The sequence below is a fragment of the Xenorhabdus aichiensis genome (assembly GCF_028598775.1).
Classification (GTDB): Bacteria; Pseudomonadota; Gammaproteobacteria; order Enterobacterales; family Enterobacteriaceae; genus Xenorhabdus; species Xenorhabdus bovienii.
The window spans coordinates 1-43,227 of sequence record NZ_JAQRFO010000039.1; the positions used below are offsets into that span (position 1 = coordinate 1).

General features: G+C 45.4%; 35 protein-coding genes, 1 tRNA gene and 1 other RNA gene. 30 read left to right on the forward strand and 7 right to left on the reverse strand.

Annotated elements, in window-relative coordinates:
- The first annotated feature begins 656 nt into the window (after positions 1 to 656).
- The 9 genes from pdhR to PSI22_RS15670 all read left to right on the forward strand — a co-directional run bounded on the left by pdhR (position 657) and on the right by PSI22_RS15670 (position 14,205).
- A complete protein-coding gene (gene pdhR, locus PSI22_RS15630) occupies positions 657 to 1,421 on the forward strand; it encodes a pyruvate dehydrogenase complex transcriptional repressor PdhR (protein WP_273580582.1) in 765 nt (254 codons plus the stop codon).
- A gap of 244 nt (positions 1,422 to 1,665) precedes the next feature.
- Positions 1,666 to 4,329, forward strand: a complete 2,664-nt coding sequence (aceE, locus tag PSI22_RS15635; protein ID WP_273580547.1) for a pyruvate dehydrogenase (acetyl-transferring), homodimeric type — start codon at positions 1,666 to 1,668, stop codon at positions 4,327 to 4,329.
- A 13-nt stretch (positions 4,330 to 4,342) separates the two neighbouring features.
- Complete coding sequence (aceF, locus tag PSI22_RS15640) at positions 4,343 to 6,205, forward strand: pyruvate dehydrogenase complex dihydrolipoyllysine-residue acetyltransferase (protein ID WP_273580549.1); 1,863 nt, start codon at positions 4,343 to 4,345, stop codon at positions 6,203 to 6,205.
- A gap of 218 nt (positions 6,206 to 6,423) precedes the next feature.
- Positions 6,424 to 7,851 carry a dihydrolipoyl dehydrogenase gene (lpdA, locus tag PSI22_RS15645; RefSeq protein ID WP_155272035.1) on the forward strand — a complete coding sequence of 476 codons (1,428 nt, stop codon included), beginning with the start codon at positions 6,424 to 6,426 and terminating at the stop codon, positions 7,849 to 7,851.
- Positions 7,852 to 8,354: 503 nt separating this feature from the next.
- The gene (gene acnB, locus PSI22_RS15650; protein ID WP_273580552.1) at positions 8,355 to 10,952 is read left to right on the forward strand and encodes a bifunctional aconitate hydratase 2/2-methylisocitrate dehydratase; all 2,598 of its coding nucleotides are present in this window, start codon (positions 8,355 to 8,357) and stop codon (positions 10,950 to 10,952) included.
- Positions 10,953 to 11,100: 148 nt separating this feature from the next.
- A complete protein-coding gene (locus PSI22_RS15655) occupies positions 11,101 to 11,472 on the forward strand; it encodes a YacL family protein (RefSeq protein WP_273580554.1) in 372 nt (123 codons plus the stop codon).
- A 177-nt stretch (positions 11,473 to 11,649) separates the two neighbouring features.
- Positions 11,650 to 12,522, forward strand: a complete 873-nt coding sequence (gene mscS / locus PSI22_RS15660; RefSeq protein ID WP_273580555.1) for a small-conductance mechanosensitive channel MscS — start codon at positions 11,650 to 11,652, stop codon at positions 12,520 to 12,522.
- Positions 12,523 to 12,736: 214 nt separating this feature from the next.
- Positions 12,737 to 13,360 (forward strand): arginine exporter ArgO, encoded by a 624-nt coding sequence (argO, locus tag PSI22_RS15665; protein ID WP_273580556.1) that lies wholly within the window; start codon positions 12,737 to 12,739, stop codon positions 13,358 to 13,360.
- Positions 13,361 to 13,467: 107 nt separating this feature from the next.
- Complete coding sequence (locus tag PSI22_RS15670) at positions 13,468 to 14,205, forward strand: oxidative stress defense protein (RefSeq protein WP_273580557.1); 738 nt, start codon at positions 13,468 to 13,470, stop codon at positions 14,203 to 14,205.
- Here PSI22_RS15670 and PSI22_RS15675 read toward each other — a convergent pair.
- Positions 14,202 to 15,107 (reverse strand): LysR family transcriptional regulator ArgP, encoded by a 906-nt coding sequence (locus PSI22_RS15675; RefSeq protein ID WP_273580558.1) that lies wholly within the window; start codon positions 15,105 to 15,107, stop codon positions 14,202 to 14,204. The two genes, PSI22_RS15670 and PSI22_RS15675, sit on opposite strands and share 4 nt — an antisense overlap.
- A 164-nt stretch (positions 15,108 to 15,271) precedes the next feature.
- Between PSI22_RS15675 and rpiA the strand changes: the two genes are divergently transcribed.
- Both rpiA and serA read left to right on the forward strand, forming a co-directional pair.
- Positions 15,272 to 15,931: a ribose-5-phosphate isomerase RpiA gene (gene rpiA / locus PSI22_RS15680; RefSeq protein ID WP_273580559.1), complete on the forward strand. Its 660-nt coding sequence runs from the start codon at positions 15,272 to 15,274 to the stop codon at positions 15,929 to 15,931.
- Positions 15,932 to 16,206: 275 nt separating this feature from the next.
- On the forward strand, positions 16,207 to 17,448 hold the full coding sequence (gene serA, locus PSI22_RS15685) for a phosphoglycerate dehydrogenase (RefSeq protein WP_273580560.1): 1,242 nt from the start codon (positions 16,207 to 16,209) through the stop codon (positions 17,446 to 17,448).
- Positions 17,449 to 17,519: 71 nt separating this feature from the next.
- Here serA and PSI22_RS15690 read toward each other — a convergent pair whose 3' ends face one another.
- The 3 genes from PSI22_RS15690 to zapA all read right to left on the reverse strand — a co-directional run bounded on the left by PSI22_RS15690 (position 17,520) and on the right by zapA (position 18,845).
- Complete coding sequence (locus PSI22_RS15690; RefSeq protein WP_273580561.1) at positions 17,520 to 18,113, reverse strand: 5-formyltetrahydrofolate cyclo-ligase; 594 nt, start codon at positions 18,111 to 18,113, stop codon at positions 17,520 to 17,522.
- Positions 18,114 to 18,161: 48 nt separating this feature from the next.
- A non-coding RNA gene (ssrS, locus tag PSI22_RS15695) (6S RNA) lies at positions 18,162 to 18,345 on the reverse strand.
- A 194-nt stretch (positions 18,346 to 18,539) separates the two neighbouring features.
- Complete coding sequence (zapA, locus tag PSI22_RS15700; protein ID WP_012989781.1) at positions 18,540 to 18,845, reverse strand: cell division protein ZapA; 306 nt, start codon at positions 18,843 to 18,845, stop codon at positions 18,540 to 18,542.
- 203 nt (positions 18,846 to 19,048) lie between these two features.
- On the opposite strand from zapA, the gene PSI22_RS15705 reads away from it, so the two are divergent.
- From PSI22_RS15705 to PSI22_RS15740, 8 genes are all read left to right on the forward strand, one after another.
- The gene (locus tag PSI22_RS15705; RefSeq protein WP_273580562.1) at positions 19,049 to 19,627 is read left to right on the forward strand and encodes a YecA/YgfB family protein; all 579 of its coding nucleotides are present in this window, start codon (positions 19,049 to 19,051) and stop codon (positions 19,625 to 19,627) included.
- Positions 19,628 to 19,671: 44 nt separating this feature from the next.
- Positions 19,672 to 20,988, forward strand: coding sequence for a Xaa-Pro aminopeptidase (gene pepP, locus PSI22_RS15710; protein WP_273580563.1), 1,317 nt, complete (start codon positions 19,672 to 19,674; stop codon positions 20,986 to 20,988).
- Positions 20,989 to 21,012: 24 nt separating this feature from the next.
- Positions 21,013 to 22,203, forward strand: a complete 1,191-nt coding sequence (gene ubiH, locus PSI22_RS15715) for a 2-octaprenyl-6-methoxyphenyl hydroxylase (RefSeq protein ID WP_273580564.1) — start codon at positions 21,013 to 21,015, stop codon at positions 22,201 to 22,203.
- A 24-nt stretch (positions 22,204 to 22,227) separates the two neighbouring features.
- Entirely contained in the window at positions 22,228 to 23,460 is a 1,233-nt protein-coding gene (ubiI, locus tag PSI22_RS15720; RefSeq protein WP_273580565.1) for an FAD-dependent 2-octaprenylphenol hydroxylase, read from the forward strand.
- 371 nt (positions 23,461 to 23,831) lie between these two features.
- Positions 23,832 to 24,929, forward strand: a complete 1,098-nt coding sequence (gene gcvT, locus PSI22_RS15725; protein ID WP_273580566.1) for a glycine cleavage system aminomethyltransferase GcvT — start codon at positions 23,832 to 23,834, stop codon at positions 24,927 to 24,929.
- Positions 24,930 to 24,980: 51 nt separating this feature from the next.
- A complete protein-coding gene (gene gcvH / locus PSI22_RS15730; protein WP_273580567.1) occupies positions 24,981 to 25,373 on the forward strand; it encodes a glycine cleavage system protein GcvH in 393 nt (130 codons plus the stop codon).
- Positions 25,374 to 25,457: 84 nt separating this feature from the next.
- Positions 25,458 to 28,334, forward strand: coding sequence for an aminomethyl-transferring glycine dehydrogenase (gene gcvP / locus PSI22_RS15735; RefSeq protein WP_273580568.1), 2,877 nt, complete (start codon positions 25,458 to 25,460; stop codon positions 28,332 to 28,334).
- A gap of 553 nt (positions 28,335 to 28,887) precedes the next feature.
- Positions 28,888 to 30,396, forward strand: coding sequence for an MFS transporter (locus PSI22_RS15740; RefSeq protein WP_273580569.1), 1,509 nt, complete (start codon positions 28,888 to 28,890; stop codon positions 30,394 to 30,396).
- A gap of 128 nt (positions 30,397 to 30,524) precedes the next feature.
- On the opposite strand, the gene PSI22_RS15745 is transcribed toward PSI22_RS15740, so the two are convergent.
- A complete protein-coding gene (locus tag PSI22_RS15745; RefSeq protein WP_273580570.1) occupies positions 30,525 to 31,133 on the reverse strand; it encodes an HD domain-containing protein in 609 nt (202 codons plus the stop codon).
- A 15-nt stretch (positions 31,134 to 31,148) separates the two neighbouring features.
- Entirely contained in the window at positions 31,149 to 32,159 is a 1,011-nt protein-coding gene (ygfZ, locus tag PSI22_RS15750) for a tRNA-modifying protein YgfZ (RefSeq protein ID WP_273580571.1), read from the reverse strand.
- Positions 32,160 to 32,481: 322 nt separating this feature from the next.
- Here ygfZ and sdhE point away from each other — a divergent pair, with 322 nt between their 5' ends.
- The gene (gene sdhE / locus PSI22_RS15755) at positions 32,482 to 32,748 is read left to right on the forward strand and encodes an FAD assembly factor SdhE (protein ID WP_273580572.1); all 267 of its coding nucleotides are present in this window, start codon (positions 32,482 to 32,484) and stop codon (positions 32,746 to 32,748) included.
- Complete coding sequence (locus tag PSI22_RS15760; RefSeq protein WP_273580573.1) at positions 32,729 to 33,154, forward strand: protein YgfX; 426 nt, start codon at positions 32,729 to 32,731, stop codon at positions 33,152 to 33,154. Before sdhE ends, PSI22_RS15760 begins: the two co-directional genes overlap by 20 nt.
- A gap of 5 nt (positions 33,155 to 33,159) precedes the next feature.
- On the opposite strand, the gene fldB is transcribed toward PSI22_RS15760, so the two are convergent.
- A complete protein-coding gene (fldB, locus tag PSI22_RS15765; RefSeq protein WP_273580574.1) occupies positions 33,160 to 33,678 on the reverse strand; it encodes a flavodoxin FldB in 519 nt (172 codons plus the stop codon).
- Between the two features lie 142 nt (positions 33,679 to 33,820).
- Between fldB and xerD the strand changes: the two genes are divergently transcribed.
- The 9 genes from xerD to PSI22_RS15810 all read left to right on the forward strand — a co-directional run bounded on the left by xerD (position 33,821) and on the right by PSI22_RS15810 (position 43,138).
- Positions 33,821 to 34,741: a site-specific tyrosine recombinase XerD gene (gene xerD / locus PSI22_RS15770; RefSeq protein ID WP_273580583.1), complete on the forward strand. Its 921-nt coding sequence runs from the start codon at positions 33,821 to 33,823 to the stop codon at positions 34,739 to 34,741.
- A 32-nt stretch (positions 34,742 to 34,773) separates the two neighbouring features.
- On the forward strand, positions 34,774 to 35,475 hold the full coding sequence (gene dsbC, locus PSI22_RS15775) for a bifunctional protein-disulfide isomerase/oxidoreductase DsbC (RefSeq protein ID WP_273580575.1): 702 nt from the start codon (positions 34,774 to 34,776) through the stop codon (positions 35,473 to 35,475).
- Positions 35,476 to 35,511: 36 nt separating this feature from the next.
- Complete coding sequence (gene recJ, locus PSI22_RS15780; protein ID WP_273580576.1) at positions 35,512 to 37,245, forward strand: single-stranded-DNA-specific exonuclease RecJ; 1,734 nt, start codon at positions 35,512 to 35,514, stop codon at positions 37,243 to 37,245.
- 157 nt (positions 37,246 to 37,402) lie between these two features.
- Positions 37,403 to 38,501, forward strand: a protein-coding gene (gene prfB, locus PSI22_RS15785; RefSeq protein WP_273580577.1) for a peptide chain release factor 2 whose coding sequence is annotated in 2 segments (ribosomal slippage) — positions 37,403 to 37,477 and positions 37,479 to 38,501 — 1,098 coding nt in all. Because the reading frame shifts where the segments join, the coding sequence is not laid out codon by codon here.
- Between the two features lie 9 nt (positions 38,502 to 38,510).
- A complete protein-coding gene (gene lysS, locus PSI22_RS15790) occupies positions 38,511 to 40,025 on the forward strand; it encodes a lysine--tRNA ligase (RefSeq protein WP_273580578.1) in 1,515 nt (504 codons plus the stop codon).
- A gap of 170 nt (positions 40,026 to 40,195) precedes the next feature.
- Positions 40,196 to 40,269: transfer RNA gene (locus PSI22_RS15795), tRNA-Gly, on the forward strand.
- A 186-nt stretch (positions 40,270 to 40,455) separates the two neighbouring features.
- Entirely contained in the window at positions 40,456 to 41,670 is a 1,215-nt protein-coding gene (locus tag PSI22_RS15800; protein WP_273580579.1) for a tyrosine-type recombinase/integrase, read from the forward strand.
- A gap of 143 nt (positions 41,671 to 41,813) precedes the next feature.
- Entirely contained in the window at positions 41,814 to 42,536 is a 723-nt protein-coding gene (locus PSI22_RS15805) for a hypothetical protein (protein WP_273580580.1), read from the forward strand.
- Between the two features lie 386 nt (positions 42,537 to 42,922).
- Positions 42,923 to 43,138 (forward strand): helix-turn-helix transcriptional regulator, encoded by a 216-nt coding sequence (locus tag PSI22_RS15810; protein WP_273580581.1) that lies wholly within the window; start codon positions 42,923 to 42,925, stop codon positions 43,136 to 43,138.
- Positions 43,139 to 43,227: the final 89 nt, after the last annotated feature.

Genomic DNA, 43,227 nt, shown 5'->3' on the forward strand with positions numbered 1-43,227 from the left:
TTAGAGTGATAACATCCTCCCAGGAATAAAAATAATGTTATGGACATGTATAAAATGTAGATAATAGAAGTGCCAACCTAAGGAATATTTTAACTATCCAAGAATTATCTATATTAGGATTATCAATATTAATGTAGCACTTTTCATAGGTCAATTCCCGTCATGACGTTAAGGATAACGCTGGCGGGAATTTTTTTGGTCAGGTGTTTGGAGAGAGGCAGCTAAGTTAACTTGGTTGACCTATTAACCATTATTGATTATTACTCATCTATCAAATTTAATTGAATTAATATATATAGTATATGAATAAATATAAATTATATTTCTAACTGTAACGATTCAGTTTGCCTATCTATACGTTTTTAAAAATTAAACCCCATCAAATTTTTTTACCTGAAAATCCCTTTTGGTTATAGTTTTTTGATAAAAATTAAAATAATTTGTTAAAATTTGCAGATTTTTATGATTTAGCTCAAGGTCTTTATAGACAGCTAGTGAATACTTTGTTACTTTAAGACCCTGTATTCTAAATTGGTATTACCAATTGACTACAGCCCGATTAACTGAGGCTGAATTGATCACGATCCAGTTGATCTGACCCAGTTATCATGACTAGTCCGAAGCAACATTTACTCATTGAATGGCTTACAGCAGATATGGCCTATAGCAAGATTCGCCAACCAAAGTTATCAGATGTGATTGAGCAGCGTCTTGAACATCTCATTCTCGAAGGCTCGTTACGCCCGGGAGAAAAGCTGCTGCCTGAGCGTGAGCTGGCAAAGCAGTTTGAGGTATCACGCCCTTCACTACGCGAAGCCATTCAAAAATTGGAAGCCAAGGGCTTTCTTTTCCGTCGTCAGGGCGGGGGAACTTTCGTGCAGAGTAATCTCTGGCAAAGTTTCAGCGACCCACTCGCCCGGCTTATTGCAGAGAATCAAGAATCTCAATTTGATCTCCTCGAGACGCGCCATGCGTTGGAAGGTATAGCGGCATATTATGCGGCCCTTAGGGGAACCGATGAAGATTTCGAGCACATCGAAAAAAGCCACTTTGCTATTCAAGAAGCCCAGCAAAGCGGTGATGTTAAGGCGGAATCAGATGCTGTCCTGCAATATCAGCTTATTGTCACTGAAGCTGCCCATAACGTGGTATTGCTACATTTACTGCGCTGTATGATCCCCATGCTGGAACAAAATATCCGACGCAACTTCGAATTCATTTATACCCGCAAGGAAATGTTAGCAGCTGTCAGTAACCACAGGGCAGAGATTTTTCGTGCGATCATGGCGAGAGAACCGGAAAAAGCCCGTGAGGCTTCGCATCGCCATTTGGCTTTTATTGAAGAAGTTTTATTGGATCTGACTCGTGAGCATACTCGTCGTGAGCGCTCACTACGCCGGCTCCAGCAACATCAGGAATAAATGCCTATCCTCAAGGGCGTCATTGACAATTAAAACTCCCGGATGGGGTAGGTTCTATAATCTTGGCTGTACAGATCTTGGCTGCTGCGTCTGTACAGTTCGTCAACTCTTTATTCAAGAGTTTTAGCGGCAACATATAGCAGGGCCTATCTTCCGGTCATGACTGGCAAAACGTCAAAAGGTATGACCAGAAGATAGGCTCCAAAACAACCATTAGAAATAGATAACAGATAAGGAATACACCATGTCAGATATTTTGAAAAATGACGTGGATCCGATCGAAACTCGCGATTGGTTACAGGCGATCGAATCGGTCATCCGTGAAGAGGGTGTTGAGCGTGCTCAGTTCCTGATTGATCAGGTTTTGAACGAAGCCCGCAAAGGTGGTGTTAGCGTTGCAGCAGGTGTTGCAAGTCGTGATTACATCAACACTATTCCTGTTGAGGATGAGCCTGCTTATCCTGGCAATCTGGATTTGGAGCGTCGTATCCGCTCTGCTATTCGCTGGAATGCGGTGATGACCGTTCTGCGTGCATCCAAGAAAGATCTAGATCTGGGCGGCCACATGGCTTCATTCCAGTCTTCTGCTACTTTTTACGACGTTTGCTTTAACCACTTCTTCCGCGCCAGCAATGAAAATGATGGCGGTGACTTGGTTTACTTCCAGGGCCATATTTCTCCGGGCGTTTATGCACGTGCTTTCCTGGAAGGCCGTTTGACTGAAGAGCAGATGAACAATTTCCGTCAGGAAATTGGTGGTAATGGCCTGTCTTCTTATCCGCATCCAAAATTGATGCCTGATTTCTGGCAGTTCCCAACTGTTTCAATGGGTCTGGGCCCGATTTCTGCTATTTATCAGGCTAAGTTCCTGAAATATTTGGAACACCGTGGTCTGAAGAATACGTCTCAACAAACCGTTTATGCTTTCCTGGGCGACGGTGAAATGGATGAACCAGAATCCAAAGGTGCGATCACTATCGCAACTCGTGAAAAACTGGACAACCTTGTTTTCGTCATCAACTGTAACTTACAGCGTCTTGATGGCCCAGTGACTGGTAACGGCAAAATCGTTAACGAACTGGAAGGTATTTTCGCCGGTGCTGGCTGGAAGGTACTGAAAGTTCTGTGGGGCGAGCGTTGGGACGAACTGCTGCGTAAAGACACCAGCGGTAAACTGGTTCAACTGATGAATGAAACTCTGGATGGTGACTACCAGACATTCAAATCCAAAGATGGTACTTATGTGCGTGAGCACTTCTTCGGCCGTTACCCAGAAACCGCAGCATTGGTCAAAGATATGACTGATGATGAAATCTGGGCTCTGAACCGCGGTGGTCATGATCCTAAGAAAGTCTATGCTGCACTGAATAAAGCGCAGAATACTACGGGTCAACCAACGGTAATTCTGGCTCAGACCATCAAGGGTTATGGTATGGGTGATACCGCTGAAGGTAAAAACATTGCCCATCAGGTTAAGAAAATGAACATGGAAGGTGTCCGTCACTTCCGCGATCGTTTCAATGTGCCTGTGTCTGATGAGCAAATTGAAAAACTGCCATACGTCACCTTTGATAAAGACTCTGAAGAGTCCAAATATCTGCATGAGCGTCGTAATGCGCTGGGTGGTTACCTGCCAAGCCGTCGTGTAAACTTCGACGACAAATTGGAAATGCCTGCACTGGAAGATTTCAGCTCACTGCTGGAAGAACAATCCAAAGAAATTTCTACTACTATCGCCTTCGTTCGTGCACTGAACGTTATGCTGAAGAATAAGTCGATCAAAGATCGTCTGGTTCCAATCATCGCTGACGAAGCACGTACTTTCGGTATGGAAGGTCTGTTCCGTCAAATCGGTATCTACAGCCCGAATGGTCAGCAATATACTCCGCAAGACCGTGAGCAGGTTGCATACTATAAAGAAGACGCCAAAGGCCAGATCCTACAGGAAGGTATCAACGAGCTAGGTGCCGCCTCATCTTGGCTGGCTGCTGCAACTTCATACAGCACCAACAACCTGCCAATGATTCCGTTCTACATCTACTATTCTATGTTCGGATTCCAGCGTATCGGTGATCTGTGCTGGGCGGCTGGCGACCAACAGGCTCGTGGCTTCCTGGTAGGCGGTACTTCTGGCCGTACGACTCTGAACGGTGAAGGCTTGCAGCACGAAGATGGCCATAGCCACATTCAGTCTCTGACTATTCCTAACTGTATCTCTTACGATCCCGCATTCGCTTATGAAGTGGCTGTTATCATGCATGATGGTTTAGAGCGCATGTATGGTGAGAAACAAGAAAATATCTACTACTATATCACTACACTGAACGAAAACTACCACATGCCAGCAATGCCTGCGGGTGCTGAGGAAGGTATCCGTAAAGGTATCTACAAGCTGGAAACTTTTGACAGTGCGAAAGGTAAAGTTCAGTTGCTGGGTTCTGGTTCTATCCTGCGTCATGTTCGTGAAGCAGCTAAGATCCTGTCTGACGAGTATGGTATTGGTTCTGATGTATACAGCGTAACGTCCTTCACTGAACTGGCGCGTGATGGTCAGGATTGTGAGCGTTGGAATATGCTGCACCCATCAGAGGAACCACGTGTTCCTTATATTGCGCAGATCATGAATGAAGCACCAGCAATAGCGTCTACTGACTACATGAAGCTGTTCGCAGAGCAGGTTCGTAACTTCGTCCCTGCAAGCGAATTCCGCGTATTAGGTACTGACGGTTTCGGTCGTTCTGACAGCCGTGAAAACCTGCGTCATCACTTTGAAGTTGATGCTTCTTACGTGGTTGTCGCTGCTCTGGGTGAATTGGCTAAACGCGGCGAAGTTGATGTGAAAGTCGTTGAAGAAGCTATTAAAAAATATAACATCAACCCAGAAAAAATTAACCCACGTCTGGCATAAGAGGTAAAGATTAATGTCTATTGAAATTAACGTACCTGATATCGGTGCTGATGAAGTTGAAGTTACCGAGATTCTGGTGAAAGCGGGTGACACCGTAGAAGCAGAGCAGTCACTGATCACTGTTGAAGGTGACAAGGCTTCCATGGAAGTCCCATCACCACAGGCCGGTGTGGTTAAAGAAATCAAAGTTGCAGTTGGTGACAAAATTGAAACCGGCAAACTGATCATGATTTTTGAGTCCGCAAAGGGTGCAGCAGAAGCTGCACCTGTGCAACAGAAAGCAGTAGCTCTGGCGGCGGCACCTGTGGCGGCTGAAAGCAAAGAAGTCAACGTACCTGACATCGGTGGTGATGAAGTTGAAGTTACCGAAATCATGGTAAAAGTCGGTGACACCATTACTGAAGAGCAGTCCCTGATCACCGTAGAAGGCGACAAGGCTTCTATGGAAGTTCCTGCTCCATTCGCAGGTACTGTGAAAGAAATCAAGATTGCGGCTGGCGATAAAGTCAAAACGGGTTCTCTGATCATGGTATTCGAAGTTGCAGGTTCTGGTACAGCGCCAGCGGCAACTCCGGCTCCAGTAGCAGCGGCTCCTGCGGTGTCAGCAGCAAAAGAAGTCAATGTACCTGACATCGGTGGTGATGAAGTTGACGTTACCGAAATCATGGTAAAAGTCGGTGACACCATCACTGAAGAGCAGTCCCTGATCACCGTTGAAGGTGACAAGGCTTCAATGGAAGTCCCTGCACCATTCGCGGGTACTGTGAAAGAAATCAAGATTGCCGTTGGCGATAAAGTCAAAACGGGTTCTCTGATCATGGTATTTGAAGTGGTGGGTGCAGCTCCTGCCGTAGCACTGGCAGCGGCACCATCTCTTGCGGTTGAATCGGTGAAAGCAGCTCCAGCGGCTAGCCAGCCAGCAGAAGGCAAGAACGAATTCGCAGAAAATGACGCTTACGTTCATGCGACTCCCGTCATTCGTCGTCTGGCGCGTGAATTTGGTGTGAATCTGGCGAAAGTGAAAAGTACAGGTCGCAAAGGCCGTATCCTGCGCGAAGACATTCAAGCTTACGTAAAAGATGCGGTTAAACGTGCAGAAGCAGCTCCTACTGCTGCTGCGGGTGGTGGCATGCCAGGTATGCTGCCTTGGCCGAAAATTGATTTCAGCAAGTTTGGTGAAATCGAAGAAGTTGAAATGAGCCGCATCCAGAAAATCTCCGGTGCTAACCTGAGCCGTAACTGGGTCATGATCCCTCATGTTAACCTGTTCGATGAAGCGGATATCACTGAAGTTGAAGAGTTCCGTAAACAGCAGAACAAAGAAGCTGAGAAGAAACAGCTTGGCGTGAAGATCACTCCGCTGGTATTCGTGATGAAAGCGGCTGCGAAAGCACTGGAAGCCATGCCTCGCTTTAACAGCTCTATCTCTGAAGATGGCCAGAAGCTGATCCTGAAAAAATACATCAACATTGGTATCGCGGTTGATACGCCTAACGGTCTGGTTGTCCCTGTGTTCAAAGATGTCAACAAGAAAGGCATCATAGAACTGTCAAGAGAACTGGCTGAAGTATCCAAGAAAGCGCGTGCTGGTAAGCTGACGGCTTCCGACATGCAGGGGGGTTGCTTCACCATCTCCAGCCTGGGTGGTATCGGCACTACCGGCTTTGCACCTATCGTGAATGCACCAGAAGTGGCAATCATGGGGCTGTCTCGTTCTTCTATGAAACCCGTCTGGAATGGCAAGGAATTCGTTCCTCGTCTGATTCTGCCTATGTCTCTGTCTTTCGACCACCGAGTGATTGATGGAGCAGATGGTGCACGTTTCATCACTTATATTAATGAAGTGATGAGCGATATCCGCCGTCTGGCGATGTAATATGAAGGCCGGTGAGTAACCGGCCTGATGATTACTATCCTTTATGATTACGATCGTGACAGATATTTTAGACTTACATCTAGCATGTTGGGATTTCTGTCACGTTAACGCGCTTTTCAGGTTATTTACAATTCTGTAAACTGCTCGCGGTGTGTACGTCCCGGTGGAATATGGTTTTTTTTCGTCTGACCCGCCGGACAAACAATTAAGAGGTCATGATGAGTACTGAAATTAAAGCCCAGGTAGTGGTGCTTGGAGCAGGCCCTGCTGGGTATTCTGCTGCTTTCCGTTGTGCAGACTTAGGTTTGGATACCGTTCTGGTGGAGCGCTACTCTACTCTGGGTGGTGTTTGCCTTAACGTCGGTTGTATCCCATCCAAAGCACTGCTTCATGTTGCAAAAGTGATTGAAGAAGCGAAAGCACTGGCACAACACGGTATTGTGTTTGGTGAGCCACAAACTGATATCGACAAAATCCGTCTCTGGAAAGAAAAAGTGATTTCCCAGCTGACAGGTGGTCTGGGCGGTATGGCTAAGGGCCGTAAAGTTAATGTTGTTAACGGCATTGGTAAATTTACAGGCGCTAACACTTTGGTAGTAGAAGGCGAGAAAGGCGCAACAACGATTAATTTTGATAATGCCATTATCGCTGCGGGTTCACGCCCAATTCAACTGCCATTCATTCCACATAATGATCCTCGCGTATGGGATTCTACCGATGCACTGGAACTGAAAACTGTTCCGGAACGTCTGCTGGTTATGGGCGGCGGTATTATCGGTCTGGAAATGGGAACCGTTTACCACGCTCTGGGTTCTCAGATTGATGTGGTAGAAATGTTCGATCAGGTTATTCCTGCTGCGGACAAAGATATTGTTAAAGTGTTCACTAAGCGTATCAGCAAGAAATTCAACCTGATGCTGGAAACCAAAGTGACCGCAGTAGAAGCTAAAGAAGATGGCATCTACGTAACGATGGAAGGCAAGAAAGCACCAGCAGAACCACAGCGTTATGATGCAGTTCTGGTTGCTATCGGCCGTGTACCCAATGGTAAGTCGCTCGACGCGGGTCAAGCGGGTGTTGAAGTTGATGAGCGTGGCTTTATCCATGTGGATAAGCAAATGCGTACTAACGTGCCTCATATCTTTGCCATCGGTGATATCGTTGGTCAGCCAATGCTGGCACACAAAGGTGTTCATGAAGGTCACGTTGCGGCTGAAGTTATCTCTGGTAAGAAACATTACTTCGATCCAAAAGTGATTCCATCCATTGCCTACACTGAACCAGAAGTGGCTTGGGTTGGTCTGACTGAGAAAGAAGCGAAAGAGAAAGGCATCAGCTACGAAACCGCCACTTTCCCATGGGCGGCGTCAGGCCGTGCAATCGCATCTGACTGTTCAGATGGTATGACCAAACTGATTTTCGACAAAGAAAGCAACCGTATTATCGGTGGTGCTATTGTCGGCACTAACGGTGGTGAGTTGTTGGGTGAAATCGGTCTGGCTATTGAAATGGGTTGTGATGCGGAAGATATCGCTCTGACTATTCACGCTCACCCAACACTGTATGAATCAATCGGTATGGCTGCGGAAATGTATGAAGGCAGCATTACTGATTTGCCAAATCCTAAGGCAAAGAAAAAGAAATAATTCTTTAGATTTTGCAGTATATTAAATCTTTGTGCCAAGCGGCTCCCATTCAGGGGGCCGTTTTTAGTTTATACAAATTTTATTGTATTGTTCGGAGTTTAAAGGTTTTCATCTGTATTTCATGGTGAAAATCTCTGTAAGGGGAGCTTAGTCTGTTAGCAGATTTGAAAGCCCCGCTGACTCAGAAAATATAACAGGAAAATATAACAGATAGAAATGGAGGCATTTTCAGGCTTAAGTAGAAAAAAATGGTATATAAAACTGCAATACTCTCTTTGTGTCTCGTTATCCAACATTTTATCATGGCATAATGTTACTTTTATGTGAATGAATTAACATGCCATTCAAAATTTGGTATGCTAAGCGCCCGAAGCTCGACATAATCCTGAAGTTATGCGAGTAAAATCCTCTGACCTGACACCCTTGATGGTTGTTCTTTGATGATCGTTACCGGGTGCAGACAGCCGGGTATATAAAATGACAATGAGAGCGAGGAGTAAGTCGTGCTAGAAGAATACCGCAAGCACGTAGCCGAGCGTGCAGCTCAAGGCATCGTCCCTAAGCCATTAGACGCAGCTCAAGCAGCAGCGCTGGTCGAATTACTGAAGAACCCACCTGAAGGTGAAGAAGATTTCCTGTTAGATCTACTGACCAACCGTGTTCCTCCTGGTGTTGATGAGGCCGCTTATGTGAAGGCCGGTTTCCTTGCCGCTATTGCCAAGAGTGAGACAACCTCTCCCCTTGTTACGCGGGAAAAAGCCATCGAATTATTGGGAACTATGCAGGGCGGGTACAATATCCACGCTTTGATTGATGCTCTTGATGACGAAAAACTAGCTCCAATCTCAGCGAAAGCGCTTTCTCATACTTTGCTGATGTTTGATAGCTTTTATGATGTGGAAGAAAAAGCGAAAGCTGGCAATTCTCATGCTAAACAAATTATCCAGTCATGGGCAGATGCTAAGTGGTTCTTGGAGCGTCCTGAACTGGCAGAAAAAATTACCGTTACCGTCTTTAAGGTCACTGGTGAAACTAATACCGATGATCTATCCCCTGCACAAGATGCGTGGTCCCGTCCAGATATCCCTCTGCATGCTCTGGCAATGCTCAAGAATGCCCGTGAAGGCATTGAGCCGGATCAAGCTGGTGCGGTTGGCCCAATCAAGCAAATTGAAGAACTGAACAAAAAAGGCCATCCTTTGGCTTATGTCGGTGATGTTGTGGGTACGGGTTCTTCCCGTAAATCAGCAACTAACTCCGTCCTGTGGTTTATGGGTGAAGATATTCCATTTGTGCCTAACAAGCGCGGTGGTGGCGTGGTATTGGGCGGAAAAATTGCCCCAATTTTCTTCAATACCATGGAAGATGCAGGCGCGTTGCCAATTGAGGTGGATGTTTCCAATCTCAACATGGGAGATGTCATTGACATTTACCCTTATAAAGGCGAAATCCGTCACCATGACACCAATGAATTGCTGGAAACCTTTGGGCTGAAAACTGATGTACTTCTCGATGAAGTGCGTGCTGGTGGCCGTATTCCGTTGATTATCGGCCGTGGCTTGACGACGAAAGCCCGTGAATCACTGGAATTGCCACACAGTGATGTATTCCGTCAGGCAAAAGCAATTGAGAAAAGTGAACGCGGTTTCTCACTGGCGCAGAAAATGGTGGGTCGTGCCTGTGGTGCGACGGGAATTCGTCCAGGCGAATATTGTGAGCCTAAGATGACTTCTGTGGGGTCTCAGGACACCACTGGGCCAATGACACGGGATGAATTGAAAGATTTGGCCTGTCTTGGCTTCTCTGCGGATCTGGTCATGCAGTCATTCTGTCATACTGCGGCTTATCCAAAACCTGTAGATGTGACTACACATCACACGTTGCCTGATTTCATCATGAACCGTGGTGGGGTATCGCTGCGTCCGGGCGATGGGATTATCCATTCATGGCTGAACCGCATGTTATTGCCGGATACGGTGGGTACAGGTGGTGACTCCCATACCCGCTTCCCAATTGGTATCTCTTTCCCGGCAGGATCTGGGCTGGTTGCATTTGCTGCTGCAACAGGCGTAATGCCGCTGGATATGCCTGAATCTGTATTGGTGCGCTTTAAAGGCAAAATGCAACCCGGCATTACCCTGCGCGATCTGGTTCATGCCATTCCTTACTATGCCATTCAGCAAGGTTTACTGACTGTTGAGAAGAAAGGTAAGAAAAATATTTTCTCTGGCCGCATCCTTGAAATTGAAGGCCTGCCAGAGCTGAAAGTTGAACAAGCCTTTGAATTGGCGGATGCGTCTGCGGAACGTTCTGCGGCAGGTTGTACTATCAAGCTGGATAAAGCGCCTATCACTGAATACCTGCAATCTAATATCGTATTGCTGAAATGGATGATTGCGGAAGGTTATGGGGATCGTCGAACACTGGAACGCCGTATCATTGGTATGGAAAATTGGCTGAAAGATCCTCAATTGCTGGAAGCCGATGCGGATGCTGAATACGCTGCTGTTATTGAAATCGATCTGGCGGAAATCAAAGAGCCTATTTTATGTGCGCCGAATGATCCTGATGATGCGCGTCTGTTATCAGCAGTTGCCAACAGCAAAATTGATGAAGTCTTTATCGGTTCCTGTATGACCAATATCGGTCACTTCCGTGCTGCGGGCAAATTGCTGGATCAACATAAAGGCCAGTTACCGACTCGCCTGTGGGTTGCTCCACCAACTAAAATGGATGCCGCCCAACTGACGGAAGAAGGTTACTACAGCATCTTTGGCAAGAGTGGGGCGCGTGTCGAAATCCCGGGTTGTTCATTATGCATGGGGAATCAGGCGCGTGTTGCGGATGGCGCAACGGTGGTGTCCACTTCCACCCGTAACTTCCCTAACCGTCTGGGCGCTGGGGCGAATGTTTATCTGGCCTCTGCGGAGCTGGCTGCGGTGGCTTCATTACTGGGCCGCCTACCAATGCCGGAAGAGTATCTGCAATTCATGGACAAAGTCGATGAAACCGCAGCAGATACTTATCGCTACCTCAATTTTGATCAATTGAACCAGTACACCGAAAAAGCGGATGAAGTGATCTTCCAAACGGCTGTATAAAAAAGTATATTGCAAAAAATAAGGAGGCAGATGCCTCCTTTTTTTATGGCAGCTTTTGTGTCAGTTTGTGGACTGCCTCTGAGGTGAGAGCTGCGGAAATGTTTAAAATCCAGATGTGGTTGATATCAACAATATAGTGGGGTGCATGATGGAATATGAATTTACGCAGGATATTGCGGGTCACGTTACAACTTATTTTTCGATGGATCATGAAGCGATTGGTCATTGGTTGAATGAAGAAGTTAAAGGTGATTTGAGTGTATTGGATAAAATCACTTCAGCACTGGCGGGCATCAAAGGCAGTGAACGCCAATGGCAATTGATCGGTCATGAATACACATTATTGATGAGTGAGGGAGAAATCATGATTAGGGCTAACCAACTCCAGTTCGATACAGAAATGGTGGAAGAGGGGATGAGTTACTATGATAACGAGAGTCTGGCTTTTTGTGGAACAGACGATTTTATCGATATGTTAGCCGATTATAAAGATTTTATTTTGCAAAAAAATCAAAGGTAAGTGTTAGTGTTCAACCAAAGAGGGTTTTCTGCCATAATCGGTATTCCATCACTTTTGTGTGTTGTAGTTCTGGTTTTTCCGTTTATTTTTTGAATAGTGACCTATGTTATCAGGTGAGGTTATAGCTGATAACAGCACTGAATGAGATAGGTTCCAACAATAAAAGGTGGGCTTTTTATGGAAGAGATCAATCTATCAGGTGAGATTGATAAAGCAGCAAATTGGTTTGCCAGCAATCAGGAGCTGTTGATTCAATATGCGGTGAATGTTGTGTCGGCCATCGTCATTCTGATCGTGGGCTTGCTTGTTGCTAAACTGGCTAATAAAACAGTTAAGCGCGTCATGTCATTGCGTGGCATTGATGCAACTATCTCTGATTTTTTGTCCGCGATTATTCGTTATGCCATCATCGCGTTTGCAATTATCGCAGTGCTTGGAAAGTTGGGCATTCAGACAGCGTCTGTCATTGCAGTTATTGGTGCTGCTGGTTTGGCGGTAGGTTTGGCATTACAGGGATCGCTGTCAAATTTTGCTGCGGGTGTTCTTCTGGTGATTTTCCGGCCACTCCGTACGGGTGAATATGTCATTATTGGCGGCGCGGAAGGGACGGTTGTACAAGTACAAATTTTCTCTACAACCCTGCGTAGTGGTGATGATCGTATCATCGTGATCCCTAACGGAAAGATTATTGCGAACGACATTATCAATACCAGCCGTGAGCCGAACCGTCGTACTCAGATTATGGTTGGTGTTGCTTATAACGCGGATATTGATGAAGTGAAAAGAGTGCTGGGTGATGTGGTTAAAGCGGATAAACGCATTCAACATGAAAAAGGTATTACCATTCGTCTGCACGAAATGGCACCTTCATCACTGAACTTTATTGTGCGCGTATGGACAAGTAATGATGAGGCCTGGAGTGTTTACTGGGATCTGATGGAAGGTTTCAAACGTACTCTGGATCAGCACAATATCAGCATTCCATTCCCACAAATGGATGTCTATCTGCATCAGCAGCAAGCTGCCTTACAGAAGAAGATAGACCAATAATAAAAGTAGCTTGGTGTGAGCAGTGAAAATTCTCACACCAAGCTTAAGCAGTTTTACCTGCTTCTTCTTCCATCATGCTGATATTTGACTATATTATTGATATTTATTATTAAATTATCTAATGATGAATAAGAATTATTCATTTTTACTCATATATGATCTTTCCTAATATGCATATAACATAGCTAATTGAGTCATTATTAGGGGTTTCTGCATGCTTTCGACATTTATACAGGGCTTTTTTCTTGGTGCTGCCATGATCCTCCCGCTTGGACCACAAAATGTTTTTGTGATGCAGCAGGGAAGTAGAAAACAGTTTCATTTAATGAGCGCAACGTTATGTGCCACCAGCGATATTGTCCTTATCACGGCGGGGGTATTTGGAGGAAGTGCTTTGCTTGGGCAATCGGCATTCCTGCTGCAAGCGGTGACGTGGGGCGGAGTGGCATTTTTGCTATGGTATGGATGGAGTGCTTTTCGAGTGGCGTTATCGGCGGATATCAAACTCTCCCGTTCAGAGAATGTCGTCCAGAACCGCTGGCGAGTCATAGTGACGCTATTTGCCGTAACGTGGCTGAATCCGCACGTTTATCTGGATACCTTCGTGGTATTAGGTAGCGTGGGAGGAGGACTGTCATCGGAACTTAGGCCGTGGTTTACCGTTGGGGCTGCTACGGCATCCATAAGCTGGTTTTTTGCATTGTCAATTCTGGCTGCCTGGTTTTCACCCGTACTCAATCAGCCTCGATCACAAAGAATCATTAACCTCTTTGTTGGTTGTGTGATGTGGTATATCGCATGGAGTTTGCTCAAACAGGGATTACAGATGTTTTATTGAGTTACATACTACTTTATAGATAGTGTGCTAATGTTTCTGGAAAGTGCTTTGTCTTACTGTAAACTGTAAGAAGTGCCTGTTTACTTGCTGTATCCGAAGGAGGTTTTGTGAAACATAAATCACTGGTATTCGCTGCAATGATGGCAGTAGGAAGTTTGTCCTGTATGGCTGCTTCTGCTGCTGAATTACCCCCCGCCCCACATATATCAACTTCTGGTAATGCGATCATCAAAGCAGCGCCGGATATAGCGACTTTGATGATCCATGTGAAAGTGACTCAAAAAAGTGCGGCAGACGCAAAGCAAAAAGTGGATGAACGCGTCGCAAAATATTTTGATTTCTTGAAAACCAATGGTATTGACAAGAAAGAGATTAATGCGGCCAATTTACGCACTCAGCCCGAATATCAATACGAACAAAAGACGGGTAAATCAACTATTACGGGTTATAGTGCATCACGTTCAGTTGAAGTCAAAGTTCGTCAGTTGGATCAACTGAGTACATTATTGGATGGTGCATTGAAAGCAGGATTGAATGAAATCAGTTCAGTGCAGTTTAGTGTCGATAATCCACAGCGTTATCGTGATGAAGCGAGACAGAAAGCCATTGAAAATGCGATTCAGCAGGCGACTGCACTGGCAAAAGGCTTCAACAGCAAGTTAGGCCCTGTGTATAGCGTCACTTATCGTTCCCCTGAAGCCGTGCCTTTTCCAATGAGCCGCATGAAATACAGGTCAGCGCTTATGGCCGCAGCTCCCGCTGAGGATTCAGCCAGTGAAACTTATGAACCACAAAGCATCGAATTCTCTGATCAGGTTGAAGCGGTTTTTGAATTGCAACGCTAACTAATTTCATCTTCCTGACGTAACATCTGGCGCCCTAGTTTCAGTAGGGTGTCAGTGACTTTTCTCATCGCGCCACTTTCTGGAGCAAAACGGTGCCAATAAAGCATACGGCGCTGACATAGCCCTGGGGTTAAATCAATTAATTCGCCGGCTTTCAGCTCTTTGTCGATTTGCAGGTGTGGGATCATGCAGCATGTCGAGCCTTGTTTTGCTAATTGAACGAATGCTTCAGAGGAATTCACAATATGGCAGGGAACACTGCCCGGTGATAAATCAAAATGCTGCTGTAAAAATGCCTGATGCATATCATCCAAATGGTCGAATGCAACCGCAGGGGCTTTTAGTAAAGCTGAACGAGTGACGCCATTCGGAAAGAATCGTTCAGCGAATTTAGGCGATGCCACAAACAGATAATCGAGGGCACCTAATTTATCCACCAGGCAGCTTGGCAGTGGCTGTGATTGAATACTGATAGCCCCGACGACTTCTCCGCGCCGCAAACTTTCTTGAGTACGGGTCTCATCTTCTACCTGAATATTGAGTCGGATAGGGACATCGGATAAAACAGGATGGAGAGCTGGCAAGAGCCACGTTGCCAAACTGTCGGCATTGACTGCAAGTGAGAGCAGTAACGGGATATCGTTACCATTTTCATCGCCGAGCCATTGTGCTTCCAGCAATTCTACCTGATGTAATAGTGCGAGCAGTTTTTGTCCTTGTTCTGTAGGGTGGGGGGGAACGGTGCGTACTAATAAGGGCTGCCCAAACATATTCTCCAATTGCTTGATACGTTGGGATACCGCTGACTGGGTGATACAGAGTTTTTGCGCCGCACGCTCGAAACCGCGTTCTCGGATCACTGTATCCAACGCTTGTAGGGATCGGTAATCAGGACGTTTCATTGAAAATCAGATTCTCCATTCTTGCTCGGTTTTCTGTGCCATAGGGTTCTATATTTTTTTGTGCTGCACAGCACTATGCCATATTTTTTCGCCGGGTGAGGCAAAATATTGTTTATACTGGTGGCCGCATTTTTCCTTGTAACCGATTATAGGCTGTGATTGATATGACGCAGGACGAACTGAAAAAAGCAGTAGGTTGGGCAGCACTGGAATACGTCAAGCCTGGCACAATCGTAGGTGTTGGTACAGGTTCAACGGCATCGCATTTCATTGATGCATTAGGGACAATCAAAAATCAAATCGAAGGCGCAGTGTCCAGCTCGGAAGCATCGACTGAAAAGTTAAAAAGTCTGGGCATTCCCGTTTTTGACTGTAATGAAGTTGATAGCTTGGATATTTATGTTGATGGTGCTGACGAAATCAATGGCCATATGCATATGATCAAGGGAGGCGGCGCAGCATTGACGCGAGAAAAAATTATTGCCGCTGTTGCAAAGAAATTTATTTGTATCATCGATGAATCAAAACAAGTCGATGTGCTGGGTAAATTCCCGCTGCCGGTTGAGGTTATCCCAATGGCGCGCTCTTATGTTGCTCGTGAACTGGTGAAATTAGGTGGAACCCCAGTTTATCGCCAGAATGTGGTCACGGATAATGGCAATGTTATTCTGGATGTTCATAATCTTGTTATTCTTGATCCCGTTGCGTTGGAAAATAAAATAAATGGCATCACTGGCGTGGTGACGGTCGGCCTATTTGCCAATCGTGGTGCTGATGTGGTGCTGGTTGGGACAGCAGATGGCGTTAAAACGATCGCAGAATAATCGTCTATTGGGGCAGAATAATCTGCCCTTAAAATATTTCCATGTTTTTTTAAAAAATGGAAATTTAGTGAGATATATCACATCCTAGCCTAAAAATTCCTCAAAGTTCTGTTTTTAGGCTGTAACAAGTCATATTACTACGTATAACAACTCTTTTACTTCGATTTACCCTGTTGCGTGAGCAAACGATTGTATTGCCGTTGCTGTTTTTTTTGTTATTTTGGTGGAATTCATTATGGATATTCTGAAAATTAAGACAACGATAGGGCGGGCAAATGGTCAAGGTATCTTTAGAAAAGGATAAGATTAAATTTTTGCTACTGGAAGGCGTTCATCAGAGCACAGTTGATAACCTGCGGGCGGCGGGATACAGCAATATTGAATATCACAAAGGGGCGTTGGAACCTAAAGAATTGAAAGAAGCGATTCGTGATGCTCGCTTTGTGGGTATCCGTTCTCGTACTCAATTGACTGAAGAAATTTTTGAAGCGGCTGAAAAGTTGGTTGCTGTGGGATGTTTCTGCATCGGCACCAATCAGGTTGACCTGAAAGCGGCTGAAAAACGTGGTATTCCTGTATTTAACGCACCATTCTCCAATACACGTTCCGTGGCGGAGATGGTATTGGGTGAGTTACTGTTGCTATTACGTCGTATTCCTGTTGCAAATGCGAAAGCACACAGAGGAATATGGGATAAACAGGCCAAAGGCTGTTATGAAGCGCGAGGTAAGAAGCTCGGCATTATTGGTTACGGCCATATCGGTACACAGCTTGGCATTTTGGCTGAAAATATCGGCATGAATGTTCATTTCTATGATATTGAAAATAAACTGCCGTTAGGAAATGCACAACAAGTACATCATCTGTCTGAACTGCTGAATATGAGCGATGTTGTCAGCTTGCATGTACCTGAAACAGGCTCAACAAAAAACATGATCGGTGTGGAAGAGCTGGAGCTGATGAAGCCGGGTGCAATCCTGATTAATGCCTCACGTGGCATGGTAGTGGATATTCCTGCACTCCATGACGCGCTAGAGAGCGAGCACCTTTCCGGTGCGGCACTTGATGTGTTTCCGAGTGAACCTGCAACGAACAATGAGCCTTTCATCTCGCCTCTGAGCAAATTTGATAATGTACTGCTGACTCCGCATATTGGTGGATCAACACAAGAAGCCCAAGAGAATATTGGTTACGAAGTCGCGGGTAAACTGGTCAAATATTCTGACAATGGTTCTACGCTGTCAGCGGTCAACTTCCCTGAAGTTTCACTGCCTGTTCATGCCAAAGATACTCACCGACTACTGCATATCCATGAGAACCGTCCTGGCATTTTGACTAGCATCAACCAAGTTTTCACCGATCAGGAAATCAATATTGAGGCACAATACCTGCGTACCAACGGAGATATTGGCTATGTGGTCATTGATATCACGACGCAAAATTCGGCTCAGGCTGAAATGGTTCTGCAAAACCTGAAAGCTCTGCCTGGCACGATCCGCTCTCGTCTGCTTTACTGATTGCCTGGGCGAATACTATGAAAAATGGGGCTATCGTAGAAACAATAGCCCCTGAAAAGGATAAACTGTCATTACCAGCGCCATATTTTTTCAGGCGTAATGATTTCTGGCAGAGGAATATCCCAACTGGCACTTGGCAAGGAATTAACTAATTGGAAATCGTGCGCCAACCCAATCGGATAAAAATTTTGCTGTTGCCATTTGGCGAGCGTTCTGTCGTAGAAACCGCCTCCCATCCCCAAACGTTGCCCTGTGCTATCAAAAGCCACCAGTGGAATAAACATCACATCAAGCTCAGAGACGGGCAAAACCTGCCGGACATCTAATGGTGGTTCTTCTATGTTAAAACGATTGCAGTTGAGGGAAGTCTCAGCATGGTAATGCAGGAACAGCAGATGATGCTGATTGAATGGGTGCAATACGGGCAGATAAACTTGTTTATTTTGTTGCCAAAGCTGCTGAATCAGCGGTCGGGTGTCTAATTCACCATCAAAGGCGAGATACAGGGCAATTTTGTTTGCCTGCTGGATCTTGGGGTGAGACATGGCATTTTGAGCGACTTGCTGGGCAAATCGCGATTGCTGTTCTGGGGATAGATTGTGACGTAACTGTCGAATTTGTTTTCTTATGGATTTTCGGAGAGATAAAAAAGGATCTGATTGCATGAAACCTGCCTATTAATGCAGAAAAGGATACAAAACAGATAAATAAGGGGGTTCTCCAAGATGCCGCGGCAGGTGGTAACCCTTGAACCCTTGGTTCAAGGTGAACGTAGTGTCGCCCCTATTAGGCTTCTTGGTCTAGCCAAGCATGCTCACAAGAAACGGAGCACCACATTCTATAGGTATGAAATATCGGCTCAGGGGACTTACCTGCTCACGCACACCTCAGAGAAATTTTGTAGCGCTTAAACCAATCAGTTAAGAATTCATCCGTCAAGAACCTATCTGTCAGGATCCATTCATCAGGCTTTAAGCAACGCAATAGAGCCTATTGTATGGAACTAAATGGAGAAAGCAACTGCTTATATTCATGTATAGTGACTACTGCCTGATTTATCAACAAGGATCAGTTTATTGACAGCTAGGAGGTCAGGTAATTTTACCTTGTTCTAACAAAGCTTGTTCAATAGTCTGCTGGAGCATTTTTATTTTTTGTTCCATATTGTAGGAGTAATCACGGGTTTTCATCTTTTCCTGTGCTAACTCGTGACAAACGTTCAGCGCCACAATAAAAACCAGTTGCTCAGTGTTCGTTACTCTGGTGCGTTCTTTGAGGTTATGCAAACGCTGATCAAGTTCCTTCGCAGCAGCTTGCAAAGCCTCTACCTGCTCTGGTGGACAATTGACACGTAATGATCGCCCAAAAATCTGAATATCTACTGGTTGTGCAGACATGACACCTTCCTGATTTATTACTGTGCCGATACCTTGATTCTGGCATAAAAGCAGATTTTGGTATTAAAACAAGGCCGACAACAATCATTACCGTACAATACCAAAAGGCAACCCTCCTTATATCGGTGTGTGCTGTCTGGTATAGCGACTCCCCTTGATGGTAGCATAGCATGAACTTATATCGCCAACGATGATCAATATACATGTCTATACAAAACTCATTACCTAATTATCAATCATTTGATGAAATTTTGCATCAACAGTCAGTTGCGCTGACAGCCGCCGAAATGCACGGTCTAATCAGTGGCCTATTATGTGGTGGAAATCATGACAGTAGCTGGCAGACACTAATGCATGATCTGACTAATGATGGCCTTGCATTTTCACAGGTGTTGGCACAGCCGATTAGGGAATTGTACGAAACAACCTTTGAATCACTTGATGATAGTGATTTTGCTTTTAATCTACTGCTTCCTGATGATGAGGCGAGTGTTTTTGACTGTGCTGATGCGTTGGCGGGATGGGTAAATCATTTCCTGTTGGGATTAGGCGTGGCGAATCCGAAGCTGACAGAAAAACAGGAAATACAGGAAGTCATTACTGATTTACGTAACATCGGTATGTTGGGATACGACGAAGACGAAGATCAGGAAGAACTATCCCAAGCTCTGGAAGAAGTATTGGAGTACGTCCGTGTTGCAGTACAACTCTGCTACATTGCCTTGGCGACACCGAAAACGGCAAATAGCGTGAAAAAAAATGAAAAGCCAACGCTACACTGATTGGCGGTTAACCAACTAATAATAATCAAATCGCAGGAGAGGGTATGACTAAACAAGAATATTTGTCCCGTCGTCAGGCATTATTGTCAAAAATGGCACCGGCCAGTGCAGCCATTATTTTTGCAGCCCCGCCTGCGAGGCGTAATTCAGATTGTGAATATCCCTATCGCCAGCACAGTGATCTTCTTTACTTGACTGGGTTCAACGAGCCGGAAGCGGTTCTTGTTCTGATCAAAAGTGATGAAAACCACAACCATAGCGTGTTGTTTAACCGTGTTCGTGATCTAACTGCGGAAATTTGGTTTGGTCGTCGGATTGGTCAGGATGCTGCATTGGAAAAACTTGGGGTGGATCGCGCCCTGCCATTTGATGATCTCAGTAAACAGCTTTATCTGCTACTGAATGGTTTGGACGTGGTTTATCATGCCCAGGGGGAGTTTGAATACGCTGACAATATCGTATTCAGCGCCTTGGATACATTGCGGAAGAATAACCGTCGTAACCTCAGTGCACCATCAATGATGGCAGATTGGCGTCCGTGGCTGCATGAAATGCGATTGTTCAAATCGGCAGCCGAACTGGACATCATGCGCAAGGCAGGCGACATCAGTGCGAAGGCTCATACAAGAGCCATGCAGAATTGTCGCCCAGGCATGTTTGAATATCAGCTTGAGGCTGAAATCCATCATGAATTTACTCGTCAGGGCGCACGTTATCCTGCTTATAACACCATCGTTGGTGCAGGAGAAAACGCCTGTATTCTGCATTACACAGAAAACGAGCGCCGCATGAAAGAGGGCGATCTGGTATTGATCGACGCGGGTTGTGAATATGAAGGATATGCCGGCGACATTACGCGGACATTCCCGGTTAACGGCAAATTCACCCGTCCCCAGCGAGAAATTTATGACATCGTGCTGCAATCTATCAATGTCTCCCTTGAACTGTACAGGCCGGGCACCAGTATCCGTAAAGTGACGGAGCATGTGGTGCGCATCATGGTTGAAGGGCTGGTCAAATTGGGGATCATGCATGGCGAAGTAGAACAATTGATCGAGACCAATGCTCATCGTCAATTTTTCATGCATGGTTTAAGTCATTGGCTGGGATTGGATGTGCACGATGTCGGGCATTATGGCATAGATCGCGATCGCATTCTGGAACCCGGCATGGTGCTGACTGTTGAACCAGGGCTTTATATCGCGCCGGATGCTGATGTACCACCGGAATACCGTGGTATTGGCATCCGCATTGAAGACGATATTGTAATTACGGAAGTAGGCAATGAGAATCTGACCGAGCATGTCGTGAAAGATCCGGATGAAATTGAAGCACTGATGGCACAGGCGAAACAGAATTAAAATTACTGTAATCAGGAAATCATAATGAACGTGATTATTGTGGGAGGAGGAATGGCTGGTGCAACACTGGCGCTGGCTATCTCTTCCTTAAGTCGGGGGCAGTTACAGGTCTCTTTGATTGAATCGACAGAACCAACACAAGAACATCCGGGTTTTGATGCAAGAGCTATTGCCTTGGCTTATGGCACATGTCAGCGCCTGAACCAAATAGGTGTCTGGCCTGTGCTGAAAGATTGTGTCACCCCAATTACTCACGTTCATGTCAGCGATCGAGGCCATAGCGGTTTTGTTAACATTCGAGCCGATGACTATGCTATTCCGGCATTGGGTAATGTCATTGAATTACACGATGCCGGGATTCGTCTGTTTAATCTGTTAAGACAGGCACCTAATGTCAAACTTCACTGTCCGGCTAAAGTGAATTCCGTTGAGCGTCTGGATACTTCGGTTGTGGTCAAGCTGGACAATGGCGAAAAGATCACGGGAGAGTTGTTGGTTGCTGCCGACGGAAGCCATTCTGCCGTGGCGAAAGCGTGCAATATTCCGTGGCAGCAGCAAACTTACGGTCAGGTTGCCATGATTGCCAATGTCCTGACATCTGAACATCCTCAGGGACGGGCATTTGAACGTTTTACCGAGCACGGCCCGCTGGCATTGTTGCCCATGTCTGAAGGTCGCAGCGCTTTGGTATGGTGCCACCCACTGGAAAAACAGACGGAAATCAACGGCTGGAGTAATGAGGAATTTCTTCAACAATTGCAAAAAGCCTTTGGCTGGCGTTTGGGTAAGATGCTGGAAACGGGTCAACGGCATAGTTATCCACTGGCTTTATCCACTGCCAGCCAGCAGATCAGTCATCGTCTGGCGTTGGTAGGTAATGCGTCCCAAACGTTACATCCGATTGCCGGGCAGGGTTTTAACTTAGGAATGCGTGATGTTATGACACTGGCACAAGTCATTTCAGCGGCGGCAGATTCAGGGCAAGATATTGGTGCTTATGATGTTTTGGCTCGTTACCAGCAGCAACGCCATACCGATCGTGAAACAACGATTGGCATTACGGATGGGCTGGTCAGAATATTCGCCAATGACTATTTCCCTTTGAAGATAGGGCGTAACCTTGGCCTGATGACGATGGAAACGTTGTCCCCGTTGCGGGACTTATTTGCTCGTCAGACACTGGGTTGGGTTACCCATCACTCATCGGCAGAATAAGGCAGATTAAGAGGAAAGAAAAACATGCAATCATTTGATGTGGTGATCGCAGGGGGCGGTATGGTTGGCCTTGCGCTGGCCTGTGGTTTGCAGGGTAGCGGCTTGCGCATCGCGATTGTAGAAGAGTACCCACCGACAGGCACGTTTCATGCTAACGACGAACATGCGCTGCGTGTTTCTGCCATCAATGCAGCCAGTGAGCGGTTATTAACTCATCTTGGTGTCTGGCAGCACATTACTGCGATGCGAGCTAGTGCTTATCAGGGTATGGAAGTCCGGGATCAGGATAGTTTTGGCCGCATTAAATTCGATGCGACAGAAAATGGTCTGACACATCTTGGGCACATCATCGAAAACCATGTGATCCGGCAGGCACTTTGGCAGCAGGCGGAAAGTTTGCCTGATGTGACGATTTTTACACCCGTATCCCTCAAAAATGTCGCGTGGGGAGAAAACGAAGCTTTCATTACTCTGTCCGATGAGCGAATGCTCACTTCACGGCTGGTTGTTGGTGCTGATGGTGCGAATTCATGGCTGCGTCAACATGCGGATATTCCACTGACCTTTTGGGATTATGAGCACCATGCACTGGTCGCCACCATTCGTACCGAAGAACCTCATCAGGCTGTTGCGCGTCAGGTCTTTCATGGTGATGGAATTCTGGCTTTCTTGCCGTTGTCTGATCCCCATTTATGCTCGATTGTCTGGTCACTACCTGCTGAAGCTGCGCAACAGCGCAAGGCAATCGACGCTGTATTATTTAATCGGCAATTGGGCGTTACATTTGATATGCAGCTTGGTCAGTGTGAATTAGTCAGTGAACGCCAGGCTATTCCATTGATGGGGCGTTATGCCCGTAATTTTGCAGCCCATCGGTTAGCTCTGCTGGGGGATGCTGCACATACTATTCATCCTTTGGCGGGACAAGGCGTTAATTTGGGATTTATGGATGTGGCAGAGTTGATTGGAGAACTGAGCCGCCTACACCGTCAGGGGAAAGACATCGGTCAGTATCTCTATCTGGGGCGTTTCGAACGCCGCCGCAAGCACAGCGCAGCGGTGATGCTGGCAGGCATGCAAGGGTTTCGTCAGCTATTTGATGGCAATAATCCGGCTAAAAAACTATTGCGTGATATTGGATTAACGTTCGCTGATCACTTACCGGGAGTGAAATCGCAACTGCTTCGTCATGCCATGGGGCTAAATGATCTCCCTGATTGGCTGATTTCTCAAACCTCTTCGGTTGAAAAAATCTAATTCTGCTTCTCATTTGGGATTAGTTTTCCTCATGTTGGACTAAAGTGTGTTCAGTTGATTTGCTTCGCACTTTAGTCTTTTTCTAATAAAAAAAGAACGTATTCTGGGTTTCATTAAAAATTTTGAGCGCTTTCACGCAATAAATTAGACAAAAATTCTGCATGATAGTGAATGGTTTTTCAGGTTATTACTGTAATGCTGCTAATTTATTTTATGGTTCATTTTCATTTTCAGTGATAACTTCTAACCCAAGGTATCGTTTGCGTCATTAACCGCTTTTTTTGATTCATGATCCAACCTCTGTCGGTTAATACGCCGTATGTTTTTCAGGTCAAAAACATTTTCATGTTAAGAATGGAAAGAGGGAAATAATGTCAAAACACACCCCACTATATGATCAACATCTGGCATGCGGAGCGCGCATGGTAGATTTTCATGGCTGGATGATGCCCCTTCAATACGGTTCACAAATCGACGAACATCACACGGTGCGTACTGATGCTGGTATGTTCGATGTTTCCCACATGACCATTGTGGATCTGCATGGCACAGGTTGCCGTGATTTTCTCCTCTATCTTCTGGCAAATGACGTCACCAAACTGACCGAACAGGGTAAGGCACTTTATACCGGCATGTTGAATGCCTCCGGTGGTGTTATTGATGACCTGATAGTCTATTTCTTCACTGATGACTTCTATCGCATGGTTGTGAATTCTGCGACCCGTGACAAAGACTTAGCATGGATTCAACAGCATGCCACGAATTACCCCGTCGAAATTACGGTGCGTGATGACTTGGCATTGATCGCTGTTCAAGGCCCGAATGCGCAGTCTAAAACACAATCCCTGCTGAATGATGAACAAAAACAGGCCGTGACAGGCATGAAGCCTTTTTTCGGTGTTCAATCTGGCGATTTATTTATCGCGACGACCGGTTATACCGGCGAAGCAGGTTATGAAATTGCGTTACCGAAAGAACAGGCTGCTGATTTTTGGCAGCAATTGCTGGCAGCAGGCGTCAAACCCGCTGGATTGGGCGCACGGGATACACTACGCCTCGAAGCGGGTATGAATCTTTACAGTCAGGAAATGGATGAGACCATTTCGCCTTTAGCGGCCAATATGGGATGGACAATTGCGTGGAAACCGGAAGATCGTCAATTCATTGGCCGTGAAGCGCTGGAAAGACAGCGTGAAGTAGGTACAGAACAACTGGTTGGCTTAATTATGCGCGAAAAGGGCGTATTGCGTAGTGGTTTAACTGTCCACTTCACTGATAAAGCGGGTGAAATGCGTTCTGGCGTCATTACCAGCGGAACATTCTCTCCAACTTTGGGGTTCAGCATTGCTCTTGCACGAGTTCCTCAGGGAATCGGAGAACAAGCGATTGTTCAGATCCGTAACCGTGAAATGCCTGTTCAGGTGGTTAAACCGGGTTTTGTACGGATGGGCAAACCGCTCGTAGAGTAATTTTGGTCGTAACATTTTTATTAATGAATTAAAAATAAGGAGATGGCAACGATGAGTCATGTACCAGCAGAATTAAAATATACCTCATCACACGAATGGGTTCGTGCGGAAGGAAATGGTGAATACACTGTAGGTATTACCGAGCACGCTCAGGAACTCTTGGGTGATATGGTATTCGTTGATTTGCCCGAAGTCGGTGCAGTTGTAAATAGTGGTAGTGACTGTGCTGTTGTAGAATCAGTCAAAGCGGCTTCTGATATTTATGCCCCCTTGAGTGGTGAAGTTACCGCTGTTAATTCAGAGTTGGAAAGTTCTCCTGAATTAGTCAACAGTGAACCTTATAACGAAGGTTGGCTGTTCCGCCTTAAGATCTCTGACGAGAGTGAACTCACCCATCTGCTTGATGCGGAAGGTTATCAGTCACTTTTGGCAGAAGAAGAATAATGATGACTATCGCCCCATATCACGTTGTGAATGGGGCGTTTTTTATGTGTGCCGTTTTTAGCTAGTTTCAGGAAATTATCATCAATGACCCAGACACTAATCCAACTTGAAAATCAAGGTGAATTCACTCGTCGCCACATTGGTTCTTCTGCTGAACAGCAAAAAGAGATGCTGGCGACAGTTGGTGCAAATTCTCTTGACGATCTGACGAATAAAATCGTTCCTCGTGATATCGCATTGTCAGAGCCGCCTGCTGTAGGCGAAGGCGCGACAGAACAACAGGCACTGGCTGAACTGAAAGTGATGGCCAGCCAGAATAAGCGTTATCAATCTTATATCGGCATGGGATACGCGCCATCGGTACTCCCTCCGGTTATTCTGCGTAATTTGCTGGAGAACCCAGGCTGGTACACGGCATATACCCCGTATCAGCCAGAAGTTTCTCAAGGCCGTCTTGAAGCCTTACTAAACTTCCAGCAAGTTACTATTGATCTAACCGGATTGGATCTTGCTTCTGCCTCATTACTGGATGAAGCTACGGCAGCGGCTGAAGCTATGGCGATGGCAAAACGGGTTAGCAAATTAAAAGGCGCAGAGCGTTTCTTTGTGGCGGATGATATTCATCCACAGACGCTGGACGTTGTTCGTACCCGTGCGGAAACCTTTGGATTTGACGTCATTGTTGATAAAGCTGAAAAAGTTCTGGAACTGGAAGGCGTCTTCGGTGTCCTGCTACAACAGGTTGGCACAACGGGTGAAGTTCATGATTACAGTGCCTTGATTGCGAAGCTGAAAGAGAAAAAAATCATTGTCAGTGTCGCGGCGGATTTTATGGCACTGGTCATGTTGACTGCACCGGGTAAACAAGGCGCTGACATAGTATTTGGTGCAGCACAGCGTTTTGGTGTCCCGATGGGATACGGCGGCCCACATGCTGCATTCTTTGCCTGCCGTGATGAATTCAAGCGTTCCATGCCGGGTCGCATTATTGGCGTTTCCCGTGACGCGGCGGGTAACCGCGCTCTGCGGATGGCCATGCAAACCCGTGAACAGCATATCCGTCGCGAAAAAGCGAACTCCAATATCTGTACCTCGCAAGTTCTGCTGGCTAATATTGCTGGCATGTACGCGGTTTACCACGGTGCTGAAGGTTTGAAGAGAATCGCTGGCCGTATTCACCGATTGACCGACATTCTGGCCGCCGGCCTGCAAAAAGCGGGCATAACACTGCGTCACAAAACATGGTTTGATACGCTGACCGTTGAAGTTGCAGATAAAACACAGGTGCTGGCACGAGCGGAGAAAGCGCAAATTAACCTACGTACTGATATTCTTGGTGCGATTGGTGTGGCATTGAGTGAAAAAACCAGCCGCGACGATTTGCAGACGCTGTTCCAAGTCCTGACTGGCTCTGATGCTATGCTGGATATCGATACGCTTGATAGTGAAATGTCGGCAGGCAGCCAATCTATTCCGGCTTCAATGCTGCGCAATGATGACATCCTGACGCATGACAACTTCCGCCGTTATCACAGCGAAACCGACATGATGCGCTACATGCACAGTCTGGAGCGTAAAGATCTGGCATTGAATCAGGCGATGATCCCGCTGGGGTCATGTACCATGAAACTGAATGCGGCGGCTGAAATCATGCCGATCACATGGCCTGAATTCACGGATATGCACCCTTTTTGTCCACCAGAGCAGGCGCAGGGTTATCACCAACTGATCAGCCAACTCTCCCATTGGCTAGTATTGCTGACCGGCTACGACGCAGTTTGTATGCAGCCAAACTCCGGTGCTCAGGGAGAATATGCTGGTTTACTCGCCATTCGTCGCTATTACGCCAGTCGTGGAGAACAGCATCGCCATATTTGCTTGATTCCAAGCTCTGCTCACGGCACAAACCCTGCTTCCGCGCATATGGCGGGTATGACAGTGGTGGTGGTGAATTGTGACAAAGAAGGTAATATCGATCTGACAGATTTACGCGAAAAAGCGGAAAAACATCGTGATGAACTGGCCTGCATCATGGTGACCTACCCATCGACTCACGGTGTGTATGAAGAAACCATCCGTCAGATTTGCGACATCATTCACCAGAATGGTGGTCAGGTTTACCTTGATGGTGCCAACATGAACGCCCAAGTCGGTATTACCACGCCGGGCTTTATTGGTGCTGACGTTTCCCACCTGAACCTGCATAAAACCTTTTGTATCCCACACGGTGGCGGTGGTCCGGGCATGGGGCCGATTGGTGTGAAAAAACACCTTGCACCTTTTGTACCGGGGCATTCCGTGGTGGAAATGGACACAGTAACCACATTGGGCGCAGTATCAGCCGCACCATTTGGCAGTGCTTCCATTTTGCCCATTAGCTGGATGTATATCCGCATGATGGGAGCAAAAGGACTGAAACAAGCCAGTCAAGTTGCGATTCTGAATGCGAACTACATCGCAGCTCGCCTGAAAGGGGCTTATGAAACCCTCTATACCGGACGTGATGGTTACGTTGCCCACGAATGTATTTTGGATATTCGCCCATTGAAAGACGAATTTGGCATCAGTGAAATGGATATCGCCAAGCGTTTAGTTGATTACGGTTTCCATGCCCCAACCATGTCATTCCCCGTAGCGGGAACCTTGATGGTTGAGCCGACGGAATCCGAAAGCAAAGTCGAAATCGATCGCTTTATTGACGCAATGCTGGCAATTCGCGAAGAAATCAGCAAAGTGGCAAAAGGGGAGTGGCCGCTGGAAGACAACCCACTGGTAAATGCGCCACATGTTCAGACAGAGCTGGTTTCTGACTGGGAACACGCATACAGCCGTGAAATAGCCGTATTCCCAACAGCAGAAACCAAAGCCAATAAATACTGGCCAACGGTTAAACGTCTCGACGATGTATATGGTGACCGCAATTTACATTGCTCCTGTGCACCGATTGACGATTATCGTTAATCTCGGTTAACAAAAAAGACGAAAGCAGTGTTGAGGAGGATGCCTCACACTGCTTTTTCAGGAAGATTATCCATCTTCATTCAATATATGGTGGTTTTCTCGTGATGGAAGATCGCTATTTTTGAGTCAGTTGATTATTTTGAAAACTTCAATATCATTAATCTTGAAAATGTAATTGAGTTGTAAAGATGTACCATTAAAACAAATAGCTTGAAACCAACAAAGGATGACAACTATTTTGAATATCACCACTATGACGATGATTCGTCTTTCACAAGCGTTTCTCTCTCAAAAAACCTCAACAATGATGCCCGTTTGGATGAAATTTTATTTCTTCTATAGTTAGAAAAACACTTCAATCCTAAACATAATTGTTTGTGTTGTTATTAATAACGCTCAATTATCGTTTAATGTCGCATAAATTCTTCATTATTTTTCATTAAATAATTTTCCGAAAATTCAAAAATAAAGTGAAACAACGGCCTCATATACGTGCGGCTAAATGTTGGCACATCTTTTCAATACTTCAGTTATAACGGGAGAAGTTAAGGTTATGTCATTAAATAGAGTCGTGAGTACTCATAAACGAGCAGAATTTCGTACTTGGTTTGGATTATTGATCTTAATGTTACCGGTTTTATTGGTCACGGTGGACAATACTATTTTGGGATTTGCCTTGCCAAAAATTGCCAGGGCTTTGGAACCGAGTGCAAATCAGCAATTATGGATCATTGATGCTTATTCATTGGTACTGGCAGGATTGTTGGTGTCTATGGGAAGTATCGGTGATCGTGTTGGTCACCGTCTGCTATTGCTATCCGGATCATTGGGATTCACCATTGTTTCAGTTATGACGGCATTATCTTCCTCGTCAGAACAATTAATTGTCGGGCGTGCAGTCCTTGGTTTTTTTGGTGCAATGTTGATGCCTTCAACACTGGCTTTGATCAGCCATCTTTTTACAGATCGTGAACAGCGCCGATTAGCTATCGCTATTTGGGCGACTACTCTCACCGTTGGATCGGCACTTGGCCCTGTTATAGGCGGTGTTTTATTGCAGTATTTTAACTGGCAAGCCATTTTTCTATTAGCCGTGCCTGTATTGGTGCCTTTGTTGGTTTTTGCACCTGTTTTGTTGCCTGAATCGGACAAAAAGCAGATAGGAGTCATTGATGGTTATAGTGTCTTGTTATCCATTATTGCAATGGCTGGCATTGTGTATGCGATTAAACATTTTGCCAGTGATGGGTTTGAGGTCAGTGTTATTGTGGAGTTTGCGATTGGTCTTATCGCCGGAACGTTATTTATACGTAGACAGCAGAGTCTGCAAATACCGCTGATGGATATTTCCTTGTTCCGTAATGGTGCATTTACTGGTTCGATCATAGTCAATTTATTGAGTCTCGGGTTACTGATTGGCTTTGTCTTTTTTGCCACTCAGTATCTGCAAATTGTGCTTAATATGAAACCGCTTGCCGCCAGTCTTGCACTGGTTCCCGGACAAATTATGGCAATTGTTTTCGGCATGGTGATCGTACCGATTGCCCAGAGAGTGCCTTCCCACTGGCTTGTACCTCTTTTATTGGCTTTGGCGGGAGCCGCATTTTTATTGATTGCCTGTGTTGGCAGTAACCTGACTTCAATCGTGATTGCTTTCGCATTATTGAGTATTGGCGTCGGTGCGATAGCTTCTGTTTCCAATGATCTGGTGCTTTCAGCTGTACCTTCTTCCAAGGCAGGTGCCGCCTCAGCAATCAGCGAAACGGCCTATGAAGTTGGTGTTGTATTCGGTACAACCATTCTGGGTGGATTGGTAACGGCGTTTTATCGTTTAAATTTGCAATTGCCGAAAAGTATTTCTCAGGAACAAGCCGGTTTGGCTTTGGAAACGTTAGCTGGGGCGTATGTGATAGCGGCTTCATTAATTGAAACGGAAGGCAGGCAATTGATGGATGCCGCAGCGCATTCCTTCACCAGCGCCATTCATATTACTAGCTGGCTGACAGTGGTATTGGCAGGATGTGTAGTCTTGATGGCATCATATCTTCTGAGAAAACTGTAGAAAATTTGCAGTAAGAAACGTTGTTGTCTGACACATAAATATGTTTAAGGCTGACAGAGTAAATGATTCCCTGCATCTGACAGCCTGCTTATTCAAGGAGAAGGCGTACCTGACGTCATTTTTTACAGTTACGCTTTCAACCAACCTTTCTCTTTCGCGGCTTCCAATTGTGGTAGCAGATATTGCCACAGCTCAGGGTAAGCCTCAGAAATAAAATGAAGCAGATTGAAAACCTGTTCAAAGTGGATACCATTCTCAACCCAGCTTTGGCCATCGTTATGCAGGTTCATGAGTACCGGCATGACCCTGTCGAGCGTTTTGGCAAAAATTGCTTCAGGTGTTTCAGAATCTTCGTATTCATTCCACAGCGCCAGAAAATAATCTCTCTGCGCTTCCGGCAGTAAACCAAAAATACGATGGGCGGCCTCAACTTCATGTTCATGGATTGCTTCACGGGCAGCCAAATCGAATGCGATAACATCTCCTGCATCGATTTCGACAATATCGTGGATCAGCGCCATCTGCACAACGTGGCCAATATTCATTTCTCCTACATAAGGCGCAAAACTCATGACAGCGAGGGCGAAATGCCAGCTATGTTCAGCCGAATTCTCATGACGCTGATTGTTCAGCAATTTAGTTTTGCGATGAACCGATTTTAACTTATCCAGCTCCATAATAAATGCGATGACATTAGTAAATGGGCCGAAATCAACAGGAGGTACAGCTAATGGCATAAAAAACCTCAAATATTATTTTTCTTCATCTAATGAATAAGGAAGCGATTGAATGGTAAGAGAACTTCCTTCATCTTCACGGATACGGAAAATACTGTCAGCAGCCATATCATTGTTCATGACAACTTGCACCCAGATTGAACCATCAGCGAGTCTGACCGCAGTCAGAACTGAACCCGTTCTGCGCCATTTATCACCCAGTTGCCACTCCAGATCGTCTCCGGCGACGGGAAGAGAAGAAGCCGTGCCAGCCAGCCAGTACATTGCTCGTTTATTAGCACCGCGGTATTTGGCACGAGCCACCATCTCCTGACCGGTATAACAGCCTTTCTTGAAGCTGATACTGCCCTCAAGAGCCTGAATATTTGTCGCTTGTGGAATGAACTGAGCGCTGCTGGCTGAGTCAATGACCGGTAAGCCTGCTTCAATCTCCAGTGCCAACCACTGCTGACTGTCGCTCAATTGCGCCTGAAATTTCTCTGCTAACGTTTCCGCTAACTGGGCTGCGGTAGCCTGATCGGTGACTAAAAGGAAACGTTCTGTGGGGAGGGAGAAGTGGAGAAGGGTGGTTGTTTCGTGTTGAATAACGGTTGTTTCGGCATCGGGCAGGGTGGGAAACATTTCTGCCAGCGCGTTCCTGCTTTCCGCTCCGGCAATACCAAGCAGGATGCTTTCTTCATCTTTAGCAAAGGTCACTTTGGAAAACACAGCATACTTTTTCAATTCAGTTAGCTGGGGATCCAATACTGTGCGACGTTCAATATAGGCAAAACCTTCGCCACGGTGAAACAGCCGCAGGTTACTCCACATCTTTCCTTTGGCATCACAATGTGCGCTCAACACATGTTTTTGGTTGAGCGAGGCGATATCTGATGTGACTTGGCCTTGCAGATACTTTTCCGCATCTGCGCCTGTTACGCTTATCATCCCCCAATCATTAAGGGAAATTAAAGTCAGGGGAAGTGCTGCTGAAGGAGATGGGAGTTGTGCAGAAATTTGAGCAGAAAATAGAATTTGGTCAGCCATAACAGCTCCTGCCAGTAAACTATCTGAGAAATAAGGCTAATGGTAAAAGAGATGGGGCTTAATGCAAAGGAGTTATTCTTGTTATTTACTGACTGGCCGTTAAAGGTGATTTGTTGCGATGCTCTTCGCATATTATCGATATATCTTGATTCAGTTGTCACGAATGATGAAAAGCAGTCCAGAATCGTTGATAATTCCCTTTGACTGTGAAATTTTGCAACCGTGAGCATTTCTGAAACGACGGGTAACTTGTTAATCTTTCGCGACATCTGCATTGCCGTTTCAATGGCACGAATGAAAATAATCAAGAGGCTTTTTAAACATGGATATTGACAATAAAGCGCGTATTCACTGGGCATGTCGTCGTGGAATGCGTGAACTGGATATTTCTATCATGCCGTTTTTTGAATATGAATATGACTCATTGAATGATGATGATAAGCGGCTTTTCGTTCGTTTGTTGGAGTGTGCAGATCCTGATCTTTTTAACTGGCTCATGAATCATGGCCGTCCAGAAGATGATGAGCTGTTCCGCATGGTGCAATTGATTCAGATCAGAAACCAAGCCCGTGGCCCTGTGGCACTGTGAACTGAAGGTATCCCGTCATAGCTGCCTGTTTTCTTCAGGTGTGCATGGCGTAATTATGCTTGCCGCGTTATTGGCCCCGTGGCCTGCTAACGGCTTTTATTTCTGGTTTCCACTACTTGTCATCATTATGGCGAGTTGGGTGTGGAGTCAGACAAACATTAGACGGTGTCAGGGAAGGCTGGCGCTGTTCAGTGGACAGAAAATGCATTGGCAAAAAGCGGCGTGGAAACTCACTAGGCCACCGTGGTTAAGCCGCTATGGTATGGTGATCACACTTCACGCCTTTGACAAAACAGAAAATATCCGCCATCGGTTGTTAATTCGGTTATGGGTGGCATCAGACAGTATGCCACCAAAGATGTGGCGTCATTTGAACCAGCTTATGCGTCAGTATCCTGATATATAGCGGGATTAAAACAGCGCTTCCATTTCTGCCAATATCTGCATACACCATTCGCTCAAACGTTCATCAGTTTGCTCGAATTGGTTTACATCATCTAGAGCCAGACCGACAAATTGTTTGCCATCTTCGGTCAGTGGTTTGGGGCTGGTGAATTCATAACCTTCTGTTGGCCAAAAACCAACAAATTGCGCACCCGCAGGCAGCAAATGGTGATACAGCATTCCCAACGAATCCAGAAACCATTCACTATAGTCGATCTGATCCCCCATGCCATACATGGCAACGATTTTTCCCGCCAGATCCAATGATGGAAGCTGATCCCAGATAGCCAGCCAATCTTCCTGTAATTCACCGAAATCCCAAGTAGGAATGCCGAGAATCAGGACAGAATAACCTTCCATCAATTGGGGATCACAATCTTTGACATTATGCAGATCGATCAGATCTTCGCCGAGTATATCGCGTATTTTTTCTGCTACCATTTCTGTATAGCATGTACTGGAGCCGTAAAAGAGACCAATTTTCATCATTATTTACCAGGACATTTCGAATATCAGGGGCTGCATTGTAACAGAAGAATTGCTTTTTCAGGCATAATAGCCGATCGGAAGTCGCAGAGATAAAGGAGGGCTTGTGCCAAAAAAACACGATTTATCAGAAAACTATTCATTGCAAGATAAGTCATCGGAACAGACCCCATCGGCTAATCCCCTGATAGAGCAATTTCTGGATACCATCTGGCTGGAAAAGGATTTGGCTGAAAATACGCTATCTTCTTATCGGCTGGATTTACAAGCCCTAGATAGTTGGCTGGTATATGGTGGTCATGATTTACTTTCTGTGGAATCTATTGAGCTACAATTATTTTTGGCTGAACGGGTAGATGGCGGTTATAAAGCTAGTAGTTCAGCCCGCTTGCTGAGTGCAATGCGGCGGTTGTTTCAGTATCTTTATCGTGAAAAAATGCGTTTGGATGATCCAACAGCACTTTTATCTGCCCCTAAGTTGCCTAAACGTTTACCCAAAGATTTAAGCGAAAAACAAGTTGAGGATTTGCTTAATGCTCCCTTGATTGACCAACCGATTGAACTGCGAGATAAAGCCATGTTTGAAGTGCTTTATGCCTGCGGATTGCGGGTGTCTGAGTTGGTTGGGCTGACATTATCGGATGTGAGCTTACGTCAGGGTGTGGTTAGGGTAGTGGGTAAGGGAAACAAGGAAAGATTGGTTCCTTTGGGAGAAGAAGCGCTTTACTGGTTGGAAAAATACCTAGAGTATGGGCGTCCGTGGTTATTAAATGGTTCGGTATCTGACGTTTTCTTCCCCAGCAAAAGGGGAACGCAGATGACCCGCCAGACTTTCTGGCATCGGATCAAACATTATGCCGTACTGTCTGGCATTGATACCGAACGCTTATCACCCCATGTTTTGCGTCATGCTTTTGCAACGCATTTACTCAACCATGGTGCAGACTTACGCGTTGTGCAGATGCTGCTGGGTCACAGTGATCTCTCCACGACTCAAATTTATACTCATGTGGCGACTGAACGTCTTAAAGCGCTGCATCAACAACATCATCCTCGTGGATAACTGTGAAAAAAATGGAAATAAAGGAACAAAAGATGAAGAAGCTAGCGTTTTGTTTTTCCTTATTATTGACGGCCTTTGCCAGCAATGTATTTGCTAATGACAGTGCGGTTCATAACTCATTGGCAAAAATGGGACTTAAAGCCGAAAGTATCACGCCATCACAACTGTCCGGCGTGAGCACGGCTTTGACAGATCAGGGTATTATTCATATCTCCAATGATGGTAAGTATTTGTTCCAAGCCCAAGTTTACGATATTAGTGGCAAAGTACCAAAGAATGTTACCAATCAGGTTCTGGTGAAAAAACTGGATGCGTTGAAAAATCAAATGATTGTTTACAAGGCACCAAAAGAGAAACATGTCGTGACTGTTTTTACTGATATTACCTGTGGTTATTGCCGCAAGTTGCATGAAGAAATGAAAGAGTATAACGATCTGGGGATTACCATCCGTTATTTGGCATTTCCTCGTCAGAGTCTGCAACATCAATCAGCCAAAGATATGCAATCCATCTGGTGCAGTGCAACACCTAATAAAGCGTTGGATGCCGCTTTCAAAGGGGATAACATTTCTCCGATCAAGAGTTGTAAAAATGATATAGCGAAACAATACCAGTTAGGCTTGCAGTTTGGTGTTCAGGGAACACCTGCGATTGTACTTCAGGATGGCAGCGTGCTTGGTGGTTTTATGCCGCCAAAAGCGCTGAAAGAAGCTCTGGAACAAAATGGTGAATAATTCGTCAATGACTCAAATTCAGTGAAGCAACCCCCAGTGAATATAGAAACACAACTCCGCCGCCGCCCGGTGGCGGATGACAGTCATCTTCCCAATAGTATTCATCCATTATTGCGTCGTTTATACGCTATGCGGGGTATTCGTCAGGCTGATGAACTGGAACGTGGAGCCAAAGGGCTACTCAATTATCAATCTCTCAATGGCATTGAACAGGCTGTTTCCTTGCTGATAACAGCATTGCACGACCATTGGCGCATTGTCATTGTCGGTGATTTCGATACAGATGGGGCAACCAGTACAGCATTGTGTATCCGTGCCTTGCGGGCGATGGGCTATCGCAATCTTGATTATCTTGTGCCAAATCGTTTTGAAGACGGTTATGGCTTAAGTGTTCAGGTTGTTAATGAAGTCGTCAAAAAAGGTGCTGATCTGATCATTACTGTGGACAATGGCATCTCTTCCCACGAGGGAGTGGCAGCGGCACATCAGCATAGCATCAAAGTGCTTGTCACCGATCATCATTTGCCCGGAGAGACATTGCCAGCCGCAGATGCCATTATCAACCCTAATCTGCATGACTGTAATTTCCCTTCTAAAGCGTTGGCTGGTGTGGGGGTGGCATTTTACCTGATGTCGGCACTCAGGGCGGAATTACGTAAAATAGCGTGGTTTGAGCAGCAGGGTATTCCGCTGCCCAATCTGGCGGAACTGCTTGATCTGGTGGCACTCGGAACCGTGGCAGACGTGGTTCCTCTTGATACCAATAACCGTATTTTTGTGTATCAAGGATTGAACCGCATTCGTGCTGGTCGCTGTTGCGTGGGAATTCGGGCGCTGCTTGAAATTTCCAAACGGGAATCAACTAGGCTGGCTGCCAGTGATTTGGGTTTTTCGCTTGGGCCACGATTGAACGCAGCCGGGCGGCTGGATGATATGTCCGTTGGTGTGGCTTTACTGTTGACGGATGATATGGTGCAAGCTCGTCAGATAGCCTGTGAACTTGATGGACTGAACCAAACCCGTCGTGAAATTGAGCTGGGGATGCAGCAGGAAGCCTTGCAGATTTGCGATCAATTCGAACGTACCCATACTCAACTACCTTACGGATTGGTCATTTATCATCCTGAGTGGCATCAGGGTGTAGTGGGTATCCTAGCCTCACGTATAAAAGAACGCTTCCACCGCCCGGTCATTGCTTTTGCTCCCGCAGGCGATGGTACATTAAAAGGATCAGGCCGTTCAGTGAACGGATTGCACATGCGTGATGCGCTTGAGCGCCTCGATACCCTGCATCCGAGCTTGATATTGAAATTTGGCGGCCATGCTATGGCTGCGGGCTTGTCAATTGAGCAGGATAAATTTGATCTGTTTCAGCGCCATTTCTCTGCGTTGATGGCAGATTGGCTGGATATCTCCCAGCTTGAGGGGGTGGTCTGGAGTGATGGTGAACTGGCCTTAGGGGAGTTATCGCTGGAAATTGCGGAAATTCTGCGGGAAGGTGGTCCGTGGGGGCAGGCATTTGCCGAACCGATATTTGATGGCAAATTCAAACTGCTGCAACAGCGGATTGTTGGCGAAAAACATCTGAAAGTCATGCTTGAGCCATTAAACGGTGGGCCGATGTTGGATGGCATTGCGTTTAATATCGATACTCATCGCTGGCCGGATAACAGCGTCAAAACAGTGGAATTGGCCTATAAACTGGATATCAACGAATTTCGCGGTAATCGCGATGTCCAACTTTTGATCCAGCATATCTGGCCTTACTGAATTGGCCTGAATGGTATGATCAGCTATTAAAACTTTGCCACATGACCAAAAGTGATTGTGTGGCAAATCTCCAGAAATGCTATAAACCGTTTGACGGATCCGTTAGAATACGCGGTTCGAAAATATCCATGCGACCACTACGTATAAGACACAAAATATGTTTGAAATTAACCCGGTAAAAAACCACATTCAGGACCTGTCTGAACGGACAGAAGTTCTGAGGGGGTATCTTTGACTATGATGCCAAGAAAGAACGTTTAGAAGAAGTCAATGCTGAACTGGAACAGTCTGATGTCTGGAATGAGCCGGAGCGGGCACAGGCATTAGGTAAAGAGCGTTCATCACTGGAAAACATCGTAGAAACGATTGAACAGCTTGATCAGGGTCTGGAAGATGTGAACGGCCTGCTGGAACTGGCTTTAGAAGCTGATGATGAAGAGACTTTCAATGAGGCCGTAGCTGAGTTGGAACAGTTGGAAGAAAAACTCGGTCAACTTGAATTCCGCCGCATGTTCTCAGGTCAATATGACAGCGCAAACTGCTATCTGGATCTACAGGCTGGCTCTGGTGGTACAGAAGCACAGGACTGGGCCAGTATGTTGATGCGTATGTATCTGCGCTGGGCAGAATCCAAAGGTTTCAAAACTGAAATTATTGAAGAGTCTGATGGTGACGTTGCTGGCTTGAAATCTGCAACCATTAAAATCATCGGTGAATATGCTTACGGTTGGTTGCGTACAGAAACTGGTGTGCATCGTTTGGTACGTAAAAGCCCGTTTGACTCAGGTGGACGTCGTCATACCTCATTCAGCTCTGCTTTTATTTACCCAGAAGTGGATGATGATATTGATATCGAAATCAACCCGGCTGATTTGCGTATCGATGTATACCGTGCTTCCGGTGCAGGCGGTCAGCACGTTAACAAAACCGAATCTGCGGTGCGTATCACCCACATACCGACTGGCCTTGTAACCCAGTGTCAGAATGATCGTTCTCAGCATAAAAACAAAGACCAGGCGATGAAACAGTTGAAAGCCAAACTGTACGAACTGGAAATGCAGAAGAAAAATGCTGATAAGCAGTTGATGGAAGAGAACAAATCGGATATCGGTTGGGGCAGTCAGATCCGCTCTTACGTTTTGGATGATTCCCGCATTAAAGATTTGCGTACTGGCATTGAAACTCGCAATACGCAGTCTGTGCTGGATGGAGATTTGGACAAATTCATTGAAGCCAGCTTAAAAGCCGGCCTATGAGGAACTAAAATGTCACAACAACAGCAGGGAGCTGAACAGGCTCCTGATTTAAATAATGAACTGAAAACTCGCCGTGAGAAACTGGCTGCACTGCGCGGCAACGGTATCGCATTCCCAAATGATTTTCGTCGTGAAAACATTTCTGAAGATCTGCATGCAAAATATGATGACAAGACTCAGGAAGAACTGGAAGCGCTGAACATTGAAGTGACCGTCGCAGGCCGTATGATGACTCGTCGTATCATGGGCAAGGCATCCTTTGCGACCTTGCAGGACGTGGGTGGGCGTATTCAGGTTTACGTTTCCCGTGATGACCTGCCGGAAGGTATTTATAACGAACAGTTCAAAAAATGGGATTTGGGTGACATTTTAGGTGCTCGTGGTAAATTGTTTAAAACCAAAACGGGTGAACTTTCCATTCACTGTACTGAACTGCGCTTGCTGACCAAAGCACTGCGTCCGCTGCCGGATAAATTCCACGGCTTGGCGGATCAGGAAATGCGCTACCGTCAGCGTTATCTGGATCTGATCTCGAATGACGAATCACGTAAGACATTCCAGATCCGTTCCCGCATCATGGCTGGATTGCGTAACTTCATGGTCAAAAAAGACTTCATGGAAGTTGAAACCCCAATGATGCAGGCGATCCCAGGCGGAGCGAGTGCGCGCCCATTTACTACGCACCACAACGCGCTGGACATCGATATGTACCTGCGCATTGCACCGGAACTGTATCTGAAACGTCTGGTCGTGGGTGGTTTTGAGCGCGTTTTCGAAATTAACCGTAACTTCCGTAACGAAGGTATTTCTCCGCGTCATAACCCAGAGTTCACCATGATGGAACTCTACATGGCTTATGCAGATTACCAAGATCTGATCGTACTGACCGAAGAACTGTTCCGTACTCTGACTCAGGAAGTGTTGGGTACTACGTTGGTGAAATACGGTGAACAAGAATTCGATTTCGGTAAGCCTTTCACCAAAATGACCATGAAAGAAGCGATTTGCAAATATCGCCCAGAAACCAACATCGCGGATCTGGATGATATGGATAAAGCTGTTGTTATCGCTAAGTCTCTTGGTATTGATATTGAAAAAAGCTGGGGCTTGGGTCGTATTCAGTGCGAAATCTTTGAAGAAACCGCTGAAAGCCACCTGATTCAACCGACTTTCATTACTGAATACCCAGCAGAAGTTTCTCCGCTGGCACGCCGTAATGATGACAACCCATTCATTACAGACCGTTTTGAATTCTTCATCGGTGGCCGTGAAATTGGTAACGGTTTCTCCGAGCTGAACGATGCAGAAGATCAGGCAGAACGTTTTGCAGAGCAAGTTCGTCATAAAGACGAAGGTGACGACGAAGCGATGTTCTACGATGATGACTACGTTACTGCACTGGAACACGGTTTGCCACCAACGGCAGGCTTGGGGATTGGTATCGACCGTATGGTTATGCTGTTCACGGATAGCCATACCATTCGTGACGTGATCCTGTTCCCAGCAATGCGCCCGAATAAATAATCATTTCTGATTAAAATCGACAAACGCCTTGTCCGGCTAACCTGACAGGGCGTTTTTTTATACTGATAAGACATACTGAAACAACTGACTGAAATATAGACAAAATTCAACAATAATCACTTGCTGAGATTCAACAGCAGGTATATATTTGACGGCATCATTTCGATGATGCGAGTGTAGTTCAATGGCAGAACGAGAGCTTCCCAAGCTCTATACGAGGGTTCGATTCCCTTCACTCGCTCCAAATAAACATCTCCCGCAGTCAATGAAAGTCTACTAATCCCAGTAAAATCAAAGAAAAATCCAAAATTACACTCTATTATCGTCTACTGATATCTATTGCAATATACCCCAATCAGGGGGTATATATGGGGGTATATTTTTGTACCCCCTAAAAAAGTACCCCCATAGTTGCGAGGATGCTAGACATATGAAACTAACAGCCCGGCAGATTGAAACAGCAAAACCCCAAGATAAAGATTTTAAACTATCGGATGGTGGTGGTATGTATCTGTTGATAAAGGTTAATGGCTCTAAATATTGGAGACTGAAATACCGTATCGCAGGAAAAGAAAAGCTGCTTGCTATTGGTACCTTTCCGCTCATCTCTTTGGCAGAAGCCAGAAAGAAACGCGATGAAGCCAAGAGATTAATAGCTGAGGGTATTGATCCCAATCAAGATAAAAAACAAAAGAAACTTACAGCTCAGGGAGAAATTAATAATACCTTCGAAAACATAACTCGTGAATGGTATTCGAAGCGTGTTGATAGATGGTCTTTTTCTTATGCAGAAGAAATGATGGAAACATTTGAAAAAGATGTTTTCCCCTACATAGGCAGCAGACCGATTGTTGAAATTAAGCCTATGGAATTAATGGCAGTCTTATCTCGGATAAATGATCGAGGGGCAACAGAGAAATTAAGGAAAGTGCGCCAACGCTGCGGAGAAGTGTGGAAATATGCAATTATTACTGGTAGGGCTGAATATAATCCAGCGCCTGATTTAGCATCCGCATTTATCACACCTAAGAAAACACATTACGCGTTCTTAATGGCTAATGAGCTGACTGAGTTCTTTAAGGCTTTAAACGCTTATACAGGTAGTTTTATGGTGAAAATGGGGATGAGATTGCAAATGATAACAGGCGTTCGTCCCGGTGAGTTACGCAAGGCTGAATGGTCAGAAATTGATTTCCAGAAATCCCAGTGGGAAATTCCTGCCGAAAAAATGAAAATGCGTCGTCCTCATATTGTTCCATTATCACAGCAGGCTGTTGATATTTTAGAGCAGATGAAACCAATTACAGGCCAAGGAAAATATCTTTTTCCCGGCAGAATAAATCAATCGCAGCCGATGAGTGAAATGGCATTAAGTGTATTAATCAGGCGCATTGGTTATGCAGGCCGTGTAACAGGCCACGGTTTCCGCCACACCATGAGCACTATCTTACATGAACAAGGCTATAACTCTGCTTGGATTGAAACACAGCTTGCTCACGTTGATAAGAACAGCATTCGAGGAACCTACAATCACGCCCAGTATTTAGATGGTCGTAGGGAAATGCTGCAATGGTATGCCGACTATATGGACGCACTTGAACGGGGCGAAAATGTGGTACATGGCAAATTTGGGAAGCGTGCTTAACTGGATAAATAGACAGCCATAATTGTCTTTAGTAGACTATCCTCGACGTTAAAGAATAAAGCTATGCCTAGGGTCGCTCCCGAAAATCCGTACACCTCTACGGACTGGCATAACTCCTACCAATAGAGGGCGTGAGGTGGCGTATGTCCGAGGATTTTTCACCGTTACTAGGTAACATTCCTATTTATCCGATTGAGGGTTTATCCAATATCGCTTTTAGTGCAAGGCATCATTTAAAAGAAAATAAAAGAACAGATGAACAAATAATATTTATTCAAAAATTAATATTTGAACTTATAGATATTTATTTTCAAGATGAAAGGAATAAAGCAATAGAGGAGTTAGAAAACCAGAAAGTACAAGAGTTAAAATACACATCGCATAGTGAATATCTTGGATATTATGACGATTACTACCCTGATCTATATCCTTTCGCAGAAGAAGGTAATAGATATGGATCTTATTTGGTTTTTATAGGTGATGATAGTGATTTGGAAATTCCAACGTATGAAAATACGAACGAGATAGGTGCTCTTTACGAAATACTAGACTGGATGCCTGATAATGAATCGGAAGAAGGCTTTGTAGATGCTGAACCTAGTGAATACTTTGCAGCTTTAACTCTTTCATTAGTTGGTGATATCGTATATTTCATTGATAAATACAAAGTGGATTCATCAACTCGTCTTTTTTCTGCAATAGGTACAATAGGTGATGTATTGTTGAAATCAGCCAAGGCATTAAGCTGTATGCATGAATTAATAGCTGAAAAAAAACATGAGGAAAAATTGTCATCAATTTTAGAAGAAATGGATGGATTGAAAAATAAACTTGATGACTTAATGGGAAAGGAAAAAAAGCGATAATAAAGAAGAAGGAAAATATAAACAAGGCTGTTAATAGCCGACATGAAAAAAATAGGGAAGCTAAAAAAATGGTATGGGATGATTGGATTATAAATAGAAACAACTATAGTTCATCAGTGAAAGCGGCCGAATATTATTCTGAATGGCTGCAAGAGCATGGCTTTTTTTATTCTCTTGTGACAATTCGGAACTGGATTTTTCTTTGTGCAAAGGAGAACAGCATTAAGCTATGATACTCCTCTATAATAGAGAGTACCTTGTACGTCGTAGAGGATACCCTTTGCATAATAACAGTATGAATTTAATATTTTTTTTGTGTTTTAATACCCTCTGTAATCAAACAACGTCCATTACAACATCTTAAGGACTAGATAACAGGGGGCTACATGCCAGCAATCACACCAATTAAAGAAAATCTTATCCGCTTACCCGAAGTTCAGCGCAGAACTGGCTACGGTAAGGCATGGATCTACAAACTCATTGCAGGGAATAAATTCCCGAAACAAGTCAAAATTGGCACTCGCTCAGTCGCTTTTATTGAGTCAGAAATTGATGACTGGATATCACAGCGTATCGCTGAATCACGCAGTGAGGTGATGTAATGAAAAGCTTTATATTCCCGCCAACAGTAGAGAACGTAAATAACCCCTACAGCCGAAAATCGAATTAATTAAGACAGGGTAAAACTATG

Excerpts from the sequence above, each read along its gene's own strand:
- PSI22_RS15810 (WP_273580581.1), top strand. The coding sequence starts at position 42,923 with ATGCCAGCAATCACACCAATTAAAGAAAATCTTATCCGCTTACCCGAA.
- PSI22_RS15805 (WP_273580580.1), top strand. The coding sequence starts at position 41,814 with ATGTCCGAGGATTTTTCACCGTTACTAGGTAACATTCCTATTTATCCG.
- ubiI (WP_273580565.1), top strand. The coding sequence starts at position 22,228 with ATGCAATCATTTGATGTGGTGATCGCAGGGGGCGGTATGGTTGGCCTT.
- PSI22_RS15705 (WP_273580562.1), top strand. The coding sequence starts at position 19,049 with ATGTCTATACAAAACTCATTACCTAATTATCAATCATTTGATGAAATT.
- ubiH (WP_273580564.1), top strand. The coding sequence starts at position 21,013 with ATGAACGTGATTATTGTGGGAGGAGGAATGGCTGGTGCAACACTGGCG.
- PSI22_RS15740 (WP_273580569.1), top strand. The coding sequence starts at position 28,888 with ATGTCATTAAATAGAGTCGTGAGTACTCATAAACGAGCAGAATTTCGT.
- PSI22_RS15675 (WP_273580558.1), bottom strand. The coding sequence starts at position 15,107 with ATGAAACGTCCTGATTACCGATCCCTACAAGCGTTGGATACAGTGATC.
- aceF (WP_273580549.1), top strand. The coding sequence starts at position 4,343 with ATGTCTATTGAAATTAACGTACCTGATATCGGTGCTGATGAAGTTGAA.
- zapA (WP_012989781.1), bottom strand. The coding sequence starts at position 18,845 with ATGTCTGCACAACCAGTAGATATTCAGATTTTTGGGCGATCATTACGT.
- pepP (WP_273580563.1), top strand. The coding sequence starts at position 19,672 with ATGACTAAACAAGAATATTTGTCCCGTCGTCAGGCATTATTGTCAAAA.
- serA (WP_273580560.1), top strand. The coding sequence starts at position 16,207 with ATGGTCAAGGTATCTTTAGAAAAGGATAAGATTAAATTTTTGCTACTG.
- lpdA (WP_155272035.1), top strand. The coding sequence starts at position 6,424 with ATGAGTACTGAAATTAAAGCCCAGGTAGTGGTGCTTGGAGCAGGCCCT.
- dsbC (WP_273580575.1), top strand. The coding sequence starts at position 34,774 with ATGAAGAAGCTAGCGTTTTGTTTTTCCTTATTATTGACGGCCTTTGCC.
- aceE (WP_273580547.1), top strand. The coding sequence starts at position 1,666 with ATGTCAGATATTTTGAAAAATGACGTGGATCCGATCGAAACTCGCGAT.
- PSI22_RS15690 (WP_273580561.1), bottom strand. The coding sequence starts at position 18,113 with ATGCAATCAGATCCTTTTTTATCTCTCCGAAAATCCATAAGAAAACAA.
- PSI22_RS15745 (WP_273580570.1), bottom strand. The coding sequence starts at position 31,133 with ATGCCATTAGCTGTACCTCCTGTTGATTTCGGCCCATTTACTAATGTC.
- gcvP (WP_273580568.1), top strand. The coding sequence starts at position 25,458 with ATGACCCAGACACTAATCCAACTTGAAAATCAAGGTGAATTCACTCGT.
- sdhE (WP_273580572.1), top strand. The coding sequence starts at position 32,482 with ATGGATATTGACAATAAAGCGCGTATTCACTGGGCATGTCGTCGTGGA.
- rpiA (WP_273580559.1), top strand. The coding sequence starts at position 15,272 with ATGACGCAGGACGAACTGAAAAAAGCAGTAGGTTGGGCAGCACTGGAA.
- lysS (WP_273580578.1), top strand. The coding sequence starts at position 38,511 with ATGTCACAACAACAGCAGGGAGCTGAACAGGCTCCTGATTTAAATAAT.
- PSI22_RS15655 (WP_273580554.1), top strand. The coding sequence starts at position 11,101 with ATGGAATATGAATTTACGCAGGATATTGCGGGTCACGTTACAACTTAT.
- fldB (WP_273580574.1), bottom strand. The coding sequence starts at position 33,678 with ATGAAAATTGGTCTCTTTTACGGCTCCAGTACATGCTATACAGAAATG.
- argO (WP_273580556.1), top strand. The coding sequence starts at position 12,737 with ATGCTTTCGACATTTATACAGGGCTTTTTTCTTGGTGCTGCCATGATC.
- PSI22_RS15800 (WP_273580579.1), top strand. The coding sequence starts at position 40,456 with ATGAAACTAACAGCCCGGCAGATTGAAACAGCAAAACCCCAAGATAAA.
- gcvT (WP_273580566.1), top strand. The coding sequence starts at position 23,832 with ATGTCAAAACACACCCCACTATATGATCAACATCTGGCATGCGGAGCG.
- pdhR (WP_273580582.1), top strand. The coding sequence starts at position 657 with ATGGCCTATAGCAAGATTCGCCAACCAAAGTTATCAGATGTGATTGAG.
- ygfZ (WP_273580571.1), bottom strand. The coding sequence starts at position 32,159 with ATGGCTGACCAAATTCTATTTTCTGCTCAAATTTCTGCACAACTCCCA.
- gcvH (WP_273580567.1), top strand. The coding sequence starts at position 24,981 with ATGAGTCATGTACCAGCAGAATTAAAATATACCTCATCACACGAATGG.
- mscS (WP_273580555.1), top strand. The coding sequence starts at position 11,650 with ATGGAAGAGATCAATCTATCAGGTGAGATTGATAAAGCAGCAAATTGG.